Annotated in this window: 52 protein-coding genes (2 of these 52 only partly in view); 25 read left to right on the plus strand and 27 right to left on the minus strand. The window is 49.8% G+C overall.

All coding sequences use genetic code 11. From position 1 onward, the window contains the following. On the plus strand, nucleotides 1–849 hold the 3' portion of the coding sequence (locus tag ABDZ76_RS10625; protein WP_343805204.1) for a metallophosphoesterase family protein. The gene continues 420 nt to the left of window position 1, outside the view; only the last 849 of its 1269 coding nucleotides appear in the window; the start codon falls outside the window, past its left edge; it ends in the stop codon at nucleotides 847–849. Nucleotides 850–852: 3 nt separating this feature from the next. Then, nucleotides 853–4338, plus strand: coding sequence for an AAA family ATPase (locus tag ABDZ76_RS10630; RefSeq protein WP_343805206.1), 3486 nt, complete (start codon nucleotides 853–855; stop codon nucleotides 4336–4338). A gap of 31 nt (nucleotides 4339–4369) precedes the next feature. Here the strand turns inward: ABDZ76_RS10630 and ABDZ76_RS10635 are convergent, their stop codons facing one another. After that, nucleotides 4370–5032, minus strand: coding sequence for an ArsR/SmtB family transcription factor (locus ABDZ76_RS10635; RefSeq protein ID WP_343805208.1), 663 nt, complete (start codon nucleotides 5030–5032; stop codon nucleotides 4370–4372). Between the two features lie 129 nt (nucleotides 5033–5161). Here ABDZ76_RS10635 and ABDZ76_RS10640 point away from each other — a divergent pair, with 129 nt between their 5' ends. Next, nucleotides 5162–5653 (plus strand): DUF2938 domain-containing protein, encoded by a 492-nt coding sequence (locus ABDZ76_RS10640; protein ID WP_343805210.1) that lies wholly within the window; start codon nucleotides 5162–5164, stop codon nucleotides 5651–5653. 43 nt (nucleotides 5654–5696) lie between these two features. Here ABDZ76_RS10640 and ABDZ76_RS10645 read toward each other — a convergent pair whose 3' ends face one another. From ABDZ76_RS10645 to ABDZ76_RS10660, 4 genes are all read right to left on the minus strand, one after another. Then, a complete protein-coding gene (locus ABDZ76_RS10645) occupies nucleotides 5697–7100 on the minus strand; it encodes an MFS transporter (protein WP_343805212.1) in 1404 nt (467 codons plus the stop codon). A gap of 126 nt (nucleotides 7101–7226) precedes the next feature. After that, the gene (trxA, locus tag ABDZ76_RS10650; protein WP_343805214.1) at nucleotides 7227–7565 is read right to left on the minus strand and encodes a thioredoxin; all 339 of its coding nucleotides are present in this window, start codon (nucleotides 7563–7565) and stop codon (nucleotides 7227–7229) included. Between the two features lie 87 nt (nucleotides 7566–7652). Beyond that, a complete protein-coding gene (locus ABDZ76_RS10655; RefSeq protein WP_343805216.1) occupies nucleotides 7653–8540 on the minus strand; it encodes a class II glutamine amidotransferase in 888 nt (295 codons plus the stop codon). Nucleotides 8541–8675: 135 nt separating this feature from the next. After that, nucleotides 8676–9356 carry an ArsR/SmtB family transcription factor gene (locus tag ABDZ76_RS10660; protein ID WP_343805218.1) on the minus strand — a complete coding sequence of 227 codons (681 nt, stop codon included), beginning with the start codon at nucleotides 9354–9356 and terminating at the stop codon, nucleotides 8676–8678. Nucleotides 9357–9428: 72 nt separating this feature from the next. On the opposite strand from ABDZ76_RS10660, the gene ABDZ76_RS10665 reads away from it, so the two are divergent. Both ABDZ76_RS10665 and ABDZ76_RS10670 read left to right on the plus strand, forming a co-directional pair. Then, the gene (locus ABDZ76_RS10665; protein ID WP_343805220.1) at nucleotides 9429–9791 is read left to right on the plus strand and encodes an antibiotic biosynthesis monooxygenase family protein; all 363 of its coding nucleotides are present in this window, start codon (nucleotides 9429–9431) and stop codon (nucleotides 9789–9791) included. Further along, entirely contained in the window at nucleotides 9784–10170 is a 387-nt protein-coding gene (locus tag ABDZ76_RS10670) for an amino acid-binding ACT domain-containing protein (protein ID WP_343805222.1), read from the plus strand. Before ABDZ76_RS10665 ends, ABDZ76_RS10670 begins: the two co-directional genes overlap by 8 nt. 48 nt (nucleotides 10171–10218) lie before the next feature. Here ABDZ76_RS10670 and ABDZ76_RS10675 read toward each other — a convergent pair whose 3' ends face one another. Next, the gene (locus ABDZ76_RS10675; RefSeq protein ID WP_343805224.1) at nucleotides 10219–11652 is read right to left on the minus strand and encodes an NAD-dependent succinate-semialdehyde dehydrogenase; all 1434 of its coding nucleotides are present in this window, start codon (nucleotides 11650–11652) and stop codon (nucleotides 10219–10221) included. A 144-nt stretch (nucleotides 11653–11796) separates the two neighbouring features. Here ABDZ76_RS10675 and ABDZ76_RS10680 point away from each other — a divergent pair, with 144 nt between their 5' ends. The 4 genes from ABDZ76_RS10680 (at nucleotide 11797) to ABDZ76_RS10695 (ending at nucleotide 18025) form a co-directional block, all read left to right on the plus strand. Then, nucleotides 11797–12720 carry a LysR family transcriptional regulator gene (locus ABDZ76_RS10680; protein WP_343805226.1) on the plus strand — a complete coding sequence of 308 codons (924 nt, stop codon included), beginning with the start codon at nucleotides 11797–11799 and terminating at the stop codon, nucleotides 12718–12720. 266 nt (nucleotides 12721–12986) lie between these two features. Then, nucleotides 12987–13535 (plus strand): 3-hydroxyanthranilate 3,4-dioxygenase, encoded by a 549-nt coding sequence (locus ABDZ76_RS10685; RefSeq protein ID WP_343805228.1) that lies wholly within the window; start codon nucleotides 12987–12989, stop codon nucleotides 13533–13535. A 243-nt stretch (nucleotides 13536–13778) separates the two neighbouring features. Then, nucleotides 13779–14933, plus strand: coding sequence for an efflux RND transporter periplasmic adaptor subunit (locus tag ABDZ76_RS10690; RefSeq protein ID WP_343805230.1), 1155 nt, complete (start codon nucleotides 13779–13781; stop codon nucleotides 14931–14933). Between the two features lie 11 nt (nucleotides 14934–14944). Continuing rightward, nucleotides 14945–18025 carry an efflux RND transporter permease subunit gene (locus ABDZ76_RS10695; protein ID WP_343805232.1) on the plus strand — a complete coding sequence of 1027 codons (3081 nt, stop codon included), beginning with the start codon at nucleotides 14945–14947 and terminating at the stop codon, nucleotides 18023–18025. 25 nt (nucleotides 18026–18050) lie between these two features. Here ABDZ76_RS10695 and ABDZ76_RS10700 read toward each other — a convergent pair whose 3' ends face one another. Next, nucleotides 18051–18959 carry a LysR family transcriptional regulator gene (locus tag ABDZ76_RS10700; RefSeq protein WP_343805234.1) on the minus strand — a complete coding sequence of 303 codons (909 nt, stop codon included), beginning with the start codon at nucleotides 18957–18959 and terminating at the stop codon, nucleotides 18051–18053. Nucleotides 18960–19086: 127 nt separating this feature from the next. Here ABDZ76_RS10700 and ABDZ76_RS10705 point away from each other — a divergent pair, with 127 nt between their 5' ends. Continuing rightward, nucleotides 19087–20511 (plus strand): MFS transporter, encoded by a 1425-nt coding sequence (locus ABDZ76_RS10705; protein WP_343805236.1) that lies wholly within the window; start codon nucleotides 19087–19089, stop codon nucleotides 20509–20511. A gap of 21 nt (nucleotides 20512–20532) precedes the next feature. Next, nucleotides 20533–21291 carry a siderophore-interacting protein gene (locus ABDZ76_RS10710; RefSeq protein ID WP_343805238.1) on the plus strand — a complete coding sequence of 253 codons (759 nt, stop codon included), beginning with the start codon at nucleotides 20533–20535 and terminating at the stop codon, nucleotides 21289–21291. A 104-nt stretch (nucleotides 21292–21395) separates the two neighbouring features. Here ABDZ76_RS10710 and ABDZ76_RS10715 read toward each other — a convergent pair whose 3' ends face one another. Next, a complete protein-coding gene (locus tag ABDZ76_RS10715; RefSeq protein WP_343805240.1) occupies nucleotides 21396–21731 on the minus strand; it encodes a GIY-YIG nuclease family protein in 336 nt (111 codons plus the stop codon). A 125-nt stretch (nucleotides 21732–21856) separates the two neighbouring features. On the opposite strand from ABDZ76_RS10715, the gene ABDZ76_RS10720 reads away from it, so the two are divergent. After that, on the plus strand, nucleotides 21857–22459 hold the full coding sequence (locus ABDZ76_RS10720; protein WP_343805242.1) for a DUF2239 family protein: 603 nt from the start codon (nucleotides 21857–21859) through the stop codon (nucleotides 22457–22459). Nucleotides 22460–22508: 49 nt separating this feature from the next. On the opposite strand, the gene cml is transcribed toward ABDZ76_RS10720, so the two are convergent. Together cml and ABDZ76_RS10730 are read right to left on the minus strand one after the other, a co-directional pair. Then, a complete protein-coding gene (gene cml / locus ABDZ76_RS10725; RefSeq protein WP_343805245.1) occupies nucleotides 22509–23705 on the minus strand; it encodes a CmlA/FloR family chloramphenicol efflux MFS transporter in 1197 nt (398 codons plus the stop codon). Between the two features lie 174 nt (nucleotides 23706–23879). Beyond that, nucleotides 23880–24671: an aminoglycoside adenylyltransferase family protein gene (locus tag ABDZ76_RS10730; protein WP_343805247.1), complete on the minus strand. Its 792-nt coding sequence runs from the start codon at nucleotides 24669–24671 to the stop codon at nucleotides 23880–23882. Between the two features lie 192 nt (nucleotides 24672–24863). Here ABDZ76_RS10730 and ABDZ76_RS10735 point away from each other — a divergent pair, with 192 nt between their 5' ends. Beyond that, nucleotides 24864–25358, plus strand: a complete 495-nt coding sequence (locus ABDZ76_RS10735) for a 2-thiouracil desulfurase family protein (protein WP_343805249.1) — start codon at nucleotides 24864–24866, stop codon at nucleotides 25356–25358. Between the two features lie 5 nt (nucleotides 25359–25363). Continuing rightward, nucleotides 25364–25882: a GNAT family N-acetyltransferase gene (locus tag ABDZ76_RS10740; RefSeq protein WP_343805251.1), complete on the plus strand. Its 519-nt coding sequence runs from the start codon at nucleotides 25364–25366 to the stop codon at nucleotides 25880–25882. A gap of 49 nt (nucleotides 25883–25931) precedes the next feature. On the opposite strand, the gene kynU is transcribed toward ABDZ76_RS10740, so the two are convergent. The 7 genes from kynU to ABDZ76_RS10775 all read right to left on the minus strand — a co-directional run bounded on the left by kynU (nucleotide 25932) and on the right by ABDZ76_RS10775 (nucleotide 32805). After that, complete coding sequence (kynU, locus tag ABDZ76_RS10745) at nucleotides 25932–27179, minus strand: kynureninase (RefSeq protein ID WP_343805253.1); 1248 nt, start codon at nucleotides 27177–27179, stop codon at nucleotides 25932–25934. Between the two features lie 21 nt (nucleotides 27180–27200). Next, a complete protein-coding gene (locus ABDZ76_RS10750) occupies nucleotides 27201–28493 on the minus strand; it encodes an MFS transporter (RefSeq protein WP_343805255.1) in 1293 nt (430 codons plus the stop codon). A 54-nt stretch (nucleotides 28494–28547) separates the two neighbouring features. Beyond that, nucleotides 28548–29756, minus strand: a complete 1209-nt coding sequence (locus tag ABDZ76_RS10755) for a M20 metallopeptidase family protein (protein WP_343805258.1) — start codon at nucleotides 29754–29756, stop codon at nucleotides 28548–28550. 65 nt (nucleotides 29757–29821) lie between these two features. Next, nucleotides 29822–30280 (minus strand): MarR family winged helix-turn-helix transcriptional regulator, encoded by a 459-nt coding sequence (locus tag ABDZ76_RS10760; RefSeq protein WP_343805260.1) that lies wholly within the window; start codon nucleotides 30278–30280, stop codon nucleotides 29822–29824. 39 nt (nucleotides 30281–30319) lie between these two features. Beyond that, nucleotides 30320–31177 carry an EamA family transporter gene (locus ABDZ76_RS10765; protein WP_343805262.1) on the minus strand — a complete coding sequence of 286 codons (858 nt, stop codon included), beginning with the start codon at nucleotides 31175–31177 and terminating at the stop codon, nucleotides 30320–30322. A gap of 92 nt (nucleotides 31178–31269) precedes the next feature. Then, nucleotides 31270–32076 (minus strand): APH(3') family aminoglycoside O-phosphotransferase, encoded by an 807-nt coding sequence (locus ABDZ76_RS10770; RefSeq protein WP_343805264.1) that lies wholly within the window; start codon nucleotides 32074–32076, stop codon nucleotides 31270–31272. Between the two features lie 3 nt (nucleotides 32077–32079). Beyond that, nucleotides 32080–32805: a GNAT family N-acetyltransferase gene (locus ABDZ76_RS10775; RefSeq protein WP_343805266.1), complete on the minus strand. Its 726-nt coding sequence runs from the start codon at nucleotides 32803–32805 to the stop codon at nucleotides 32080–32082. A gap of 168 nt (nucleotides 32806–32973) precedes the next feature. Here ABDZ76_RS10775 and ABDZ76_RS10780 point away from each other — a divergent pair, with 168 nt between their 5' ends. From ABDZ76_RS10780 to ABDZ76_RS10795, 4 genes are read left to right on the plus strand one after another with little or no spacing between them, the layout of a single operon-like run. Continuing rightward, nucleotides 32974–33669, plus strand: a complete 696-nt coding sequence (locus ABDZ76_RS10780) for a response regulator (RefSeq protein ID WP_343805268.1) — start codon at nucleotides 32974–32976, stop codon at nucleotides 33667–33669. Next, entirely contained in the window at nucleotides 33662–34744 is a 1083-nt protein-coding gene (locus tag ABDZ76_RS10785; protein WP_343805270.1) for an ATP-binding protein, read from the plus strand. The genes ABDZ76_RS10780 and ABDZ76_RS10785 overlap by 8 nt, the downstream gene beginning before the upstream one ends. 58 nt (nucleotides 34745–34802) lie before the next feature. Continuing rightward, nucleotides 34803–36605: an ABC transporter ATP-binding protein gene (locus tag ABDZ76_RS10790; RefSeq protein WP_343805272.1), complete on the plus strand. Its 1803-nt coding sequence runs from the start codon at nucleotides 34803–34805 to the stop codon at nucleotides 36603–36605. Between the two features lie 39 nt (nucleotides 36606–36644). Then, nucleotides 36645–37292: a GrpB family protein gene (locus ABDZ76_RS10795; RefSeq protein ID WP_343805274.1), complete on the plus strand. Its 648-nt coding sequence runs from the start codon at nucleotides 36645–36647 to the stop codon at nucleotides 37290–37292. A 23-nt stretch (nucleotides 37293–37315) separates the two neighbouring features. On the opposite strand, the gene prpB is transcribed toward ABDZ76_RS10795, so the two are convergent. The 3 genes from prpB to ABDZ76_RS10810 are packed head-to-tail and all read right to left on the minus strand — an operon-like array spanning nucleotide 37316 to nucleotide 40944. Continuing rightward, nucleotides 37316–38227 (minus strand): methylisocitrate lyase, encoded by a 912-nt coding sequence (prpB, locus tag ABDZ76_RS10800; RefSeq protein WP_343805276.1) that lies wholly within the window; start codon nucleotides 38225–38227, stop codon nucleotides 37316–37318. Between the two features lie 9 nt (nucleotides 38228–38236). Continuing rightward, nucleotides 38237–39403 (minus strand): bifunctional 2-methylcitrate synthase/citrate synthase, encoded by a 1167-nt coding sequence (gene prpC / locus ABDZ76_RS10805; RefSeq protein WP_343805278.1) that lies wholly within the window; start codon nucleotides 39401–39403, stop codon nucleotides 38237–38239. Between the two features lie 26 nt (nucleotides 39404–39429). Continuing rightward, nucleotides 39430–40944 (minus strand): MmgE/PrpD family protein, encoded by a 1515-nt coding sequence (locus tag ABDZ76_RS10810; RefSeq protein ID WP_343805280.1) that lies wholly within the window; start codon nucleotides 40942–40944, stop codon nucleotides 39430–39432. A 190-nt stretch (nucleotides 40945–41134) separates the two neighbouring features. Between ABDZ76_RS10810 and ABDZ76_RS10815 the strand changes: the two genes are divergently transcribed. Continuing rightward, nucleotides 41135–42559, plus strand: coding sequence for a short-chain fatty acyl-CoA regulator family protein (locus ABDZ76_RS10815; protein WP_343805282.1), 1425 nt, complete (start codon nucleotides 41135–41137; stop codon nucleotides 42557–42559). A 27-nt stretch (nucleotides 42560–42586) separates the two neighbouring features. On the opposite strand, the gene ABDZ76_RS10820 is transcribed toward ABDZ76_RS10815, so the two are convergent. Next, the gene (locus ABDZ76_RS10820) at nucleotides 42587–43975 is read right to left on the minus strand and encodes an aminotransferase-like domain-containing protein (protein ID WP_343805284.1); all 1389 of its coding nucleotides are present in this window, start codon (nucleotides 43973–43975) and stop codon (nucleotides 42587–42589) included. 121 nt (nucleotides 43976–44096) lie between these two features. Between ABDZ76_RS10820 and ABDZ76_RS10825 the strand changes: the two genes are divergently transcribed. The 3 genes from ABDZ76_RS10825 (at nucleotide 44097) to ABDZ76_RS10835 (ending at nucleotide 46908) form a co-directional block, all read left to right on the plus strand. Next, nucleotides 44097–44957, plus strand: coding sequence for a DMT family transporter (locus ABDZ76_RS10825; protein ID WP_343805286.1), 861 nt, complete (start codon nucleotides 44097–44099; stop codon nucleotides 44955–44957). Nucleotides 44958–45018: 61 nt separating this feature from the next. After that, on the plus strand, nucleotides 45019–45375 hold the full coding sequence (locus ABDZ76_RS10830) for a hypothetical protein (protein WP_343805288.1): 357 nt from the start codon (nucleotides 45019–45021) through the stop codon (nucleotides 45373–45375). A 75-nt stretch (nucleotides 45376–45450) separates the two neighbouring features. Next, nucleotides 45451–46908, plus strand: coding sequence for a multicopper oxidase family protein (locus tag ABDZ76_RS10835; protein ID WP_343805290.1), 1458 nt, complete (start codon nucleotides 45451–45453; stop codon nucleotides 46906–46908). Nucleotides 46909–46958: 50 nt separating this feature from the next. On the opposite strand, the gene ABDZ76_RS10840 is transcribed toward ABDZ76_RS10835, so the two are convergent. From ABDZ76_RS10840 to ABDZ76_RS10865, 6 genes are all read right to left on the minus strand, one after another. Further along, nucleotides 46959–48572: an ABC-F family ATP-binding cassette domain-containing protein gene (locus ABDZ76_RS10840; protein ID WP_343805292.1), complete on the minus strand. Its 1614-nt coding sequence runs from the start codon at nucleotides 48570–48572 to the stop codon at nucleotides 46959–46961. 407 nt (nucleotides 48573–48979) lie between these two features. Beyond that, the gene (locus ABDZ76_RS10845; RefSeq protein ID WP_343805294.1) at nucleotides 48980–49372 is read right to left on the minus strand and encodes an NUDIX hydrolase; all 393 of its coding nucleotides are present in this window, start codon (nucleotides 49370–49372) and stop codon (nucleotides 48980–48982) included. Between the two features lie 14 nt (nucleotides 49373–49386). Further along, nucleotides 49387–50427: an HlyD family secretion protein gene (locus ABDZ76_RS10850; protein ID WP_343805296.1), complete on the minus strand. Its 1041-nt coding sequence runs from the start codon at nucleotides 50425–50427 to the stop codon at nucleotides 49387–49389. 31 nt (nucleotides 50428–50458) lie between these two features. Continuing rightward, nucleotides 50459–52189, minus strand: coding sequence for an MFS transporter (locus ABDZ76_RS10855; RefSeq protein WP_343805298.1), 1731 nt, complete (start codon nucleotides 52187–52189; stop codon nucleotides 50459–50461). After that, complete coding sequence (locus ABDZ76_RS10860) at nucleotides 52176–52619, minus strand: MarR family winged helix-turn-helix transcriptional regulator (protein WP_343805299.1); 444 nt, start codon at nucleotides 52617–52619, stop codon at nucleotides 52176–52178. The genes ABDZ76_RS10855 and ABDZ76_RS10860 overlap by 14 nt, the downstream gene beginning before the upstream one ends. Nucleotides 52620–52847: 228 nt before the next feature. After that, the gene (locus ABDZ76_RS10865; RefSeq protein WP_343805301.1) at nucleotides 52848–53654 is read right to left on the minus strand and encodes an IclR family transcriptional regulator; all 807 of its coding nucleotides are present in this window, start codon (nucleotides 53652–53654) and stop codon (nucleotides 52848–52850) included. Nucleotides 53655–53732: 78 nt separating this feature from the next. Here ABDZ76_RS10865 and ABDZ76_RS10870 point away from each other — a divergent pair, with 78 nt between their 5' ends. The 3 genes in view from ABDZ76_RS10870 to attM are tightly spaced (at most 45 nt apart) and all read left to right on the plus strand, a layout consistent with a single transcriptional unit that may run on beyond the window. Beyond that, complete coding sequence (locus ABDZ76_RS10870; RefSeq protein WP_343805303.1) at nucleotides 53733–55184, plus strand: NAD-dependent succinate-semialdehyde dehydrogenase; 1452 nt, start codon at nucleotides 53733–53735, stop codon at nucleotides 55182–55184. A gap of 26 nt (nucleotides 55185–55210) precedes the next feature. Next, nucleotides 55211–56371: an iron-containing alcohol dehydrogenase gene (locus tag ABDZ76_RS10875; RefSeq protein ID WP_343805305.1), complete on the plus strand. Its 1161-nt coding sequence runs from the start codon at nucleotides 55211–55213 to the stop codon at nucleotides 56369–56371. A 45-nt stretch (nucleotides 56372–56416) separates the two neighbouring features. Then, nucleotides 56417–57117, plus strand: partial view of an AttM family quorum-quenching N-acyl homoserine lactonase gene (gene attM / locus ABDZ76_RS10880; RefSeq protein WP_343805307.1) — the 5' portion only. 91 nt of this gene lie beyond the right edge of the window; the window shows 701 of its 792 coding nt (coding positions 1–701); its start codon is at nucleotides 56417–56419; its stop codon lies beyond the right edge, outside the window.

Here is a 57117-nt window from a genome sequence, read left to right on the forward strand (position 1 = left end):
CAAGCCCATGCGCCGGATAGTCTGCTGCCTAAATATAAGCATCCGCAGGCCGGTGCGTTTAATATCGGTCTTTTACATACAAGTCTGGCCGGAAGCGAAGGCCATGATCTTTATGCGCCATGCAGTATCAAAGATTTGCAGGAAAGCGGTTTTCAATATTGGGCGTTGGGGCATATTCATAAACGAAGTATTGTGGAAGGTTCTTGTGCCATCGTGATGCCGGGCATGCCGCAGGGGCGTGATATTAATGAGGCCGGTGCGAAATCGGTAAGTCTTGTCACTGTCAATCATGATCGCTCGATTGAAATCGTCGAGCATGTCACCAGTATCGCGCAATTTGAACGCTTGACGATCAATGTCGGCGGTCTTGTTGAATGGCCGGAGCTGGTGCAATTTATCGGTGCGGCATTACAGCAAAATGCAGGCATGGTGACGGCTGAGCATGGTGTTTTCCGTGTGCTTTTGACCGGACAAACGGCACTTGCATGGCGTATTCGCCGCGATGGGGATTTGCTGATGGAAGAGTTGCAGGCCAAGGCTATGTCCATCGGCCAGACATGGATTGAAAAGCTTGAAATTGCCTGTGAACCACTGGCTGAAAATCTCAGTTCCAAGAGTGATCCGCTGCATGATCTTTATCATCTTGTGCATGAGGATGTGTTGTCCACGCCAGCTTTTCAGGCGGATGCGCAAAAGATTGCCGAAGAACTGAAAGCGCAATTGCCAGCCGAATGTCGCGATATATTCGGGCAGGATGAAGCAGAGTTTCAAACCATCATTGATGGGCTGGTAAAAGTGGGTGCGGAGAATGTTATCGCACGGCTTCAATCTGATGAGAGTGAGGCTTAAAAAATGCGATTGCAGCGATTTGACCTCACCCGTTATGGCAAATTTACCGATAAACAGATCGAATTTGGTGAAAAAACAGACAAAAAACCTGATTTTCACATCATTTATGGGCCAAATGAAGCGGGAAAATCGACGCTTTTTTCAGGTCTTTTGGATTTGATCTTCGGAATAGGTGCGCAAAGCTCTTATAATTTTATTCACCCTTATAACACGATGCAGCTTGGCGGGCTGGTTGAGGTTAATGGTGAGGCAAAGGAATTTGTCCGCATCAAACGGCCTAATAATAGCCTGCTGGACGGGCAGGGGCGGCCACTGCCGGAAAGTGCTATTCGGGCAGATATCGGCGCGATTGAACGCGATAGCTATCGCACGATGTTTTCATTGAATGATGAAACGTTGGAACAGGGCGGCGAAAATATTCTGGCCAGCAAAGGAGACCTCGGCGAATTGCTGTTTTCGGCCAGTGCCGGCTTGGCGCAACTGAGTAATAGGTTGATGGATCTGCGCAGTGAGGCGGATTTGTTTTACAAGTTTCGTGGCCGTAACAGCCAGCTGCAAGCGCTGAAAACGCAATTGGCTGACCTAAAAACTGAGCGCGAACAATTTGATGTTTTTGCTGCTGATTTTGCCCTGCTGGTTAAGAACCGCGATCAGGCGACGCAGCAATATGAAGAGATTAATGGTGAGCGGAATGTCATGCGCTTGCACATTGCAGCGCTCGAAAAGCAGCTCAATGCTTTGCCGCGCCTTGCCAGCTTGAAGCGTTTGCGCGAACGTCTGGCACCACTGCAATATTTGCCGCAGCCGCCTTATGAATGGACGGCAGAGGTGCGGGAATTGCAGGGTCAAGAGATTGAATTGCGGGTGCAATTGCAGTCTTTGTCGGATGAAATGGAACGTCTGCGCCATCAGATTGATGCGATTGAAGTAGATGAAAATGCGCTTCCACTGGCTGGCCGGATTGCAGAGCTGGAAGATTTGCGCGCGCGCTTTTTAACGGCTGCCAAAGACCTGCCCGAACGCCATCTGGAAGCACGCGAAGTGCAAGGCACGCTGCACGGTATTTTGCGCCGGTTAGGGCGTGAAAACGAAAAAGACCCGCAAAACCTGGTTCTATCAGCCCGCATAACCGGTCAGTTTACTGGTTTGATTGAAGCGCGCTCCGGCCTCGATAGTGATCTGAAAGCGGCAGAAGCAGAATTATTGCATGCCGAGCAGCAGGCAAAGCTTTTAACAGCCCAAAACAAAGACGCTTTGGGTGAAGATCAGGCATTGCAACTGGATGGTGCTTTGAGCCACGAACTGGATGCTTTGACAGCACGTTTGCGGGTTTTAGACTTTCACACTCGTCAGCAGGGTCTGAGAGAAAACCTGACTGATCTACAAGGTGCATTTGAAGCGCGGCTTGGTGATTTACGTCCCTATAATGAAGGTGCTGAGCGCTTGGTAGAGATGATCGTGCCTGATCAGAGCCAAGTGCAGCATTGCAAGGCAGAGATTGCCGCTCAGAAAGATCAGGTCAAACATTGGACGCATGAGGCGGAGCGGTTGACCAACCGTTTGGCACAGTTGCAGAGCGAAAAAGATGCGCTCTCTTTAAGTCAGGGGATTGTCGATGAGAGCGCAGCTATTGCTATTCGCCGTGCGCGGGACGAGGCATGGATTGCGCATCGCAAACAATTAGATCAGGGGTCTGCCGATCATTTTGAGCATGTGTTGCGACAAGACGATCAGGTGCAGGCAAGCCGTATTTCGCAACTGACTGCACTGACCAAATTGCAGCAATTAACCCATGATCATAAGCTGACAGAAGATGATCTGAAGCGGGCAGAAACGGCACATGAAAATGCTGAAAAATCATTTGCTGTGTTGACGCAGCAGGTCAGCGGCTTTGTTGAAAAAATGTCGCCTTCATTGGTCAACCTTCTAAATATTGATAATCTTGAAGAGTGGCTTACGCGCCGCGCTCAAGCCTTGGAATTGCGTGAGAAAATGCTGGGCGCGCAACGCAAATTAGATGCGGCACTTGATGATGAGGCTCAAGCGATCAACTCTTTGCAAACGCTGTTGGAACGCAGTGGTTTTGTTTTTAAAACGGGTGAAAAACCATCATTGCAAAGCCTGATTGCAACAAGCGCTGATTTGATGGAGCGCAAAGCTGAATGGCAAAAACTGCAAGCAGCTGTGGCCAAATCGGCTGAAGAGTTGCAGCGCCGTGATCATGCTTTCAATGCGGTGAAGCAAGCTGATCATCAATGGCAACAACGATGGCAGGAACTTTGTGCAGCTAGTTGGCTGGGGCAAAGTGGAGAACATGTTGATCTAAGCACCGTGCGCGAGATTTTGCCTTTGATGCGCGAGCTTGAGACTGCGCTGGAAAAACAAAATTCACTGGCTGACCGCATCGACAAAATGGAGGAAGATCAGCAGCAATTCCGCCTTAAAGTGCAGGATTTAAGCTTGCAGGCAGGCTTTGATCATGAGCGGCTGGAACCACTTGATCTGGCACATCAGTTGCAACAGGCTAATAAAACGGCAGTCAGCGCTGATGAACGGCGCCGTAAACTGATGGAAACGCTGTCAGAAGCGGATGAGCGGCGGCTTAAAACCGTTGAAACGCAGTCGGTTCTGACGGCTAAAAAGCATGAGAAAACCAAGCTCTTTGGCGTTGATACGCTGGATGAATTGCTTGCGAAACTAGCGCAAGTGCAAGAACGTGCCGAGCTGCAACGATTTAGTGATGAGGCCGAAGCTGAACTCATTTCAATGCTGGGCGTTGAGAGCACAAAAAGTGCCGAAGAGCAGCTTGGCAATTTGGAACGTGAAGCAGTTGAAGCTGAGCTCACCGAATTGCGTGCCCGCAGTGAAGATATTGATGGTCGCTGTCAGGAGCTTTATCTGGCTAAAAATCAGGCGGAGGATAAAATTGCTGCTGTGGGTGGCGATAGCCGTATTGCGGAAATTGAAGAACGCCGCCGCACCACATTGCTGGAAATTGAAGATGGTGCGCGTAATTATCTGCAATTGCGCATCGGTATTGCTGCGGCTGAGGCGGGCTTGATTGCCTATCGCGACAAACACCGATCTTCGATGATGGAACGGGCATCGGATGCTTTCAGCACGATCAGCCGTGGTGATTATTCAGGCCTTGCGACGCAACCGGGCAAAGATGGTGAAATTCTTATCGCCAAAGCGTTGGATGGCAGTTCGCGTGAAGCGCAGGAATTATCCAAGGGCACACGTTTTCAGCTTTATCTCGCATTGCGCGTTGCCGGCTATTATGAATTTGTGCGTGAGCGTCCGGCGCTGCCATTTGTGGCAGATGATATTATGGAAAGCTTTGACGATTTTCGCGCCGAAGAAACTTTGCGCCTTTTTGCGCAAATGGCCGAGGCAGGTCAGGTTATTTATCTGACCCACCATCGTCATTTGTGCGATATTGCCAAGGTCATCTGCCCGTCTGTTACATTGCATAATTTGCAAGGGTAGCGCGTCAAAAACTGGCATGAAGGCCGGTTTTTTATTGTGTTTCAACCGTATGACCGGCGGCTTTCCATGAAGGGAAGCCGTCAATCAAATAGCTGGCACGTAAGCCTTTGGCTTTTAAGGTAGCAACGGCATTGGGGGATAAAACACATTTTGAGCCGCGGCAATAGGCAACCACTTCCTGTGCTGAGCCAAGTTCGGCCAAGCGTTGTTCCAGCTCATTAAACGGAATGTTAATCGCGCCCGGTAAATGGCCTAAGGCATATTCATCTTCAGGGCGTACATCCAACAGTGTGATGCTATTATCTCGCAAAAGCTCGACAAGCTCATCATGCGAAACAGCTTCCAGCTGATCGCGTTGATGGATGCTGTCTTGAATGAGTGAGCGGACTTCTGCCTGATTATATTCTGCCAGTCGGGTGAGCGCTGAAATCAGCTCAATAACAGGGCCGTTGCTCAAGCGATAAAGCACGTTTTTGCCGTCGCGCCGTGTTTGCACAAAATTGGCGCGCTTCAATTGCTGCAAATGTTGCGAGGCATTGGCAATGGTGAGACCGGATAGTTCAGCCAATCGCTCAACCGAGCGCTCACCTTGCGCAATATGCTGCAACAACATCAGACGCTGCGCGCTGCCCGCAGCGCGGGCAAGCTCGGCGATCTGGTCAAAAAACTGGTTTTGTATCTCATCGTGATTCATGTGTGCAGGTTTAGCACAGAAATATTATTCAATCAATTAATTGAATGTATGCGTGTTTGCCGCTATATAGGCACCACAGAGAAAGCAGGCTTTGCCTTGCAGGAAGCTTTTAAGAGGTTAAATGTGATAGTGGAAACCGATCTCATCGTTCGTGCCGTTGCTTTGGGTGTTGGCGCAACGATTGTTATGGATTTATGGGCGATTATGCTCAAGCGGGTCTTTGCAATCCCATCATTGGATTATCGCGTTGTCGGGCGTTGGATTTTGCATATGCCGCAAGGGAAATTCAAACATAACAATATTATGCAGGCCGAGCCGATGATTGGTGAAAAGGCAATCGGCTGGATTGTTCATTATGCTACCGGTGTGCTTTTTGCCGGTATTTTGCTGCTATGCACCGGTATTGGCTGGGTGCAGCAACCAACATTCTGGCCTGCATTGCTGGCCGGATTATTAAGTATGGCGGCGCCGTTTTTTATTATGCAGCCGTGCTTTGGTTTTGGCATTGCCGCGTCCAAAACACCGGCACCGGGAACGGCGCGTTTCCGCAGTCTTATGGCGCATAGTGTTTTTGGTATCGGGCTATATCTGGCGGCTTTGGTCAGCAGCAGTTTTATGTAATCGTTTAAAAAAACGGGCGGATAAAACCGCCCGTTTTTATTTTTCAATGATCTGCTTTTTCATCAGTTAAGAATAAAAGCCAGCAGGCGACCAGAACATAAATGATCGTTCCTGCGGCAAAGGCGAGTGCATAGCCTTCCACGACATCAACTCGTAAACCGGCTACTGACATGAAGACGGCTAAGCCAAATGTGGGGCCAAGTTCCATTGCGGTGTTCATGACACCACCTGCAAGTCCTGCCTGATGATCAGGAACATTGCTGGTTGAAAGGACAGCAGAGCCAGAAAAAACCAGTGCGATGCCAACAGATACAAGAATTTGTCCAGGCACCATGCCAAGGAGGTAGTCTGTTTCGCGGCGTAAGAAGGCGTAAAGGCAAAGACCTGTGGCGGCGATCAAAAAGCCCGCAATCATTGATTTACGCGCACCAAAGCGATGCACTATGGGCGATGCAAACTGATTGGCAACCAGCAACGCGATGATAAGCGGTAAAAAGGACAAGGCCGTTGTGAGTGCCGACCATTGGCGAATTTGCTGCAAAAATAATGAAGGTAGGAGTTCAATGAGCACAGAACCGGCAGCAGCCAGCATCATGCCGATAAGTCCTGCGGCTCTGTTGGCATTGAGCAGAAAATGCGGCGGCAGCAAAGGTGAGGATACTTTTTTCTCAAGTGTAAAAAAGCAAATGAGCAATAAAAGTCCAGCTGTAAGTACGCCCCATACATGAAGATCAGACCATGGGGTTTCGCTGCTGCGGATCAGAGCATAGCTGATCAGCACAATGGAAGCCGTTGCTAATAAGGCACCGACCGGATCAAGGCGCATCTTTTCATGGTGGTTGCGCGGACGACTGGCAGGAAGCAGCGCATTGCTTAAAAGGAGCGCCGCAGCCGTGACGGTAATTGGCACAATGAACATCCAGCGCCATGATATCCAAGCTGTAATGATGCCGGAAAGCACGAAGCCAAGAGTTGCGCCCAGAATGGAAACACCGCCCCATGTAGCCATTGCGCGTCCGAATTGGGCAGGGCTTGGATAAATGGTGCGTAAAATGGCCATAGCTGCGGGTGCGGTTAAGGCGCCGCCAATGCCCTGGAGAAAGCGCATGGAAGCAAGCACTTGATAGTTGGGAGCAAGGGCTGCGGCCAGCGATGCCAAACCAAACAGAATAAGCCCGATTGCGAACATTATTCTTTCAGGAAAACGATCGGCAAGTCTGCCGCCAAAAAGCAGTAAGCCGCTGAAAGGTAAGCCATAGGCTACTTGCAAAAACAGCATTTGCGAACTGTTCATACCAAATTGCGCGGAGATTTCCGGCAACGGGATCATAATCAGTGCAATCGTAAAAATGAGCGTTGCTTGTACAATGGCAAGCAAAGCAAAACCTGCGCGAGCTTCGGGCAATTTTCGTGCAGATGACGAAGTTATATCAGGGGAGGATTTCATGGGGGATTTACGCAAAAAATGTTGCAGCCACCTGTGCAGCTTGTGCGCAAGCATCATCATTCATGCTGGTTTCTCAGCACGCTGCACAGGGATCGTGGCTAAGGAGTGTTTTAAAGAATACTACGTTTAGGCAGCATTATTCGGGTTGGTATATTGGCTAAGTAAGCGCTCATAGGTGCTCTGCGGTGCCAGTCCAACCATTTGATCGACGACATTACCGTCTTTGAAAATCATCAGATTTGGAATGCTGGCAATGCCGCAGGCTGAAGCAATTTCGGGGCTGAGATCGATATTCACATCATAAAATGTAATCGTATCACCGAAATTTTCGGCAAGTTTTTGATAAATCGGTTTCATCATACGGCACGGACCGCACCATTCCGCCCAAAAGCGAATGGCTTGTACGCCATTGCCTGCCAAAATATCGTTTTTAAAACCATCAGCGGTGAGTGTTTGAATAGTCATTTTTTAAGCTCCGTTCATTAGAATTTTTTTGGTTGTGCGTGATCGGGAGATGAAAAAACACGCGTAAAAAAGTGCGTGAGCCAAGCATTAGCTGCTCTCATAAAGATGGCTGTTGCCCCGTGCGAAACGCTGCCGGCGCGTATGTGAGTTTTGCTGCATCCATGTTTCTATGGTGCCGAATTTGATTGTTTGCTGTTGCCAATCAGCTTGAGATGCAGGGTTTTTTGTTGCGGTTTGTCCGCGGATTTGCCCCTCGGTGATCATGGTCAAAGCATGAGGGAGCAAACACGACCACAGTTCATCATCGGTCATTTGCTGGCTGGCAATGAGGCATATTTGTTGTGTTTGGCTGTCGTGCGTGATTGGTGAAAACAACACGTCAAGACGTGTGTGACTATGTGCGAAAAGATATGTCCCGTTGGTGAGAATATAATTGAAGTGGCCGTTTTTAGTGATGCGGGAGGTGGTTTCGCTAAGTTGTTCCAAGAGCCCTTGCGGATTTGCAATCTGACCATTTTTTAAGATGAATGGTTTGATTGCATCAAGCAGCAGGCAAAATGCATATTCGGCAGCTGTTGTGCCAAGCGGATGAAAATCTTTTAAATCAAGATGGCTGAGAGTTTTGAGTGCACTGTCATGGATGAATGTCCATGAGCGCCCGCCAAGCTCGCGTTCGAATGGAACATTGTCGGCATAGTTTGTGTGTGGTGTTGCTGGTGCCAGCTCTAGCTGTATCAGCGCTGTTTGTGCCGGTGCATATTGCTCGGCTTTTAAAAACGGCGCGGCCTTCAATGGCTGACCTTTAAAAATATGCGCGACTTGGTTCTGATGCAGGCTGAGACCTAGATAGGGCATGTCTTGTGTCGCTTGAGTACGGCTTTCTCCGGCGCTCTCAGGCGTTAAAATTTGCAGCAAAACGGAGAGTTGATCCGCAGTGATTGTTTCCTTGGCGCTGACGCCCAGCATCATGTTCATGGCACACCTTTAATCTATCATTCAATAAATTGATTGAATGATAGATGGGTAAAGAGCACAAGTTTGTCAAGGTTGAGCTAAACAGAAAAATCATCTGAAATGAGTGTGAAGGCGTTTAGAGATTAACTTGGTTGCTTATTTCAGCCATTCAAAAAAGCGTCTTTCACCTTCTGGCGTAAAGCTGATCACGCGTGAAGATGGCAAACGCCGCGCCCATGCTAATGCAATCATTTGATCTAAAACGGCTTTTCCAATGCGGCCTGCCAGATGATGGCGGCGCTGGCTCCAATCAAGGCAAGCCCGGCAAAGCGGGCGGTTGCTTAAAGGCACAGTCTTTTGGCTAATGCCGATATGTGCAAGCATATCCCAGCCTTTGGCTGAAACGCTCAGATCATCATGCAGCCAGTTATGTCCCATCATGTGATCATAGAGCTTTACGCCCATTTCACCGGCTAAATGATCATAGCAAATCCGGGCTTTGCGTAAGTTTAAATCTTTCGGGCCGGTGCGGATAGTTTTGGTTGGTTGAAGCGTTGCGCTGTCATGGCTGAAAACCATCAGAGCTTCAAGCAAGGCCGCAACATGTTCACCGGCAAGTTTGAAATAACGATGCCGACCTTGTGTTTCGACACTTACCACATCGCCGTCAACGAGTTTTGCTAAATGGCTGCTGGCGGTTTGCTTGGTGATGCCGCCAAGATTGGCAAGTTCCGTTGCGGTTAAAGCACGGCCATCCATCAGCCCCAGAAGCATGGCGCTGCGGGCAGGGTCAGCCACTAAAGCGGCAATACGGGCAATGTTGGGACCTTCACTCATAGTTCGACGCTAATCGAACCATTAAGAAGCGTCAATTGGCTATGTTGCGTCAGAATTAAGAAAGGGATGCCCATGATCGCCGTTATTTTTGAAGCGGAAACGACACCGGATACACAAGGCGAATATCTGGATTTGGCGGCGCAGTTGCGCCCGCTTTTGAATGATATGGAGGGCTTTATTTCGATTGAACGGTTTCAGAGCCTGACCGTGCCGAACAAAGTTTTGTCATTGTCATTTTGGCGCGATGAAGATGCTGTTCAGCGCTGGCGCAACCTGACAATGCACCGCAATGTGCAGGCAGCCGGACGTGATCATGTTTTCAGCAATTACCGTTTAAGAGTTGCAGGCGTTTTGCGTGATTATGGCATGAGTGAACGCCAGCAAGCCCCTGATGACAGCCGTAAAATACATGAGAAAGTTGAAAAGAATGTTTGATATTGAGTTTGATTTAAGCGGTGAAAAAGACGGGCTGGCAAAGCTTGGTGAAGTGATGGGGCGAGCCGCTATTCCATTTGAAGGTGGCGGTGTTTTCTCAAATGGTGATCGTGTGATTGCGCATTTTCTGTTTAAAAACGGTGAGGCCGCTTGGGCTGCGGCTGAAGCTGCTAATATCCGCACGGTTGCGATGCAGCGTCCGCTTATTCGTAAGCTCAAACAAGGGACACCTGGTCAGTTGGGTGCAATTGCGCGTGCTTTAAGTGATGCTGATGTGCGAATTTTAACGCAATATTCTGACCATTATAATCAGCTGATCCTTATCTGTGATGATTTTGAAAAAGCCGATACCGCCACGCGTGAATGGGCGGTTGAGTAATAAAAAAGAAGCCTGCCATTGATGAAATGGCAGGCTTTGCTTAGTTTTTTACAACACCATGCGGTGTGAAATATTTTTAACCGTCATATAATGGTGCAGCCCTTCGGCGCCGCCTTCACGGCCATAGCCGCTTTCTTTAACACCGCCAAATGGTGTTTCGGCAACGGATGCTTCCAATGTATTGATCGAGACATTTCCGGCTTCAATGCGTTCTGCAAGCATATGCGCATTGTGCGCGGAGTGGGTGAAGCCGTAAGCCGCAAGGCCAAAAGGCAGTGCATTGGCGCGTTCGATCGCTTCTTCCACTGAATCCACCGGATTGATCAATGCAAGCGGGCCGAATGGCTCGACCTCTAAGGCACGGGCACCATCGGGCAGTTCTGCTGCAACGGTCAGCGGATAGAAATAACCTTTGCCCGTTGGCTTGGTGCCGCCTGCAAGTATCTGCGCACCGCGATCACGGGCATCTTCAACCAATGTTTCAATAGCCTCAACACGGCGGTGGTTGGCGACTGGCCCCATGTCGGTATTTGCATCAAAACCATCACCGACACGGACAGTTTTCGCGCGCTCGACAAATGCATCCAAAAAGGAGCGGTAAATGTTTTTATGGACAAAGAAGCGGGTTGGCGAGGTGCAAACCTGACCGCTATTGCGTGCTTTTCGGGAAACGGAAAGCTCGGCCGCTCTTATCGGATCAACATCATCGCAAACAATCACCGGTGCGTGTCCGCCCAGCTCCATCAAAACAGGGGTGACGCTGCGTGAGGCAATTTCGGTTAAATGTTTGCCGACGGCGGTTGAACCGGTGAAGGCAACGAGGCGGACTTGTTCCTGCGGGATCAGGTAGGATGAAATATCTGCCGGAACACCAAAAACGAGATTGAGAACGCCTGCTGGCAGGCCGGCATCATGAAATGCACGGGCAATGTGAAGTGCGCCGGCAGGGGTTTCTTCTGCTGCTTTCAAAATGATGGAACAGCCCGAAGCAATGGCACCGGCAATTTTGCGGGCTGGCTGGCTCATCGGGAAATTCCACGGTGAGAAAGCCGCTACTGTGCCCACTGGTTGATGAATGACGATATAGCGGATATCCGGTTCGCTCGGGATAACGCGCCCATAGCTGCGCACGGCTTCACCGGCATCCCATTCAAAAAACTCGCAGCCGCGTTGCACTTCGAGGCGTGCCTGTGCAATCGGCTTGCCATGTTCCATGGTGATGGAGCGGGCGATTTCTTCCGAGCGTTCTTTTATCAAAGCCACAGCACGCAAAATAACTTCGGCACGTTTTGCCGGTGCTGTGCGAGACCAGATGCGAAAACCCTTTGCTGCTGCTGCCAGCGCATCATCAAGATCAGCACGGCTTGCAACCGGTAAAGCGCCGATGACAGTTTCGTCAGCCGGATTAAGGACCGGAATGGTTTCTTTTGAAGAACGCCACTGACCTGCAATATAAAGCTGAAGTTTTGGGTAACTCGTCATTCTGGAACCTTGCTTTTCTGGCGCAGCCAGCCTTGATATTTGGAAAAATCTTGTTTCTGAGCGCAACATTGCATTGCCTTGTTTATTCATCCAGAATGAATTATCGTATTAATTAATAAGTAATCTGTATAAATGGGAGAATAGATGCGCATTGCACTCAAGCAGATTGAGGCCTTTCTGGCTGTCGCCGAGCATAAAAGTTTTTCTGCGGCGGCACGTCATATGGGGGTTGCGCAACCAGCTCTTTCAACCATGATCCGCGAGATGGAAAGTGAGCTCGGTGTGCGGATGTTTGATCGCACCACGCGCCGTGTCGAGCTTACCCAAGCGGGCGAGGAGTTTCGTGCCTCCTCTTCCAAAGTGATGGAAGATTTAGGTCACGCTATTCAAAATACCCGTGATCTGGCAGCCCGAAAACGCGGACGTATTCGTATTGCAGCCTCGCCTTTATTGTCTTCAGCCATTGTGCCTTTTGCGATTGCCGCTTTTCATAAGGATTATCCGGGTATCAATATTGAAGTGCTGGATGCCCCCAATCAGGATATCCGTGAAGAGGTGGTTGCCAATAATGCTGATTGCGGGTTGGGCACCTTCTCAGCGCATGAGGAAGGCATAGAACGCACGGTTTTGATGCGGGATAATTTAGGTTTGTTTATGCCGGCTGACCATCCTTTGGCGGGCAATGCTTTTGTGCGTTGGGATGATCTGCCGCAATGGCCGTTGATTGCGATGTCACGCAATAGCGGTATCCGGCGCTTGATGGAACTGGGCGCCGAGCAAGCGTCACAAATCCTGCATCCGAAATTTGAAGCCTCTATGGTGACAACGGCCTTGGCATTTGTTGGTGCAGGATTAGGCGTGGCAGTTTTGCCGACTTATGCAATGTCGCGTGCTGATCAATATAATCTGGTTTCGCGCCCCTTGGTTGATCCGACTGTTTCGCGTGATTTGTGCCTGATCCGTGCCAGTGGAAAGTCCTTATCTCCGGCCGTGAGCAGTTTTATCTCAGTGCTGCGTAATCATTTGCAAGGCATGTTGCTGAGCAATGATCACCGAAATAAAATTTAAGATTTATAATTATATCTTATTAATTGATAGGAATTTTCATTCTTGCAATATAATTGCTCAAGAGATGAAATCACCATCATAGGGGCTTTGCGTCGCGGGGGTGCCAACTCATAAGCAGCAGGGCGCGATGGCTGGTTGTTTCTTCAGCCGGTGAGGAGCCCGTTTTGCCTGATAGAGGCTGTAAATTAGTGCGTCTTTAATATGCGGCATGGGTAAAGCGGAGCAGGAGATCAAGCGCAATTGCGCTAAATAATGGGAGTTGAGCTATGGGAAAATTGAGCGCCTTCAATTTGCAAAAATGGATTGATGAGCATCAGCATTTGCTGAAGCCGCCAGTTGGCAACCAGCAGATCTGGAAAGATGCCGATCTGATGGTAACCATTGTCGGCGGTCCGAACCGCCGTACCGATTATCATGATGATCCGGTGGAAGAGTTTTTCTATCAGCTGAAAGGCGACATGCTGCTAAAACTGCATGATACGGCCAGCGGCGAGTTTTATGATGTGCCGATCCGTGAAGGTGACATTTTCCTTCTGCCGCCACATATCCGTCATTCGCCGCAGCGTCCGCAGGAAGGCTCAATCGGTTTGGTGATCGAACCTGCCCGCCCTGAAGGTTTGTTGGATGCGGTGGAATGGTATTGCTTTGAATGTTCGACACGCGTTCATCGTGCCGAGGTTGATCTTGAATCCATTGTTGATGATCTGCCGCCGATTTATGCTGAATTTTATGCAGATGAAAAACTACGTACCTGCCCGAAATGCGGCACTATCCATCCGGGCAAGTTCCCGCCTGAAGGCTGGGTAAAGCTCTAATGAAGATCAAACGACACCGGTTTTAAGAACCGGTGCCGTTTTTATTTGTATAAAAAGCAATTTTTCAGCGCGATTATGCCTTTTAGCAGCCTCCCAATTACTTGGGATTTTGCTCGCCGTTTTTATCTGTTTTAATCATACCTGCATTTTTTCGACGGTCTCTGCACGCAATCTGCACAGTTTTTTGGTTCTCAGCAGGCATCGTTAGCGCTGCTGCGCTTCATTTTTTGAAGGTATTGAGCCATGAGGTTGTTCTTGCGCCTCTCACTTGTTGCTTGTTTCTTATGCTTTATTTTTGGTGTGAATGCTGCGCTTGCCAATGAAGAGCAAGGCGAGCCCCGCACCGTTAAAACTGTCACAACAGTGACAGTTGAACGTCTCAAAACGGACTTAACCTTGCCGCTAAATGGCTTATTTGTACCGCGCGAAGAAGTCGCTGTTGGTACATCATTAAGCGATGAGCGTATTGCGACTGTTGATGCAGAAGTTGGTGATCATGTTGCAAAAGGTCAGGTGCTTGTTCGCTTAAACACTGCAAAGCTGGAACATAATTTACGCGAAAATGAAGGGAGAGTGGCGCGGGCGCGGGCTGCGGTTGCGCAGCAACAGGCAAGCTTCAGGCAGGCTGAAGCCAATTTTGCCCGGGCACAGCGCTTAATAGGTTCACGCACGATCAGCAAACAAGATTTTGATGAGCGCCAATCCGTGTTGGATGTGGCGCGGCAGGGGGTGACAGTTGCAGAGGCTGAATTTATTCAGGCCGAAGCGCAATTGGCCGAAGCAAAATCAGAGCGCGCTAAAGCGGTGGTCGAAGCCCCTGTTGCAGGCATTGTCTCGGAGCGTAAAGCACGTGCAGGCGCCCTTGCCGGTACTGAGCCGCTTTTGATGCTCATCCGCAATGGCGAAATTGAACTGGCAGCGGATATTCCTGAAAGTGAATTGCCCTTATTAAAAACAGGGCAGGTTGCGCGTGTGACTTTGCCGGGTGGCCAGCTTGTCAGCGGTCATATCCGATTGGTTTCGCCGAAAATTGATCCGCAGACCCGTCTGGGCACTGCTTATATTGCATTTGAAAATACATCCTCTTTGTTTGCCGGAGTGTTTGGCAGGGCGGAAGTGCTGTTTGGCCAAAGTGACAGTATTTTTGTCAATAATTCTGCTGTTCTTTACAGTGAGGGGGCAAAAGACACGTCCGTATTTGTGGTGACTGACGGCAAAGCGGTGAAAAGAAATGTCACGCTCGGTGTGCGCCGGAATGGTCAGGTGGAAGTGTTAACCGGTTTGCAAAAGGGTGATCAGCTGATCGAAAAAGCAGGGCCTTTGCTGCATGACGGCGAGGCGGTTGTGTCGCTGCCGATATCGGCAGCGATGGCTGTGCACAAGATCACCTCTCCCTGAAAGATCATCTGATGTTTAATAATATTTCCGCATGGGCGATCGCCAAGCCGATCCCGACCATTGTGTTGTTTTTGGCAATGACGTTTGCAGGTTGGTTTGCCTTTGAACGTTTGCCGATTAACTCTGATCCGAACGTGTCTTTTCCGATTGTTACGGTTACTGTGACACAAACGAGCGCTGCACCATCAGAGATGGAAACGCAGGTGACGCGCCGTGTGGAGGGGGCCGTTTCAGGGATTGCCGGTGTCCGTCATATCCGTTCATCTATTGCTGATGGTGTTTCAACCACGACTGTTGAATTTAAGATCGGCACTGATCCTGACCGTGTTACCAATGATGTGCGCGATGCGATCACGCAAATTCGCTCTGATCTGCCGCAGACAATTCAGGAGCCTTTGGTGGCGCGTGAGGATGTCGACGGCAGTGCGATCCTTTATTACATGGTGTCTGCACCACATTTATCGGCTGTTGATTTATCGTGGTTTGTTGAAGATACAATCACGCGTGAACTGCTCACTGTGCCAGGTGTGCAAAAAGTGCGCCGCCTTGGCGGGGTCAACCGCGAGATCCGCGTTTCTTTGAAATCCGAACGTCTGCTGGCTTTAGGCGTTACAGCAGATCAGATCAACACGACATTGCGTGAGTTGAACGTGAATGTGCCGGGCGGGCGCGGCCATATTGGCGGGCAAGAGCAATCGGTGCGCACGCTTGCCAGCGCGCGTACATTTGAGGAATTGCAGCGTCTGACAATTCCTTTGCCGGGTGGACGCTGGATACCATTGCGCGAGATTGCCACGCTGGATGATACGGCGTCTGAAATGCGCGGTTTCGCGCGTCTTGATGGCGTGCCGGTGGTTGGTTTTTCAGTCTCGCGTGCGAAAGGCTATAGTGACACGGTCGTAGCTGCCGGCGTCACGAAGAAATTGGCCGAAATTCAGACCTCCCACGCAGAACTCAGCATCAAAGAACTGATTTCGACGGTCGAATATACATTGCAGAGCTATAATAATGCGATGTCAGCGCTGGTTGAAGGAGCGCTTCTGACTATTGTGGTGGTGTTTTTCTTTCTGTGGAATTGGCGGGCAACTTTGATTGCGGCGGTTGCTATGCCACTGTCGATTTTGCCGACCTTTGCCGTGATGGATTTGCTTGGCTTTACGCTGAACAGTATCAGTTTGCTGGCGCTAACCTTGGTGATCGGTATTCTTGTCGATGATGCGATTGTCGAGATTGAGAATATTGAGCGCCATGTGCATATGGGCAAACGTCCTTATCAGGCAGCACTGGAAGCATCGGATGCCATTGGTCTTGCAGTTGTCGCCACCACGCTGACCATTGTTGCGATTTTTGCGCCTGTGAGTTTTATCGGTGGCGCGGTTGGTCAGTATTTTAAACAGTTTGGCTTAACGGTTGCCATTGCAGTTTTAATCTCAATGGCGGTGGCGCGCTTGCTTACGCCACTCATGGCAGCCTATTGGCTGTTGCCTGCTAAAACGCATCAGAAAGAAGCCAAAAAATCACGTCTTAGAGCCTGGTATCAGCGTGTGTTAGGCTGGACATTGGATCACCGCAAAACAACTTTGGCGCTGGTTGCAATGATCTTTACCGGCTCGGTTTATCTGATGAGTTTGCTGCCTACCGGCTTTATGCCTGAAGGTGATAATAATTTATCACAGGCCAATGTGACGCTTGCACCGGGCACACGGCTTGAAGAAGCCGCACGGGTTTCAGATCACATTGTGACGCAATTGGTCAAATGGCCGGAAGTGATTGATGTGCTGGCGACAAGCGGCGAAGGCGTGAATGATTTTGATCTCTTGATTAAAATGAAACCGCGAGCCGAGCGTGATTTAAGCCGTAAAGCTTTTGAAGAAGCCGTACGTCCTATTTTCGCTGGCACTGCGGATATTCGTTTCACCTTCCTCAATGATAATGGCGGCAAGGAAGTATCGATTACTTTGGCCGGTAATAATGGTGAGGAATTATCGCAGGCAGCGCGCGCCTTGGAAAAACAAATGCGGACACTGCCGCAACTTGCCAATGTGGTTTCTGATGAGCCGTTGCCTGCGCCCGAAGTGCACGTGAAACCGCGTCTTGATGAGGCTGCGCGGTTGGGTGTTTCACCACTTGCCATTGGCACCGTGACACGTATTGCAACGCTTGGTGAAATTGATGCCAATTCGGCGCAGTTCAATTTAGGCGACCGGCAGATACCGATCCGTGTTTTGTTTGATGAAGATACGCGCAGCCAGCTTGATAGTCTGCGCCAATTACGGGTCAGCACTGCATCAGGACAAATGGTGCCTTTGGCCTCGGTTGCGGATATTGAATTTGGCACGGCAGAAAGCAGACTTGAACGGCTTGACCGTAAGCGGTTGATACAAGTTGAGGCCAATTTGAGTAGCGGTGCCACATTGGGTGAGGCTTTGGCAGCAATTGCAGAATTGCCTGCCTATAAGGATTTGCCAGCCAGTGTCAGCCAGATTGAATATGGCGATGCCGAAGCAATGAATGAGATGTTTGAAAACTTCGCATTGGCGCTTTTGACCGGTATTTTGGTGGTACTGGCAGTTCTTGTACTGTTGTTTAAAGATTTCTTGCAGCCGGTTACTATTTTGATTGCCTTGCCGCTTTCCATCGGTGGTGCGGCCTTGGCTTTGCTGATTTATGGTGCAGCACTTGATCTGTCTTCAGTCATCGGCCTGCTGATGCTGATGGGGATTGTGTGTAAAAACTCAATTCTAATGGTGGATTATGCCATTGAATGCCGTGGGCAAGGTCTGGAGCGTCGCGCAGCCTTGATCAAGGCAGGTATCACTCGTGCGCGTCCCATTATCATGACGACCATCGCAATGGTTGCAGGGATGGTGCCAGCAGCCATCGGTGTTGGCGGAGATGCCGCTTTCCGCGCACCGATGGCCATTGCTGTGATTGGCGGCTTGATTACGTCGACAGCATTGAGCCTCATTTTTGTGCCTGTGATGTATACGGTGATGGATGATCTCAATGGCTTTTTGGGTAAACATCTGAAGAAGCTAACGTCTGTGACGCAAGAAGATCGGGCATTAGCTGCAAAGCACTTTAAAAAATAAAGCCTTATGTGGTTGTTGGTTCTTTTTAAACCGGATTCGAACAAATTCGGCGCACGAGGGCTCTGAGCCAGCGATGGGCCGGATCGGCATCAAAACGCGGATGCCATGCTTGTGAAATGGCAAGGGCATCTGCTTGGACGGGTAACGGGAAGGTAAAAAGATCACGCCGTGCTGCATGGGTGAGGCGGTCAGGCATGGCGGCGATATAATCACTGCGCCGCACGATCTCGAGGCTTTCGGAGAAACTGGCAACAGCAAGGCTGACGGTGCGATCCTTGCCTTGTGCGGCCAGCGCTTTATCAATCGGCCCGTCAAACCGCCCGCGCCGTGAAACGGAAACATGCGGGTAAAGAATAAAATTTTTCAATGATGCACCTTGTGTTGCAATCGGATGATCACGGCGCACAACACCGATAAAACGGTCATGAAACAAGGCTTGCAAGCGTACTTCCGGCCCCATGGCGCCGATTACGCCAATATCAAGATCCACCTTGCCTTCGCGTAAAGCCTCAACATCTTCATTGCCTTGCGGGGCAAAATAAAGCCGCACTTTGGCAGCTTCCTGAAAAACTGCTTGTGCGATAGCCGCACCATAAGCGCCCACAAAACCATCATTGGAGCGCACCGTAAATGTGCGTTCCAGCTGGCGCGGGTCAATCTCGCCTTCGCCGCGTACAAGTGTTTCTGCAGCCAAGACAAATTGGCGTAAAGGCTCGCGCAATTCTTCTGCCCTTGGTGTCGGCACAAGGCCGCGACCGGCACGCACCAGAATGGGGTCGTCAAATAATTCACGAATACGGGTCAGCTGACGGCTCATGGCCGGTGCGCTGAGGTTCATGCGCTGCGCAGCACCGGCAACGCTGCCTTCCGACAAGAGCGCATCCAGCGTGATGAGCAAATTCATATCAATTTGTGAAAGGCGTTTGTCTGACATGAAAGAGAGAACCCCAATTGCATTTGGTGCAATTATATAATTCCATCATTGCACTGTAAACAATTCAAATGTGGCGTTATCTCTTTTTCATGAAAAGCCTTCTCCCAAGGTTTTGTAACGGAAAAATATGATGACAGAAATTTCTCAAACTGAAATTTTGCCACGGCCCGTTCGTTCCGGCATGGTTTTGACCGGGCTTTCACTGGCAATTCTATTATCGCAATTAGGCACCAACATTATCAATGTCGCGCTGCCGCAACTGGTAACCGAGTTCGGCACAAGTTTTGGGGCTATTCAATGGGTGGTGGTCAGCTATCTGCTGGTGGTCACCGCGTTGATCGTCGGGGTTGGTCGCTTTGGCGATCAGCTTGGCAAAAAACGCCTTTATCTTTGGGGCTTAGTTATTTTTATGGTGGCTTCCGCCATATGTGCCCTCTCGGTAAATCTGCCAGTGCTGATTGCAGGGCGTGCGCTGCAAGGGGTTGGCGGTGCTGTTTTAATGGCTTTGTCCTTTGCTTTTGTCGGCGAGGTTTTCCCTAAAAACCGTACAGGTTTTGCAATGGGTGTTTTGTCAACCATGGTTTCATTCGGCATTGCGCTGGGGCCGTCTTTAGGTGCGTTTTTGCTTGGTCTTTTCGGCTGGCAGTCGATGTTCTGGGTCAATATTCCACTCAGTATTGTGGCTTATCTTTTGGTGCAGTTTTATCTGCCAGCCTCGGTGGATGCGCCAAAGCAAACATCATCATTGCAAAATTTCGACTGGACAGGAACCGTGCTGCTGGCAGCAACGTTGGCTGCTTATTCACTTGCCATGACCTTCTCAGGCGCACGCGGTTTTGGTGATGAATTGGTGCTGGGCTTAGAAGTTGCAGCTGCCATAGGTTTCATCTGGTTTATCTGGGTGCAATTGAGCACACCGGCACCTTTGCTAAAACTTTCAATGTTCCGCAATGCGCTTTTATCAACCAGCATGATCATGAGTGTTCTTGTCTATGCTGTGATGATGGCAACCTTAATCTTAGGGCCGTTTTTCTTAAAGTTAGCGCTGGAGCTTGATATGCACACAGTCGGCATGGTGATGACTGTTGGCCCATTGATTGCTGCTTTTATGGGTGTTCCTGCCGGAACGATTGCCGATAAAATCGGCGCGCGTTTCACGATGGTTATCGGGTTGGCTCTATTTGCAATCGGGGCGCTGATCATGTCGTGGGTTTCGGTTACTGGTGGTATTCCGGTTTATCTGGTGGCCATTGCCTTTATCAGTGTTGGCCTTGCCTTTTTTCAAACCCCGAACAACACCGCCGTGATGATGGATGCAGAGCCACAGCAACGTGGTCTTGTCTCAGGTTTGCTCGCACTTGCGCGTAACTTAGGTCTTATCACCGGTGCTTCTTTGATGGGAGCAATCTACGCCCATTCTGCCGGTGATGCCGCATCTGCCACACCGCAAACAGTGGCTGCCGGTATGCAAAGTGCCTTCACTGGTGCGGCCTTCATGGCAGTTATTGCCCTTTTACTTTCACTCACCAGTTTACGTCGTCGCAACGGCTGAATGAGAAGAATGGAGATTGAAATGTCTGATTTTGAAATAACAGAACGTGCGCCTATTCCGACAGACCGCCGCTTGCGAATTGCAGAAGTGCGGGAAGTGCAAATGGTAAGCCCGCATATGAAACGCATAACGGTCGGATCAAGTGCATTGGAAGGTTTTCCGGTCAAACGTCCGGCACAATGGGTTAAGCTTTTTGTGCCGGTGGCGGACAGTGAAAGATCAAGCGGCCGCGCTTATACCATCCGCTATTTTTACGAAAACGATGCCGAAATGGATATTGATTTTGTTTTACATGGTGATGGGCCTTGCTCGACATGGGCGGAAAGAGCAAAGCCTGGCGATGTTATTCAAATGGCAGGGCCACGCGGTGGCTATCGCTATGATGAGAGTGCCGAACATTTGCTGATTGGCGGTGATGAAACGGCTTTGCCTGCAATTGGTGCCATTCTTGAAGACTTACCGGAAACGGCCAAAGTAACGGCATTTCTCGAAGTGCCGGAAGACAGTGACAAGCAGCAAATCATCACGAAAGCGAGCGCTGATATTCACTGGATTTCACGTAAAGGCGCACCGATTGGCAGCAGTCGTGAATTACAGGATGCGATGATGACAACCGATTTGTCTAAGGAAAACGGACAAGTATGGTTTTCAGCTGAAGCAGGTGTGGTGCGGGATGTGCGCCGTCATTTTGTGGCTGATTGCGGCTTTGACCGCAGCCGCGTTATCGCAGCCGGATACTGGAAAAAAGGCGAGACGGATTTTAAAGATCCGGATTCCTGATTGTCCAAATTTTCAACGGATAAAAAATGCCGCCCCAGGGCGGCATTTATGAATGCGCTCTATATTTATTGTTACAGATTAGCAGTGAGGCTTCTTGTCTCTTTTTATATGGCATAGGCGTTTAGTTTTTCGCGCCAGAATAATGCTCTTTCTTTTAATCTTGATGCGCGGATGTAGTCAGGCTCATCTTCTTCAAATCTTTCCAGAATATCAAAGCTGAACTGATCTTCGCCATGGGTATTCCATGCGCTTTGTAATGCTTTTTGCATTGAGCTGTTTTGGCGCAAGGTAAACCAGAGCCGCGTTTTGATTGCATCAATATTTGTCCATTGCCCAATCCAGCTTTCACCGCTTGCTTGACAGCTGATACGGTAGATGCCGCTTGCAACTTTTTTCTCTTTATAGGCTGCGATGGCAGCTTTTCGTTCAATGCCCTGCATATGAAGGCTCCTTTCATCAATTTTTTGAAAGCTTATTATTACACGGGTAATATTGACGCAAGAATTTTATACGGGTAATAATAAGAAAATGAAGCGAGACTGATTTTTATCAATGGAATACGCACATGACTTTGACACGTTCCAAATCCTGCACCGCATTTAACGGGCAGGAATTATTATTTTCCGGTGCTTTGCTAGAAGCAGCTCTAGCTGTGAAGACGACATTAGAAACTGATGCGACCAGTGCTGTTTTGGTTTTTGATGATGAAACCGGACGGATTATTGATCTGGATATTCGTGGCAGCGAGCAGGAAATTGCCGCACGTTTGACTTCTCAATATGGCGTTGCATCAGTTGCGAAGGAAGAGGCTCAACCAGAACCACGCGGACGAGGGCGGCCTAAATTAGGCGTCGTTTCGCGTGAGGTGACGCTGTTGCCGCGCCATTGGGAATGGTTGGCAAAACAACCGGGCGGTGCATCTGCCGTGTTGCGGAAATTGGTGGATGAAGCACGCCGCCATGCAGGGCCCCGTGATGCACAGCGCGCTACACAGGAAGCGGCCTATCAGTTCATGCACACAATGGCAGGTGATTTAGAAGGCTATGAAGAGGCTATCCGAGCCCTATTTGCGGGTGATCAGGAGAAGATGCAGCAGCAAATGCGAAGCTGGCCGGAAGATATCCGGCACTATGCTTTGCAATTGGCATCACGCGAACTTCGCTCTTGATGGATGTTGTAAAACCGATCGGGCGTTGAGCGCCCGATCGGTTATTGGTTTAATTTTTCTCTTTTTTAAAGCGCACTAAGAACTGGCCGGATAAGACTATAAATGCCATGCCGCTTGCATAAGTAATGACCGGCCATGCTGTGTCACCGTTTAAATGAATGACAGCCAATGTACCCACAATGCTGACTATCAGGCTTTGAACGCAGAAATAAAAGGCAACTGCTGAGCCAGCGATTGCATCAAATTTTGCTAATGCGCCATTGGCAGTGACTGCACCGGTAAAGACAATACCAACTGCAATCACCCACATGGGCAGAATGAAGCTGATAAAAGATGGTGTTGCGTAAAACTCGCCTACAAGCAGTAAAAGAGCGCCGCTTATGATTAACAGCATGCCGCGTGTAAGGCTGCCTGAGATGCCCCACCGGCCAATAATGTTTTTCACAAAGCGGGTGGTTATCACCATGACGATTGCAACTGTTGCAAAACAAATGCTGAAAACGGTTGGTGAATATCCCGCTTGCTCCATCAGCACCCGCGGTGCAGTGGAGAAGAACACGAAAAAGCTACCCATCGCAGTGCTGAAACCTAAGGTATAAACCCAAAATTGCGGGCTTAAAAAGATCGGCAGGATGGATGGTGTTTTTTGTGACACTGGTGCTGGTGCGGTTTCATGCCAGCGAAAAAGCGCATGGACAAAGGCAGCAGAGGCCATGATCGCAAGGCTGAAAAAGATAGCACGCCAGCCGAAAGCCATATTGATCACCACACCAATGAGCGGGCCGAGTGCCGGTACAAAAGCAAGGATCGAACTGAAACTGCCATAAATGACAGCACCTTCTGGCCGATTGGCGTAAACATCGCGTACTGTTGCAAAAGTTGCAACAAGCGCTGCTGATGCTCCGCAGCTTTGTGTAAAGCGAAACAGAACAAAGAATGTGCCGTCTGTCGCGCAAGCTGCTCCTATGGAGCTGACAATAAAAAGAAGCGTGCCGCCAAGTAAAACCGGACGCCGGCCAATACGGTCGGATAAAGGGCCGAAAATAACCTGTCCGGCTCCCAGCATCACCATATAAAGGCTTAGCGAGAGTTGGATCATAGCCGGTGTTGTGCCTAAAAATTCAGGCATGAAGGGAACGACTGGCAAATAAATATCCATCGCCAGTGAGGCGAGGACGTCAAAAGGTGCCATCAGCAGCAGTGCAGCTGATAGAGAATAAGCCCAAACAGGGCGTGGAGTAGTCATGATAAATCATCCGCTCTGGGATTTAAAAAAGAGCGGCATCTGCTTTATGAATTATCAGTAAAACCGAATAATACAGAACGCCGCAGCAACAAAAAGTTGATGCGGCTTATTTGGTTGCTTTTTCGACTTTCATCATAATGATGCCTCCAAACAGAGCGTTTAAGAAAAATGCATTTAACCCGAAATCGTAATTTTCGCAACTATTTGCATGTGTAAATAGTTGGCGGTCTGCTCTGCTATCGGCGCATGACTTGCCCAGTTTTCATCAATCTGCCCCAAATATGCAGCGCTGGCATGGGTCATAACCTGTGCCATTGTTTCCGGCAAAAGAGCGGCTGCCCAAAGTGCGGCTTGATCTTTACTCGTAAATTCACCTGTCTCAGCTGTGTACCACATCCGCGCCAGTGTCAGCAGCACATTGCGCTCATCGCCTTGAAAATTGGCAAGTAAATCAGGAAGGCCGTGCAGCGTGGCTTTGCGAATATCAGCGGTAGAAATGACGGGCAATAAGTCTCCTTTGGCTGCGCCCCATAGGGACACAGCCTCTTTGTTTGCCTGTGCTAAAATCAATGTCGTCTCAGCATCGGCAGCAGGTTCTGGCAGTTCACCTTGAAGGAAACTCTCCCGCAACCATTCGCCATAAATAAAATCGGTCACGGCTGGGAAATGCGGATTTTTTAATTCATCGAGAGTGAAGACAATCACTTCCAGACAACGCGCAGCTTCAGGGCGTGCCGGATAGGTTGAGGAGAGGTCGAGCAGAAATACCAGCAGTTTCTTGCGTGTTTCATCGGGCAAAGATTGTTTGATGCAAACAAGAAGGTCGATGTCGCTTTGTGGTTTTAATCCGCTGGAAGCGGCGGAGCCATGCAAATAAACGGCTAATAAATTCTCCCTCAAAAGCACCTGCAAAAACCGGAGGGCAGTGTTTATTTGGTGCTGAGTAGTAATGAAGGAAGCGAACATAGCAGGCTTTCAAGAAATATTTATGCAGGGATGTTAATAAGTTTTTGCACATTAATCAATTAAATGCTTGAATGTCATTCGGTGTAAATTTATTTGTGATGTAAAATGCGACGCATATTGCTGGCGTATTATCAGCTTGTACGATCAATATGATCATTTCGAAGTGTGGATTTTTAGATTGAAACGACCATCATGAGTGAAAAAATCCTCGTCAGTGCCTGCTTGCTGGGGCAACCAGTACGCTATAATGGTAAGGCCAAGACATTGCACCATGCGCTGCTCGATCAATGGCAGTCAGAAGGCCGTGTTGTGTCTGTGTGCCCGGAGCTAAAGGGCGGCTTTAGTGTGCCGCGTTTGCCAGCTGAGATTGGGGCCGCGCAAACAGGCGAAGCTGTGCTTGCCGGAGAAGCGCAAGTTGTGGCACTGGATGGTGAGGATGTAACTGCGCTTTTTGTTAAAGGTGCGCAGGCCGCGCTTGATATAGCAAAGGCACATCAATGCCGTTTTGCATTGTTGATTGATGGCAGCCCGTCTTGTGGCAGTGCTTTCATTTATGATGGTAGTTTTGGTAATCAAAAACATGTCGGCAATGGTGTAACCGCTGCCTTACTGCGCAAAAACGGCATTGAGGTTTTCGCAGATCATGAGATTGAGCAATTGCAACAGCGATTGCAGAGTGTGGCTTGATAGCAGTGAAAAACAATCCTGATATCGTGATCCGTCGTGCACATCAGCGTGATGTGGCGGCGGTTGTGCAATTGTTTGATGATGCGATTGCCTGGTTTGTTCGTATCGGCAATGTCGGGCAATGGGGCAGCGAGCCGTGGTCTGCATCGCCACAACGTATTGAGCGAATTGCCAGAGAATGTGCTTTGCCGGAAGCATGGGTGGCTGAAAAGAGCTCAATTGGTGTTTGTGGTGCGATGGTTTTGGGCGATGCCATGCCTTATGTGCAGCCTGCATGCCAAGCAGAACTTTATGTGCGCATGCTGATCGCCTCGCGCGATAAAGAGGCGCGCGGGAGTGGACGAAAGCTTTTAGAATTTGCCGATGAGCGTGCCAAGGCGGTTGGTGTGAACCAGTTGCGGGTGGATTGCTATGGCGGTGGCAGCGGTGATCTGGTACGCTTTTATGAAGCTTGCGGCTATCAGCCTGTGACAACATTTGATGTTGATGGCTGGCCGGGGCAATTATTGTCACGCGCAATATGAGAAAACCTTATCGCGGCCGATGAGAGCCGCGATAAGGCATATTTTATGATCAGGTTACAGCGTTTTTCGCGGCAAAGCGCGGCTCTTTCCAACGCTCGGTGCTCAGCACATCGCGTAGCACTTCAACCGCATTCCAGACATTTTCAAAGCTGATATAAAGCGGCGTGAAACCGAAACGCAAAACATCCGGCGCACGGAAATCACCAACAACACCATCGGCAATCAGCGCTTGCATGACTTCATAAGCATGCGGATGCGTGAAGCCCACTTGCGAGCCACGTTCTTCATGCTTGCGCGGGGTGATGAGCTGCAGGTCAAAATCTTTACAGCGCTCTTCCACCAAATTGATGAAAAGATCGGTCAGCGCGAGGCTTTTGCTGCGCAAATCCGCCATGCTGACGCCTTGCCATGCTTCCAATGCACCATTGAGCGTTTGCATGGAAAGAATTGGCTGTGTACCGCAGAGAAAACGGGCAATGGCTGGCGCTGCTTCATATTGCTGCTCAAAGGCAAAGGGGCGTGCATGTCCCCACCAACCGGAAAGCGGCTGGCGCGCTTGTGCCTGATGGCGTTTGGCAACATAGATGAAAGCAGGTGCGCCGGGGCCGCCATTGATATATTTATAGGTGCAGCCAACGGCAAAATCGGCATTGCAATCATCAAGCTGAACATCCAGTGCACCGGCACTGTGGCACAAGTCCCAGACGACCAGTGCGCCTGCGGCCTGAATGCGGGCAGTCATTGCCTTCATATGATGCAGATAGCCGCTGCGATAATTGACATGGTTTAACAAGACCACGCCGACATCGGGAGAAAGCAGCTCTTCGATTGTATCGCCGTCAACACCTTGCAATTTCAGGCTCAGCTGTGGCTGGCTGGCGACAAAACCTTCCGCGATATAAAGATCGGTCGGGAAGCTTGCGCCTTCTGCGACAATCACTTTACGATCTGGACGCAGGCTTGCAGCAGCGCTTAAAGCCTTGAAAATATTAATCGAAGTGCTGTCGCAAACTGCGATTTGTCCCTTGGCGGCACCTGTGAGTGCACCGACCTGATCGCCAAGTTTCAAAGGCAGATCAAACCAACCGGCACTGTTCCAGCTGCGGATGAGGTCTTGTCCCCATTCAGCATGTGCCGCACGTTCAAGTGCGGCAAGAGCTGATTTAGGCGCAGGCCCCAAGGAGTTTCCATCCAGATAAATCATGTTTTCCGGAATGGTAAAGCGCTCGCGAAATTGACGCAAACCATCATGGGCGTCCCGATTTCGTATCACTTCCAGTGTTATATCTTGCGACATAAGCTGTCTCCTGTTTTCAAATTAACGCAAACCGAGGCGGCGGATATAGATGACGGTAATAAAGCTCAAAGCACTGCCGAAGGCCAGATAAATTGCCGGAGCCAGATTGGAGCCGGTGGCATTGATCATCCATGCAATAATAAATGGTGCAAAGCCGCCAAAAATAGTCACGGCAAAGCTGTAGCTCATTGAAAGACCGGCACCGCGCGAACGGGTCGGGAAGAGCTCGGACATCAGTGCTGCAAGCGGCCCCGAATAGCCGGTGAGTGCAAAGGCCAAAGCGCCAAGCAGAATATGGAAAGCCAAGATCGACACATGGCTGTCGAGATAGGCAAAGCCTGGAATAATACCAACAGCAATGATCAGCGAAGCGGCAAGCATGGTTGGGGTGCGGCCGATACGGTCGGAAAGAGCACCAAAAATTGGTGTCATAAGCAGCTGGATACAACCCATCAGCAATGTGCCGGTGAAACCGTAAACGGGTTCAAGATGCAATTGACGCACGGCATAAGATGGCAGGAACAAGAGCGTGTAAGAGGTCACGGTCAGCAAGATAACCAGACCGAAGGAAAGCAGAAGCTTTTGACGTTCTGCCACAACTGTCTGGCCAAGGCTGCTGGTGTCGCCTTTTTTGGCAACAGCGGTAAATTCTTCCGATTCATGCATCTGACGGCGGATATAAATCGCAACAGGGCCAATCAGCAGACCGAAGAAAAACGGCAATCTCCAGCCCCAGCTTTCCAGCTGTTCCGGTGTCAGGCCACTGTTTAAATAGACGCCGAAAGCCGATGCAAGCAAGGTGACAAGACCCTGCGAGGCAAACTGCCAGCTGGCATAAAAGCCACGTTTTTTTGGGTTGAGTTCGGCCAGAAATGCTGTTGCCGAACCAAATTCACCACCGGCAGAAAAACCTTGTGCAAGCCGAGCCAGCACCACCATAATGGAGCCGAAAACACCCGCTTGTGTAAAGGTTGGTGCCACTGCGATGGCAAATGTGCCGAGCATCATCATCCAGATGGAAAGCGACAGCGCTTTTTTACGCCCTACACGGTCGGCATATGCGCCAAGCACCACAGCGCCCAGCGGGCGCATGACAAAAGCCACGCCAAAGGTGGCAAAGGTGAGCATCAGTGAATAAAATTCATTGACGGCCGGAAAAAACAGCTTCGCAATGGTGGCTGCCAAAAAGCCGTAAACGGCTAGATCAAACCATTCGAGCGCATTACCGATCGAGATGGCAACAATCATTTTTGCATTTTTTTTGCGCGGCGCCGGTTGTCCGGCATATGCGCCATCTTGTTGTGTCACTGCCATAGTTCAAGTCCCCCTTGTAGCAGGATTTTAAGCTTCATCCGTTCTTCGCGGCTTTCAGCTGTTTTCTTTTGTCATCTGTAATGCGAGCCGGGCGATTTGCGCATAAAGCGCCACACCTGCGGGTAAGATCTGATTGTTGAAATCATAATGCGGATGATGAAGGCCGTAATCTCCACCTTGGCCGAGCCAGAAATAACAACCCGGCACTTCCTGCAACATGAAGGAGAAATCTTCACTGGTCATGGCAGGGCGCAGGCCTGTTTCAGCGCTTGCCACTGCTAACCCTAAATCATTAGCAGCTTTGGCAACCAATTCGGCCGAGGCCATATTGCTGATGGTGGGCGGGTAATATTCCTGAATATTGACCTTTGCCTCAGCACCCCAGCTTTGCGCAATGCCTTTAATCAGCGCAGGCATTTCCGTTTCGATGATTTTTGCGGCAACCTCATCAAAAAGACGAATAGTGCCGTCAAAGCGCACTTCATCAGGAATAACATTATTGGCTTCACCGCCGGTAATGCGGGTGATCGAAAGCACTGCCGGATTAAATGGCGGCAAGCGGCGCGCCATGAATGATTGCATCTGATTGAGAATTTGCACAGCAATGTTGAGCTGATCTGTGCAGGCATAAGGGGTCGCACCATGCCCGCCTGTGCCGGTGACAGAGACTTCCACCGTGTAGCCACCAGCCATAATCGGGCCGTTTAAAACGCCCACTGTGCCAGCTGGTAGTTCAGGCCAGTTATGCAAAGAGAAAACCTGTTGCATCGGAAAACGGCTAAGCATCCCGTCTTCAATCATACGCTTGGCGCCTGCGCCACCTTCTTCTGCGGGCTGGAAAATGAAACGGACTGTGCCGTCAAAGTCGCGATTTTCACTCAAATAAGCTGCAAGGCCGAGCAGAATAGTCATGTGCCCATCATGGCCGCAAGCATGTTTGACACCCTGATTGCGTGAGCGATGGGCAAAATCATTCGGCTCGGTAATAGGAAGTGCATCAAGCTCGGTGCGGAAGCCAACAATGGTGCCGTCTTCACCGGATTTTGTTGCAGTACCGCGCAGCGTTGCCACAATGCCGGTGCCGCCGATACCGCTTTCAAACGGAATATCGAGCGCCTTTAAGGCATCCATGACAAAAGCGGCGGTTTCAGTTTCTTTATAGGCAAGCTCGGGATATTGGTGCAGGTGATGACGGATCGCTTCGAGCGATTGATTGCGGATGTGAAGGCGCTCAAATGGCGCGAGACGATCTGAATTCTGCATAAAATATCTCCCTTAAAATTACTTAACGCAGTTAAGTAATTTGTACAAGAGCGGGATTTCAATTTTTACTCAGTGTAACTTCCGACGTGGCGCAGCAGACGGAAAAGCTCTTTTTTCTCTGTTTCAGACAGACCATAGATAAGTTTACGGTCTTTTTCATTACAGAGATCGTTCATCCGCTCGGCTTGTTCTAGGCCGCTTGGAGTAATCTGATATTGCGTGATGCGCTTATCATAATCCGGGCGACTTTGGGTGACATAGCCTTTTTTACGCAATGCATTGACCAAACGCTGTGTTGCGGGCATTTCCACGCCAACGGCGGTGGTTATCTCCTGTAAAGAGCGGTTTGGATTATAAGCGATAATCATCAATGTGGTGATTTCAGCACGGGTAAACCCATTGGCAGATAAAACGGGCAGTACCTGACGATCAGAAGCGCGCGCAGCAATGCGCAACAAATAGCCAAGAATTTCAGGCAGTTCGCCTAAATCCATTTCGGGGGCGGGTTTTTCTGGCCGTGTCATTCAATCTGCTCTTGCTGTTTGCTTGCATCTTTATGCAGCCTAACGGGTACTGATGATACTGGCAATGATAACCAGTGCAATGCCGGTTAATTGAACGAACGTGAGTGTTTGGCCTAAAATGATAAAGCCAATAGTGGCGCCAAGCGCTGGTTCAAGGCTCAATAAAATGCCAAAAGATGATGTTTTCATCCGTCGCAGAGCGAAAAATTCCAGTGCATAGGGCACAAGTGGCGATAAGATTGCCAGCAAAGCGGCGATCAGGAAAATATCCGGCGTGAAGCCTGAATAAAGCTCCTGTGCACCTAGCGGCAGGGCGATCAAAGCTGTGAAAATCATTGAAACTGCCAGACCTTCAAGGCCTTGAAATTTTTGTCCGGCATGTTTCATGAATATAATATAACCACCCCAGCCAAAAGCAGCACCAAAGGCAAAAAGCATGCCTTTCCAGTCATTTGCCCAGATATCGCCGCTGGCAGAAAGGCAGGCAACCCCAAAGGCTGCAATCAGCGGACAGATGAAACGCAAACGCCCGCTGCCATAAATTGTGGCTACCAATAAGGGGCCTAAAAATTCAATCGCGACAGCCATGCCAAGAGGTATGGTTTCAATGGCCGAGAAAAAGCACAGCGTCATGATAGCCATGGTGACGCCGAGGCCGAAGGCTGCATACCATTGGCTGCGGTCATAACGCAGAAATGAAGGGCGCACGATAATCAGCAAAATAAGAGCGGCAAAAGACAAACGCACCAGACTGGTGCCAAAGACGCCCAATTGCGCCATCACGGGCTTGGAAAGTGCGGCTGCCAGCTGAATGCTGACCATTGCGGCAAGGCAAAAGCTAACCGGCACCAATATATGCCCGTGTCCGCCTGTTTGTTCATGCCGGATAGCGCTCATGATAGCCTCAAAATGCAAAAGAAAAGTGATTTTAAATCGGAAGAGAGCCTATCTTTAGGCTCTCATATCTGCGCTTACAAGGCACAAACTTGTTAGAAAAATTCATCTAGTCCGAGATGAAAACGCAAGTGATTTTGGTTAAGTGAAGCAAGGCCGTAAGCCGTCCATAAATGTGATTGCAGGCTTGCATCAAATTCACCGAGACAATCCCATAAAATAGCAAGATCCTGATAGCGATCAGCGATACCGGCACGGCCAACATCAATGCAACCGATCACTTCAGTGCCAGATATCAAAATATTGTCGAGCGAAAAATCACCATGGGTGACGACAGGCTCATGCGCAAGCGGCAGGCAGCGTTGAATGTCATCCCAGACCTGTTGGGCGGTGGCGCCTTGATAGAGACCGCCGAAATCGTCGGTATCGACAAGCCCTGCCTCCAGTCGCTTACGGGCAAGGGCAAGGCGCATATGATGGCTGCTATTAAACGGGCAGTCATCAACAGGGATATTATGAAGCTTTGTTAGAAAACGCGTACATGCCTCGACAATCAGCAGGTGATTTTCAGGGGCATCTTCCAGCATTTGATAGGCTGTACGCCCTGTCAATGCACGCGTCAGCAACCAGGCTTCATCGCCGGTTTTGGTAAAGCTGAGCACTTCAGGCACGTTGATATGCTGCTTAAGCCAGTCAAGCCGTACCATCTCGTCGGTTATATCACGGGCGGTGCTGCCATGCCCGTATTTTAGATAAAGATCACTTTTTCCAGCAGGTGCAACCAGCCTGAAAACCTTGCCGCCAGACATGCCGACAAGGTTTTCTTTCCAGCTATAGCCATCAATAAGGCTTTGCATGGAAGCCGGAAGAGTGATGCTCTGCGTGTCTCTTTCGCGTGCCATTGCTTATGCCGCTTTCTCTTCATTTGGTGCGGCGACGAAAATGTCCCATGTGCCAAATAGTTTGAAACCGGTAGCCTTGGCCAGTTGAACTGATGCAGCATTATCCAGCTGGCAGCGATATTGCGGCTCAAAACCAGCTTCTGCCGCATGGCGGCAAATGGCTTGCACCACCGCGCGTGCATAGCCTTTGCCTCTGAAATCCGGCAATGTCAAAACGCCCAAATCTGCTAGGTTTGATTGGTTCCACGCATACATGCTGCTGGCACATACAAGCTCGTTATTTTCAAAGGCACCATAGACCAGCCAGTGATCGAGCTCCACATAAGCCGCATCAAGATCTTCTTCACTTGCTTTTGCACAAAACTGATCAAAAATTGCGGCATCATCTGTTGTGAGTTGGCGCACATTCGTGGCCGGTTCTGCAAAGCCTGTGGCTTCACCGTCGGCTAAATAAAACAGATTATCAGCACCATAAAGCTGCAAACCGTGTTCAGCCATTTTCTGGGTAAGAACGGTCTCCGATAACGGATGAATTGATGTTAAATCAAGTAAGGCGGCAGTTTCTGGTTGCAGACTGATGAAGCTTTTACCGTCGACTTTTAAGAGTGCGCCTTTTTCATCTTCATCCAGCTCGGGATTGATTTTTACCGACAAATCCGCATTGTCAAAAACATCTTCACCGGCTGTAAAAACACTGCGCCAGTAATCGTGAATAATTGCAGAGAACATCGGGTAATATCTTTCAGGTGCGATAAAGATTGGGTGCAAATTTATGCATAATATGCTGGCTGTGCAGGCAATGTAGAGCTATTGTGCAGATTGCGTGCAGGCGCGTTGTACAGCATTGACGCGATAGTCATTTCAGGATTTGAAGAACCGGAAAGGCATGTGACGGCAATGAATAACGCACTCATTCTGATTATCGAAGACGAACCTGAAATCGCAGATATTTTGCGTCGCTATTTTGAGCGCGAGGGTTTTCGTACGGTCAGCGCTCATGATGGTGAAATCGGTTTGTCGCATCATCAGCGACTAAAGCCTGATCTGGTTGTGCTCGATATTAAATTGCCGCGTCAGGATGGTTATGAAGTGTTGGCTATTTTGCGCCAGCGCGGCAATACGCCGGTTATTATGGTGACAGCGCTGGCTGAAGATCTCGACAAGCTGCAAGCTTTGCGTATCGGTGCTGATGATTATGTGGTGAAGCCGTTTAATCCGCTGGAAGTGGTGGCGCGCGCCAAAGCCGTGTTGCGTCGCACAAGCAACCACCGCAGTCGTATTTTACGCATTGGCGCTTTGTCGATTGACCCGGAAGCTTATAGCGCAACGGTTGACAAACATGATGGCAGTAAAGCCGTTTTGGAACTCACACGCACGGAATTTCGTCTGCTTTCCCACATGGCGCAATCGCCTAACCGTGTGTTTGAACGCGGCGAGCTGATTGATGCCTGTCTGCCGGAAGGTGATGCCGTCGACAGAACTGTTGATAGTCATATCAGTAATTTGCGACGCAAGCTGAAAGAAGCGGGTGCGGACGGGTTACTCTCAGGTGTGCGTGGCGTCGGTTATCGTCTGGAAGATCGCCATGACTAAAAACGGCTTGTTGTGGAAAGTCGTTCTGGCCATGACCATCGTTAATCTCGTTGCTTTAGCGACGATGTTTTTCGGCTGGATTGTGTTCATTACTTTCTACGAATGGCTTTTCCCGAAAACGCCTTATCCGGAAGACTGGACGCCGTTTGATCTTGTCGTCTTGGCAATGATTATACTGGTTGGCGAATTGACGGCGGCTATTGTCGGTTGGCGCTTGGTCAAGAAAATTGCTGCACCTCTAGCAGCTGTTGGTGCGGCTGCGCGATTGGTGGCGGAGGGTAATTTTGCTACGCGCGCCAAACTTGATGAAAAGATTTTTGGCGAAGCCGAGCAATTGCTGTCCGACTTTAACGACATGACCGTACGGCTTGAAGCGGCAGAAGCTGAACTGCGCTATTCGAATATGGCGATTGCCCATGAATTGCGCACACCGCTTACCATTTTGCGAGGCCGTTTGCAGGGCTTGAATGATGGTGTCTACAAAGCTGATCCGGCACTTTATGCATCTCTCATCAGTCATGTCGATGGTTTGACAAAATTGGTCGAAGATCTTCGCATGTTAGGGCTTTTTTCTTCCAGTAAACTGGAATTGACGAGCACTAAGATTGATCTGGGCGCAGAGGCTGAAGCGGTGTTGCATTCTTTCGCGCCGGATTTAGCGGCTGCGGGTATCGATGTTGAAACCGATTTGCGGCCGATTATGGTTTGTGCTGATGAGGCACGGATCAGACAGGCTTTGCTGGCTATCTTGGAAAATGCTTGCCGTTATGCCAGTGGCGCGCCTTTGAAAGTCGAAACTGTGGTTATTGATGATCATGCTGTTCTGCGTGTGTGTGATCGAGGCCGCGGTTTGACTGATGAAGGTTATGAGCGTGCATTCGAGCGGTTTTGGCGGGAGGATAATTCCCGTGCCCGCGCGCGTGGCGGTTCCGGTTTGGGGCTGTCGGTTGTGCGTGTCATTGCTGAAAGTCATGGCGGCGCGGCGACAATCGCCAAGCGCGATGGTGGCGGAACGGTTGTTTCGTTGATGCTGCCACTGCGTGCGCCAGACACAAAGCCTGTGCTGCCAGCTTAAGCCTGCATGGCTCCAATATTATTAAAAAAACTATCGTCCGTTCAGGACAGGAAAATTTATGTCTGAATTTCAGGATCAAAATACAAACTCGCAACCCGACGCAAACTATCAGGAACTGGCCGCAACTCATGTCTCGGCCAAACGGATATTTGCGCTTTTCAAACCTTATAGGCGACAGATCATCAATGTCGTTGGCTTGCTGCTTTTCGGCTCTGCCGTGGGGATGGCCTCACCGTTTTTATTGCGCGCAATTATTGATGAAGCGCTGCCAAAGGGTGATCTTGAGTTATTGCTTTATCTGGCAGGCGGGCTTGTCGGCATTGCGGTGCTGTCGGCAGCGCTCAATACATTGCAAATTGTGATGTCCACTAAAATCGGACAGGCGATCATGCATGATCTGCGTGTGCGACTTTATTCGCATTTGCAATCCTTATCGCTGTCGTTTTTTGCGGCCACCCGTTCAGGTGAAATTCAGTCACGCATTGCCAGCGATATTGGCGGTTTGCAAACATTGGTCACCAATACTGCCAATGAGTTGGCGCGTAATTTAAGCATGGTGGTGATGACCGCGATTGCGATGTTTTTTCTCGATTGGCGTTTGGCATTGTTTTCAATGGTGGCAGTCCCTTTGACGATCATTCTTAGTGATCGCGTCGGCAAAATGCGTGAGTCTATCACCCATGAACAGCAAGTGCGCCTTGGGGACATGTCGGCGGTTGTGCAGGAATCCTTGTCGATCTCTGGCGTTATTCTGGCACGTACTATGGGGCGCGGTGAGCATCTGACCCGTCGTTTTACGCGCACATCGGAAGATGTAGCAAAACTGGAAGTACGTTCGCACACGGCCGGTGAGTGGGAATGGCAGTTGATTTATCTTATCCTGTCGATTTTGCCTGCGCTGACTTTGTTGCTGGGCGGATTTTTAATGAGCACGAGTGTTCCGGTTACGATCGGTACATTGGTCGCGATGATTGCTTTGCAGGAGCAATTGCTTTGGCCGCTGGAAGGTTTACTCGCAATCAATCGTGAGGTGCGCACTACGCGGGCGCTGTTCACCCGTGTTTTTCAATATCTTGATAAGCCGGTTGAAATTAAGCAGGCCGCCAATGCGGTGGAGTTTGAGCGCGCTCAGATGCAAGGTGGCGTGCAGATCAGTCATGTCAGCTTTTCTTATCCGGATAGCGACAGACCAACCTTGTCGGATATTTCTATTGATATTCCGGCTGGTTCCAGTGTCGCGCTTGTTGGTTCAACCGGTTCCGGCAAAACAACGCTTGGTTATCTGTTGGCACGGCTTTACGATGTGCAAAGTGGCTCTATCCGTTATGACGGAATTGATATTCGCGATTTAAGTTTTGACACATTGGCGGATATGCTCGGTGTCGTAACGCAGGAGCCTTATCTGCTTTACGCATCGGTTGCCGAAAATTTGCGCTTCGCAAAACCGGATGCAACAGATGAAGAATTGATCCGCGCTGCTAAAATTGCCCAAATTCATGATTATCTCGCAGCCTTGCCGGATGGCTATGACACGATTGTTGGCGACCGCGGTTATCGTTTTTCTGGCGGTGAAAAGCAGCGTTTAGCCTTGGCGCGTACGATTTTACGTAATCCGCCGGTTTTATTGCTGGATGAAGCAACCAGTGCGCTGGATACGAGAACCGAACGCGCCATGGAAATGGCGCTGGCTAATTTGTCGAAAGACCGCACGACAATCACTATCGCGCATCGTCTTTCAACAATTCGCAATGCTGATCAGATTATCGTTTTGCAGCAAGGACGCATTGTAGAGCGTGGCACGCATGAAGAGCTGGAAGCTTTGGGCGGTGTCTATGCTGCATTGATTAAATCCGGCTCTTGATCGGGAATTGATGACAAGTGATTTTTAAGGGTGAAAATAATGTTGCCAAAATATGAGAAGAACTGGCCGGATGCAGAAATGATTGCGACATTTGAAGAAGGTGACAGTCAGGAAAATCCTTGGGTCAACGGCAAGCCAAAGCCGGAGCAGATTGATGTCGAGGCCTATGATCCGCAATGGCATATTCTGTTTGAAAATTTGAAAGAAGATATTGAGCAGGCATTGCCGGAACATGCCTTGGCCATTGAGCATGTCGGCTCAACAGCCGTGCCGCAATTACCGGCAAAGCCAGTGATTGATATTGATCTGATCGTGGAAGATCCTGAAAATGAAGCGCTGTATGTACCGGCTTTGGAAAAGCTTGGCTATCAGCTAACAGTGCGTGAGCGCTCTTGGTATCAGCATCGTATGCTGCGCTTAAATGAGCCGCGGGTCAATTTGCATGTTTTTGCGCCTAATTGCCCTGAGCATATTCGCCATATTTTGTTTCGTGACTGGCTTATCACCCATGCCGCAGACCGCGAACTTTACGGGGATGCAAAAATGTCGGCGAAAGATGGCGTTGATAATGTGCAGACCTATAATATGAAAAAACAGGCTGTGGTCAGAGAAATCTATGCCAGATTATTTGAAGCCTATCGGCTTTATCAGGCTAACCGCGCCTATGAGGTAACCCGCTCAGTCTGAGCGGGCTTCTTAAATGTAGAAAATCAAACTGGTTCCGGTACAACTGTGCTGACAATGGATGCATCAAGCGCTTCATAATTGGCAAGCCCGATTGTGTCATAAAGTTCGGCACGGGTTTGCATGTCGCCAAGGCAACTTTGCGTTGAGCCGTTTTGTTTGATGGCCGCATAAAGGCGCTCTTGCGCTTTATTGGCAACGCGCAGCGATGAAACCGGCCAGATCACCATCCGGTAGCCCATTTCTTCAAACTCGGAGGCTGTGAAGAAAGGTGTTCTGCCAAACTCAGTCATATTGGCAAGCAATGGCACACCAGGCATACGCGCTGCAAATTCGCGGAACATGTCGGCGGTGGTCAGCGCTTCTGGGAAGATCGCATCAGCACCGGCTTCCATATAAAGTTTGGCTCGCGCTACGGCACCATCCATGCCTTCACTGGCGGCAGCGTCGGTGCGGGCAATCAGATAAAGATGGCGGCGTGCTTTGTTGGCCGCTGCCACTTTGGCTGCCATATCATGCGCATTGGCCAATTTTTTATCGTTCAAATGGCCGCATTTTTTCGGCAATAATTGATCTTCAAGATGCACGGCACCGGCACCTGCATCTTCAAATGTACGCACCATATGCATGACATTGAGGGCTTCGCCATAGCCAGTGTCGCCATCGACCAGCAAAGGCAGGCCGCTGGCGCGGGCAATCTGACGGATGAAGAAAGAAACTTCATCCACCGTTATCATGCCAAGATCCGGTATACCCATCGATGCGGTCATGGCCGCACCGGAGAGATAAAGACCCTTAAAGCCGGCATTTTTTGCCTGCAATGCCGCCATACCGTTATGTGCGCCGGGCAATTGGGCAATGGAGCCTTGCTCAACCAGTTTGCTAAAGCGCTGACCAGCAGGTTCTGTGTTTAATTCGGATGCAATCAGATATGTCATTATAAATCCTTAAGCAGCGCGCGCGTTGATTGACTGGTGGCTACGTTCACTAAGGGGCAGAAAAGTTTTGTTTTCAGGGCCGGTATAATTGGCGGACGGACGGATAATTTTATTATCCATGCGTTGCTCAATCACATGCGCTGCCCAGCCTGATGTACGGGCAATGACAAAAAGCGGTGTGAACATAGCTGTTGGCACGCCCAGTAAATGGTAGGAAACCGCACTGAACCAATCGAGATTGGCGAACATGTTTTTGGTTTCCGCCATTGTCTTTTCAATCTGCTCGGCAATGTCATACATGCGGGTTGAGCCAGCTTCGAGCGAAAGCTCATGGGCCACTTGCTTGATGACATTATTGCGTGGATCGGCAATCGTATAAACCGGATGGCCAAATCCGATCACCACTTCCTTGGCTTCGACACGGCGGCGAATATCCGCCTCGGCTTCATCGGGGCTTGAGTAACGCTTTTGAATTTCAAAAGCGACTTCATTGGCACCACCATGTTTTGGTCCGCGCAATGCACCAATCGCTCCGCAAACCGCGGAATACATGTCCGAACCAGTACCGGCGATGGAGCGCGCGGTGAAGGTGGACGCATTAAACTCATGCTCGGCATAAAGAATAAGCGATGTGTGCATGGCTTTAACATGCTCGGCACTTGGAGCTGTGCCATGCAGAAGATGCAGGAAGTGTCCACCGATGGAGTCATCATCGGTTTCCACCTCAATGCGGCGGCCATTATAGGCAAAATGATGCCAATAAAGCAGCATGGAACCAAGGGAGGCCATTAAGCGATCGGCAATGTCACGCGCACCCGGATGATTGTGGTCACCGGCTTCCGGCAACACACAGCCAAGTGCTGAAATGCCGGAGCGCATCACATCCATCGGATGGGTGGCGGCTGGCAGCAGTTCCAGTGTGCGTTTCACCACTTCCGGCAAACCGCGCAAAGCTTTGAGCTTTGCTTTATAGGCGACAAGTTCCGTGATGGTTGGCAATTCACCATGCACCAGCAGGTAGGCGATTTCTTCAAACTCGCAGGCGCGTGCCATGTCGAGAATGTCATAGCCACGATAGTGCAGGTCATTGCCGGTGCGACCGACTGTGCATAAAGCAGTGTTGCCGGCGACAACGCCTGAGAGAGCAACAGACTTTTTCGGCTTAGGTGTTGTCATGCTTATTTCCTCCCTTGATCGGATAATCAGGCGTTGCAGTCAAAAATGCCTTTTGGCGATGTCTGGCCTAAGCGATCAGGCGAAACGCTGAAGTTCAGGCCGCCGAGTTCATCGGCTTTAAGGCTGGTCAGGCGTTCAACAGTGGCGATGAAGCGATCCTGTTCGGCTTTTTCGACAATGCCTTCAGCCAATGTCCGGAACTTATTGACATAGTCAGCACGTTTGAACGGGCGGGCACCAAGCGGATGTGCATCAGCAATTGCCAGCTCATCTTCAATGACAGTGCCGTCTTTCAAGGTAATGACGACACGGCCGCCAAAGGCTTTTTCATTCGGATCCTGGCTGTGATAACGCTTTGTCCATTCCTGATCTTCCAGCGTTGAAATCTTGTGCCAGAGGCTGACTGTTTCAGGGCGTTTTGCACGCTCCGGCGCATAAGAACGCTCATGATGCCAACCGCCATCTTCCAGTGCCACGGCAAAAATATACATGATCGAATGGTCAAGCGTTTCACGGCTGGCATTCGGATCCATCTTCTGCGGATCGTTGGCCCCGGTGCCGATCACATAATGGGTGTGGTGGCTGGTGTGGATAACAATGCTGGAAATATCGGCAAAATTGCTGATTTTGCTGCGCATACGACGTGCCAGATCAATCAAAGCCTGACTTTGATATTCGGCTGAATGTTCTTTGGTATAGGTGTCCATAATAGCGCGTTTGGCTTCACCTTTACCCGGCAATGGCACGATATATTTGGCGCTCGGGCCGCTCAGTAACCATGCAATAAAGCCGTCTTCGCCTTCCCATGCCGGTGATGGTGCGCCTTCGCCGCGCATGACGCGGTCAACGGCTTCAATTGCCATTTTACCGGCAAATGCAGGTGCATAGGCTTTCCAGCTGGAGATTTCGCCTTTGCGGGATTGGCGTGTGGTGGTGGTGACATGCAGAGCCTGTTGAACCGCTTGATAAATGGTTTCAGCCGAAAGACCGAGTGCAGTGCCGATACCAGCAGCAGCCGAAGGACCCAAATGGGCGATATGGTCAATTTTATGCTCATGCAGGCAGATACCCTTGACGAGATTGACCTGCACTTCATAGCCGGTGGCAATGCCACGGGCGAGGGCATCACCGTTCAGGCCGCAATGTTGGGCAACAGCGAGAATGGACGGGATATTGTCGGCCGGATGGGAGTAATCTGCAGCCAGAAATGTGTCGTGGAAATCAAGCTCACGCACGGCAACGCCATTGGCCCATGCTGCCCATTCCGGTGACACGCGGGTGTCGGATGGTAGGCCGAAAACGGTTGCACCTTTTTGATATGGGTGCGCGGTTGCCTGTGCGCGGGCGCTGATGACAGGACGGCGGGCAAGGGAGGCAGCAGCAACCGACGCATTGTCGATAATACGATTGCCGATCATATCGACAACATCGTCATCAAGCGGAACATTATCAGCGGCAATACTAGCGATTTTCCATGCCAGCTGATCTTCGCGGGCTAAAGGTTCAGCTGATTTATAAGTGCGGACTGTATGTGAATTCACGAATGCGTCTCCATAAGTAAACAACCAAAAATCTCGTTTCGGTCTGTGTGCCCCTTGTAATGGTTCGCAATATCCACTTATAAAGAACGAGGTAAATGACTGAAATTGTGGAGTTTTGTGAAGAAATTTATGTAAACTTGCAAAGTTTGCGAAGTTTTTGCACGATGCAGGCCACAGGGGAGGAGGTCGCTTGAAGAAGCCATTTGTGGGCGCAAGATTGCGAAGATTGCGTGAGGAGAAAAAACTGACGCAGCAGGCTTTGGCTGATGTGCTGGGCATTTCGCTGAGCTATCTCAACCAGATCGAAAACAATCAAAGGCCGATCACCGTGCCGGTCTTGCTGCGGATGAATTCGGCCTTCGGCGTGGATGTACAGTTTTTCTCCGAGGAGGACGAAACACGGTTGGTGGGTGAGTTACGGCAGGTATTGTCCAACCCGCTGATCGGCGACAAAATTTCCAATAGCGATATCAAAGATATCGTCAGCAATATGCCAGCGGTCGGGCGTGCAGTGATCCAGCTTTATAAGCAAATGCGGCAGGCGGTGGAGCAATCCGAAGGGCTGGCAATTCGTTTAGGCGATCCGCGTCAGGTGGCAGAAAATTCTTATCGCTCCATGCCTTATGAGGCGGTGCGCGATTATTTTTATTCAAAAAGTAATCATATCGCCGAGCTGGATGTGCTGGCCGAAGAATTGGCTGCAACTTTGCATGTATATAATAGCCGGCTTGATGATGCCTTGGCGATGCGTTTGCAGAAACTGCATGGCGTCAGGGTTGAATATGCCGATGCGGTTGCGCAAAAAAATGTCGTGCGCCGTTTTGATCCGGCGCTCAAAGTTTTAACGCTGTCAAAGGCTTTGAACATAGGTCAGGCAGCTTTCCAAATGGCAACGCAGCTTTGCTTTTTGGAGCAAGAAAATCTGCTGCAAAAGCTTTGTGGTCAGGCTGAGTTTTCAGACGCTGAAACCATCGCGCTCTTGCGTATCGGCTTGGCAAATTACTTTGCCGGAGCGGTACTGCTGCCTTACGGACATTTTTTGAAAGCAGCAGAAGAGATGCGCTATGACATTGATTTGCTGGGGCAAAGATTTGGTGTTGGCTTTGAAACTATTTGCCATCGTCTCAGCACTTTGCAGAGGCCGGGGGCATCGGGTGTGCCTTTTTTCTTTGTGCGTGTTGACAGGGCGGGTAATATTTCAAAGCGTCAGTCGGCCACTGATTTTCATTTCTCCCGCGTTGGCGGCACTTGCCCGCTATGGACGGTTTATGAGGCATTTATGTCGCCGGATCGCATCTGCACACAAATTGCTGAAATGCCTGATGGGCGTGCATATTTGTGGGTTGCCCGCACCGTTACCCATCACCATGCAGGTTATGGAGCACCGGAAAAAACCTTTGCAATCGGCCTTGGTTGCGATTTGGCGCATGCGTCGAAACTGGTTTATTCCAAAGGTCTGGCGATCAATGATCCAGAAGCGCGCACCATGATTGGGGCGGGGTGTAAATTATGCGAGCGGGCAAATTGTGCGCAACGTGCTTTTCCGCCATTGGCGCAGACAAGTCGCATTAATGAAAATGTCACCGCTTTTTCCCGTTATGAGGGAATGCGTTAGCCAGCAAAGATTATTGATAGAAGGCGCTTATTTCATCAGCCGTTTTAACGTGTTGAAAATGCGCGGGTCTTGGGTCTGCGCAACATTGAAGCGTAAAAAAGCTGCGGCAGATTGGGATGTGCTGAACGCATTTCCCGGTGCCAGCATAATTTTTTCTTCCATACAGCGGCGGGCAAGAATGGCGGAATCCACGCCTTCGGGCAGCTCACACCAGAGATAAAATCCGCCGCGTGGCATCAGCCACGGCTTGATACCAAGAGCTGTCAGGCGCTTTGCCACATCCAGTCTGGCAAGGGTTAAGCGATGGCGCACTTCATCCAAATGTTTGCGATATGTGCCGCCTGCCAGTACCTGCACAATCATCGCGCTGGTAATAGGGCTAGGCCCCCCGAAACTGGTGGCAATTTGCAAATCGCTTAAGCCCTCAATCCATTCAGGGCTGGCGGCAATATAGCCGCAGCGCACAGAAGCCGAGAGTGTTTTTGAAAAACTACCGATGCGAATGACACGGGTCAAACCATCGAGAATAGCCAGCCGCGGCGAGAGATTGGGCTCAAAATCAGTGAAAATATCATCTTCAACAATTGTCATGCCTTGTGCCGAGGCGGCACTTAAAATTCTATAAGCTGTTTGTGGTGAAAGACTGGCGCCCGTTGGATTATGTAGAGCAGAATTAGTGATATAAAGACGGGGGGTGTACTCTTTGAGAGTGCGCTCAAAGGCTTCCACATCTGGCCCTGTCGTGGTGATCGGGACGCCGATAATTTTTACCTGATGCGCGCGCAGCAAAGCTTGAAAATTGAAATAGCAAGGGTCATCGACCAGTACAGTATCGCCGGGGCGTAATAGTAAACGGCAGATAAGATCAATCGCCTGCGTGCCGGAAGTGGTGAGTAAAATCTGGTCAGTGCTGATATTCAAGCCTTCTTCTGCAAAGCGTCCAAGCAGCAAACGGCGTAGCGCCAAGGTGCTTTGTGCATTGCCGTAATCGGTCAGCAAACTGTCATCTGAACGGCTGATGCTGCGCAAGGCTTTGCGCAATGCTTCATGCGGCATCCAGTCTGGTGGCAACCAGCCGCAACCGGGTTTTAAAACCGTATCATCTGTTTCCAAAGATTGTTTGGAAACCCAGAAAGGATCCACATCGCGCGCGCGGATTGGCCCCATTTCAGCAATTGCCATCGGCGGCAAATCAGCGCCGGTTACGTAAAAGCCTGAACCACGGCGCGCACGAATAATGCCCTCTGCCTCCAAGCGGTCATAGGCTTCAACCACGGTGGAAGGTGACACTTTCATAGTGGCTGCGAAGCGTCGTACCGACGGCAGCCGATCGGATGGATTGAGCACGCGATTGGCAATTTTCACGCGAATAACATTCATCAGTTCTTCGGTGCGTGTCAGCTCTTTCGTTGCCATAAATTAGCCTCCAAATTGTATGGGTATATTGAGCCATACAGATTGTTAAAACTGTATCATACTGTTTCTGTTAACACCACACAGATCAGCGTAAATCACGGCCTCATGAAAGTGAGGCTCTATGAGTAAGTTGAGTGCAGGCTGGGGCAGCGGGCTCCTTGGTGTCATTATTTTTAGTGGTTCATTACCGGCGACCCGTGTTGCCGTTTTGGATTTTGAACCGATGTTTTTAACATCTGCACGCGCGGTTATTGCAGCATTGCTGGGGGCATTCTTTTTAAAGCTTTTCAAACAAAAAATGCCTGATCGCAGCGATATATTTCCGCTCATTCTGGTGGCAATCGGCACCGTTTTAGGCTTTCCGCTACTCACTGCGTTGGCCTTGCAACATATTACGGCTGCACATTCGATTGTTTTTGTTGGCATGCTGCCGCTCACAACCGCGATTTTTGGGGTTTTGCGTGGCGGCGAACGCCCTGAGCCAGCCTTCTGGGTATTTTCTATCATCGGTGCTGCAACAGTTGCAGGTTTTGCGCTTTATGGCAGCGGTGGCGGCAATCTCACCGGCGATCTCTTGATGATTGCTGCTGTTGTTATTTGCGGCCTTGGCTATGCAGAAGGCGCAACTTTGTCACGTAAACTTGGCGGCTGGCAGGTTATTTCATGGGCATTGTTAATTTCGCTGCCGGTAATGCTGATCATTGGCCTGTTTACTTTGCCTGAAACGGTCCGCAATGTGACACCCGCGGGTTGGTTCGGTCTGTTCTATATTTCCGTTTTCTCGATGATGGTCGGGTTCATTTTCTGGTATCGCGGCCTGGCACTTGGTGGCATTGCCGGTGTCGGACAATTGCAGCTTTTACAACCATTTTTCGGCTTTCTTCTGGCAGGTATTTTTCTCCATGAGCCGATTGCATGGACGATGGTAGCCTCTACTGTCATTGTGGTTTTATGCGTGGCGGGTGCAAAACGCTTTGCCTGAATGACAATAATTTAATGTTTCGAAGATAGACAAAAACATGGTGAAGGCTTATTTCTTCACCATGTTTCGTTTTTTACTGATCCTCTTTTCGGTATTTTCATTGAGTGCCATGTCGGTGATGACACAGGCGCATGAAAGCCGAATGGTGACGATGAGTGAGAGCGACCACTCTGCCCAAATGGCAAAAATGGAACATATGTCTTCATCAATGGCTTATTGTGGTGCAGACAATATTTGCATGAATGATAGCTCTATTTGCGACCTGATTTGTTTCGGGACAGGTGGCTTTTTGGTCAATTTGTATGCGGAATTACCTGTTTTTCACGCAGAAAAACAATATTCGCCGCGTTTAGAAGCGGCACTTGATGCCAGTCAGCCACCGTTGCACGAGCGCCCGCCCATATCATTTTTCCTTTGAAAAACGACCGGTATTTACCGGTTATCGATCAATGAGATTATGATAACGGAGCGTGAGGCTCCGAGGGTGAATTTTATGAAAAACCTATCCCGACGCGGCTTTCTAGCCGGTGGCGCTGCTATGCTTGCAGCCACACAATTGCCTTTAAGTGCTTTTGCGCAAAACAATAATGTTTTGAAACTTTCTGCCAGCAGCCGTACACTTGATATTAATGGACGTGCTGCAACCGTTTATGGGCTGCAAGGGCCATCTGGCCAAGGGCTTATTCTTGAGCCTGAGCAACATTTCCGTGTCGATCTGACCAATCATCTTGATGTGGAAACGCTTATTCACTGGCATGGTCAAATCCCGCCCAATGAGCAGGATGGTGTGCCGGACATGCCAATGCCGATGCTTAAACCGGGGGAAATGCGTAGCTATGATTTTGCCCCACAACCTGGCACGCACTGGATGCACAGCCATGTGCCGATGCAGGAAATGCAGCTTTTAGCTGCTCCGCTGATTGTTCGCCGCAAAGAAGATGTTACAGCAGACCGACAGGAGGTTGTGATGTTCCTCCATGATCTGTCCTTCAAAACGCCGCAGGAAGTGATGGCGGAAATTCATGCTGGCCATGGCGGGGGCGGTGGTCATGGTTCTATGGCACCTATGCAAGGTATGAACCATGGCAGTGCCGGTATGGGCAATATGGGGCACATGATGGACATGAATATGGAGATGGATCTCAATGATTATAATTGGGATGCCTATCTGGCCAATGATCGTACATTGCATGACCCTGAAATTGTGCAGGTTGAAAAAGGCGGGCGCGTGCGTCTGCGCGTTATCAATGCGTCTTCAGCCACGACATTTTGGATTGATACCGGTTCGGTAACGGGGCGCCTTGTCGCCACTGATGGGCATGACATTCAGCCTGTGGCCGGTAAACGCTTTGGCCTTTCCATGGGGCAACGCCTTGATATTGAATTGGATTTACCTTCTGAAACTAGTGCATGGCCGATTTTGGCACTACGTGAAGGGGCGCGTGAGCAAACCGGTATTATTCTGGCCAATGCCGGAGCAGAGATTGCAAAAATTGCACCGGATGCTTCTGAGGAGGCACCTGCCTTTGATATTGATCTTTCACAGGAGATGCAATTATCAGCCATTAATGGTGTCGGGCAAAGACAAGCGCAGACAACGCATATGGTTATGCTCGGCGGCTCGATGGATCCTTATGTCTGGACAATTGATAATGCTGTTTGGGGCAAGCATAAGCCGCTTCATGCAAAACATGGCGAACGGGTTGAGTTGATGTTCCACAATATGTCGATGATGGGGCATCCGATGCACCTGCATGGGCATACATTCCAAGTGGTTGGCATCAATGCGCGTCGTCTTAATGGTGCCAGACGCGACACGGTTTATGTGCCGCCAATGTCGATGGTTACAGTTGCGCTGGATGCAGGAGAGGCAGCTAGCTGGATGCTGCACTGCCATCACATGCCACATCTGGAAACCGGCATGATGACCGAGTTTATTGTGGATGCTTAAGGTGTGATTATTTCAAGGCCGGAACTCTCTCCGGCCTTGAAGCTTTTGTTTTAAATCTGCTCGAATTGCCAACCTTGATCGGTTGCAACTAGTCGGTCTGTCAAACCGATATTATCCATGAACCTGTCATCATGAGATACCACAACAAGAGCGCCTTGATAGCTTCTCAGCATTGCTTCCAAGGCATTGAGCGATGGTAAATCAAGATGGTTGCTTGGCTCATCCAGCATCAGAAATTGTGCGGGAGGATCCGCATAAAGCACGCAAGCGAGAGCAGCTTTCAAGCGTTCTCCACCACTGAGTGTTCCGCTGGCAACGGTGATCTTCGTTACATCCAGCCCTAATTGCGCCAAACGCATACGCAGATCACCTTCCGGCATGACAGGGTTTGCCAAACGTATCTGCTCAAGCACCGTTCGCTCCGGATCGAGATTGGATAGTTGCTGATCGAGATAGACACCTTCAGTCAATATTTTGCATGTTCCGCTCAAAGGCTGTAGCTGGCCGCTTAATATTTTAAGCAAAGTGGATTTACCGCAGCCATTTGGCCCTGTCAGACCTAAACGTTGCTGGCCGTTTAAGATCATACTGACAAAACGTGTTGCACCACTGACAAAAGGAAGTTCGACATTGTCCAACTCGGCAATGCGTTTGTGCGAAACATTGCTGACAGGCAATTGATGCAAAGCAATTTCGGTATTTTCTTCTAATTGTTGCTCTGCTTCGAAAACGCGTTGTGACAGCAATTCACGTGCCGCACTTTGTTGCTGTTGCAGTTTTCCAGCTGATCCCTCACTGCGATTTTTTTGACGGCCAAGCAAAATTTTTGCCTGATTGGCTTGTTTGGCTGTGCGGTTGCCGCTCGCCTGCCGTTTTTCCAGTTTTTCACGTTGGTCACGTAAATTTTGTTCTTCACGACGACGTTCGGCTTTTAAATGATCCAGTTGTTTGAGTGCGCTATCGCGTTCCTGTTGTTTGCTTTCTTCATAGAAAGAATAATTGCCGCCATAGCTGCGCAAGCCCAGTGATGAAAGTTCAACTATGCGTTCCATCGCATCCAGCAATTGCCGGTCGTGACTGATAACCAAAAATCCGCGTGGCCAGCGTTTTAACTGCTCAATCAATGCGATGCGATTTGGCCGGTCAAGGTGGTTGGTGGGTTCATCAAGGATGAGAAAATCAGTGTTCGACAATAAAGCACCGATCAATGTCACACGCATGGCTTCGCCACCGCTTAAACGGCTGGCTGGCGTCATTGCATCAAGATGGCCAAGGCCGTTGCGCTCCAGTTCGGTTTGCAATTGCTGCTCAATGTCCCAGCGATCACCCACGGCATCAAAATCAGCAATTTCTGTGCTGCCAGCTTCGATACGTTTGAGCGCATCCAGAGTGGCTTGCATACCCGCCAGTCCGGCAAGTGTTGCATTATCTGGCTGAGCGATTTGCTGCGCCAGATAATGTACCGTACCAGATCGCTGACAATGGCCGGTTGTTGGCTGTAACGCGCCGCTTAAAATTCGGGCGAGCACAGTTTTTCCGGCACCATTGCGCCCGACCAGACCTGTCGGCCGGTTGTCAAACTGCTCGTTGAGATCATGAAAAAGTGTTGTGCCATCAGGCAACACATAAGAAACGCCTTCAAGCGTCAGATAATGATGTGTCATCTGGTATCCTAAGAGATAATTTTGAAAATGAAATCAGCCCAAGCAAAAGCCTTCCGCATGGCAGAAAGAGTGCAACCGGTGCTGAATTTTGTGATGTTTCAGGAGAGCTCTCTGAAAGAAACACGTCTAGTGTTCGATAATTTCCATTTTTCAAAATCCTCATAGCGTAATCATGACGAGGGTCTGACGGTTTGGGCGCGGATTATACGCTTTAGGTGAAAGCAGATGATGGAGAAAGCGTGAAATCAGAGAATTAAACCGCAGACATGAAGAAAATCACGAATTAACAAGCCGCATAGGCGGTTGATTTTAACTCATGATATCTACGGTTTTTACAGCATTAATCTATCCGACTTTGTTTCGCTTGAACGCATCTTTAAACGATGCTTCGTCTAATATAGTGTTTTTTATTTCCAAATCAAAGGTAAAATATGATCACGGGTTAGAGGTGCGAGTTCAAGTTCTAAGGCGCTGTCGGCCAAAACCCAGCGCGCATCTTCGATTTCGGCCTGCACTTGAATGGCGCTATCCGTGTTAATCTGAAAGATTTCAGCCGTAACCGTTGCACCGGTTTCATTGGCAGCGGGAGCTGAAAAACAACCAAGATAAACAGGCTCTTCCGGCTTGATCTCAAGCCCTAATTCTTCTTTCAACTCACGGCAAAGGGCAGTTAGCGGAGTTTCGCCAGCGTCTATTTTACCACCCGGTTGCATAAAAGCGGTGGTGCCGCGCTTGCGCACTAAAAGCGTTGCTCCATCAGCACGCATTAATGCTGCGGCTGCGATTTTAATTTCTGTCATCTGTTCGTCTCGTTTTATCCGTGCGCGGAACTTACATTGGCAATAACCGACATGCCAGGCATTAATTTGTCGCTCAATGGCTGATCGTCGTCGATCATGATACGCACCGGAATGCGCTGCGCCACTTTGGTGAAGTTACCGGTCGCATTGTCTGCACGAATGACTGAGAACTCAGAGCCCGTTGCTGGTGCAAAGCGTTTAATCGTGCCGGAAAATTCTTGGTTTTCGAGTGCATCGACAGTGAAAGTAACGCGCTGGCCGGTTTGCATTTTGCTCAGCTGCGTTTCTTTGAAATTGGCAATAACCCATAAATGCTCGGTCACAACTGAGCCGATTTGAGTGCCGATAGAAACATATTGGCCGACACGTCCTGTAACTTCACCAAGTTTACCATCCGCAGGCGCAATAATTCGCGTATTGGCAAGATCGATCTCGGCAAGTTCCACGGCTGCTTTTGCACTCTCCACATTGGCTTCCAATGAACGGCGGCTCACAATGGTTGAGTTAAGCTCTTGTTCGGCAATCAAAATACCTGCTTCAGCCTGATGTACGGCTGCTTGTGCCTGATCAAAAGTAGCGAGATTTTTTTCTGCATCGCTTTGGGTGGCGATGTGGCGGTCAAGCAAAGATTGTGTGCGGTTATGGGCAGTTTGTGCCGAAGCAAGCGCTGCTTTTGCACTCTCTAACGCTGCTTTTGCCGAGACAATTTTGGCTTCAGCGGATTTGCGGCTTTGCTCGGACATGGCAAACGAGGCTTCTGATGCTTTCAGTGCAGCTTTCGCCTGTTCGGCTTTTTGAATATAGATCCGGTCGTCAATTTTGGCGATCAAATCACCTTTATGGATTTTTTGGTAATCCTGCACCGGTACATCCACCAGATAACCTGCCAGTTGCGGGCTTAATAGTGTGATCTGGCCACGGACATAGGCATCATTGGTGGTTTCTGAACCGCCATGAAAAGGCGGTAAATTCCATGCATAAAGCACAATGAAAATACCGGCCAAACCGATGGCTAAGGCAATATAAGTAGCAATAAAACGAAATATCTTTGACATGGAATAAGCTTCTTTGGGTTTGGCTTTATATTCAGGCTGGGGCGGTTTCAGCTATATTTTGCGGGAAAAATTTATGCCTGTTACGCCATGCAACATGGATGCAAAGACAAGCCAATGCGCCAAGCGACAGATAGGCGGTAAACAGAAATGAGTCATTATAAGCCAGCGTATAGGCTTGTTGCTGCACTTGTTTTGCAAGCAGCGACGCACCTTGCAATGATTGCTGGCTTGGGTCGGTAAGCAGTTTGCCATAGCTGCCGCTTAATTGTTTCAGGCGGGTTGCGACCAATGGGTCGGTTGATGACAGCTGCGAAACCAGCCGGAAAGAATGAAACTGTTCGCGCCATTGCACGAATGTGCCGTAAAGCGCACTGCCGAAATAACTGCCGACTTTTTGTGCCGCCAGAAACACGACGATGAAGGACAGAATATAGCTTGGGCCGCGTTTCATAGCGGCAGCCATGCCGATCATCAAAGCAGGGGGCAGGAAAATGCCACCAGCAAAACTGACAATAAACTGGCTCAGATACATCTGCTCCGGACGGGTCAGAGATGTTGAAAGGCTGTCCATATAGCTGCCAAGTGCCATCAGCATGAAAGCAATGGCATGGATGGTGGATTCACGCCCCGGCCGCATGAATTTGATGCAAACAAGGGCGGCTGCAACAGCGCCGGCAATGATCGAGAGATAAACGCCGGTCAGCTGTTCATTTTGCATGCCATTAATGCGTAAGAAATTGATTGCGCCACTCGTCTGCTCAGACAAAATCAGGCGTGAAACCATCAATGTGCCGGTGAAATGGATAATTTCCTTCGAGGCAAGCCAGCGAATGTCAACCAGATGATTGGTGCGGTTCAGCTCGATCATGGCAAAAATAGCGCCTGACGCGATGCCTATAATGATCAACCAAGCAATCCAGTCCACTTCCGTCCACCAATAAAGACGGCCGACAGTGAAGGCGACAGCAAAGCAACCCATGGAGATGGCCAGAAAAATATAGCTGACAATATCAAGAAAGCTGATGACCTTGGCGCGCGGCGGTGAAGCCAGAGGCAACATATAGACAAGGCCGAGACAGATCATGGCGAAGCCAAGCTCGACCAGATAGATAGAATATTGCTGGCCGATATCGAGAAGATAAGGCGAGATGAGCCCTGTGAGCGGCATCGGAACGACCAAAGCGGTGAGCGCTGTGCAAAGGCCGATGGTCATCTTTTTTGCAGGCGGCAGACATTCCAGGGTATAGAGAAAACCAAGTGAGGTCATCGGCGCTGCGGCAAGCCCTGCCACAAAGCGCAAAGCAAGCGCACTCTCATAAGATTCAACCCAGAAATGCGCAAGACAAACAAGAGCATAGACGACAATTGCCACTTCGGCAAAATTACGCAAACCATATTGGGCGCGAATTTTGAACAACATCAATGTGAGGCTGGCATTGGGAAAAAGATAAGCCGCTTGCAGCCATGTGGCTTCGGTTTGAGTAAGCCCCATCGGTCCGGCAATTTGTTGCAGGTTGATGGTGATGAAGCTCATGCCGAAGCCTTGTGTCAGTGCAAGCAAAACACCGGCAAGCATATAAAACAGCGTGATATGCGTTGGCTTTGGCACAAATGGCGGCGGTGAAGCGGGCGCAGGTTCTGGTGACGGAGCTGGCTCCGAAGGCGCAGCCATATCCGTCACATCAGATTGTTCAGCAATGGGCTGTTCACTCTGTTTTGTAAGCGCTTCCTCTGCTTTGGCTGTTGCTTCAAGCGGAGGCATCGTTTTTTTCCATATCATCAATATTTGCTGAGATGCGGTCGAAAACCTCAATACATGCCATCAGCTCTTCAGCTTTGATGTTTTGAAACATTTGCTTGCGCATGGTTTCGCCGATGGAACGGACAAGTTCAGCCTGCTCAACACCATGCGGCGTTAAAACCAGTAATTTGGCACGGCGATCATTCGGATCAGGATGGCGCTCAATCACCCCGTTTTCTTCCAAACGGTCAAGCAGCCGCACCATGGTTGCCTGTTCCAGCTCCAGCTCAAAAGCCAGCTCGCTTTGCTTCATATAGGGTTTTCTGATCAAGCGCAGCAAAGTGCGCGCGCGCGGATAGGTCAGCCCGTGTTCGGTGACTTTCTTATTAAAAATGGTGCGAATTTTGCGGCTCACTTTGGTGAGCTCTTCGAGAAACTCGGAACTGATCACGGGAATATCCATTGGGGGCTATATATTAGTGTGCTAAGTAATTATGAGAAATAAATAACATGCGGTTTTGCGAGTTTCAATGTGGGAACAACAGAAAAAAACGTGAAAAAGTGGAAACCTCTTTCACGCTTTTGTGTTCAGATAAATAAAATAGACTTTGAATATCAGCTGGTTCAGCGTGATCTAGGTATTTTGATCAGGTCTGATAGCAGGCAGGAAAAAGGACTTTTAGCGGCTATAGCCCATTTGTTGTGAAAGTTCAGCCGCTGCTTTTTGCATAGTGCACCCTAGTTTTTCTACCGTTTCTGCTGTCGCTTCGCTCTTCATCAGGCTGATGGCGATACCGGCATTGGCCTGTCCGGTATGGTCACGGATCGCAGCACCAATGCAAATCATACCCTCACGGATTTGACCATCATCAATGGAATAACCGCGCTTGCGAGTATCGGCCAGTTCTTGTTGCAACAGGCTGATTGTTTTGACGCTTTTGGCGCTTAATGCTGGCGGCAGGCCATGACTGAACATGTCGCTTAAAACATCATCCGGCAGTTCGGATAAAAGCATTTTTCCGGTTGCAGTATAGGGGGCGGGCAAGCGCATGCCGATACGGAAAGAGTGTCCGAGCGGCTGATCAGAATTCCGGCAACCGATATAAACCACCTCATCATGATCGCGGATGGTTAAAGTGACGGTATAGGGGGCGAGTTCGAGATCTGCGGCAAAATAATTTCGAAAGATCGAGACAATATCCATCTGACCTAAAAAACTGTTTGCCCAGCGCATCGGATGGGCGCCGGTGGTAAAACGGCCATCATCATTTTTAACCAGCAGATTAAGCTCGGTCATAACGCTTAAAAGCCCGTGGACGGTGCTTTTTGGCAGGCTTGCCTGACGGGTGATGTCGGCTGCATTCAAGGTGCCGCCAGCACCGGAAACCATGTCGAGAATGGCAACTGCACGCCTCAGAGCGGGCACGGAATCTGTCTGCTTTGGTGCGGTGGTTGCCATTGTGGGTGCAGATCCGGCGCTTGACACGTTCTTTTACTCCTGCCAGTTTAGTTCAGGTAATTGATTCAGGTTCAACTAATTGAACTTTTACAGCCGGAGGAGAGAATGGTCAACCTAAAAAATCCGGATCTGCTGCGCGACCGTTGTTTTATTGATGGTCAGTGGTTAGCAGGCACGAAAAAACCGATTGATGTTACAAATCCTGCCAACGGCAAGCTTGTGGGCAAAGTGCCGTCCATGCAGGCGAAGGACGTTGAAACTGCAATTGTCGCCGCTGAAAAAGCGTTTGCTTCATGGCGCGCAATGGCTGCAAAAGACAGAACTGCAATTTTGCGCCGCTGGTTTGATTTGATGGTTGCCAATGCCGATGATCTGGCTGCAATCATGACAGCAGAACAAGGCAAGCCACTGCCGGAAGCAAAAGGCGAAGTGATTTATGCAGCTTCTTTTGTTGAGTGGTTTGCTGAGGAAGCCAAGCGCATTTATGGCGATACAATTCCTGCACCAACGACCGATAAACGCATTATTGTTTTAAAACAGTCTATTGGTGTTTGTGCAGCTATTACACCGTGGAATTTTCCTGCGGCGATGATTACGCGTAAAGCCGCGCCTGCCTTAGCTGCGGGTTGCACCATGATTGTTAAACCAGCCGAGCAGACCCCGCTAACCGCTTTGGCGCTGGGTGTGTTGGCCGAGCAGGCTGGTATTCCGGCCGGGGTTATACAGTTTATCACCGGTGATGCACGGGAAATCGGCGGTGTGTTGACAGCCAGCGACGCGGTGAGAAAACTTTCCTTTACCGGTTCCACTGAAGTTGGGCGCATTTTGATGGCGCAATCAGCTCCTACGATTAAAAAACTGTCGCTTGAGCTTGGTGGCAATGCACCGTTTATCGTTTTTGATGATGCGGATATTGATGCAGCCGTTGAAGGGGCTATTGCCTCGAAATATCGCAATGCCGGACAAACCTGTGTTTGTTCCAACCGCCTTTATGTGCAGGCGGGTATTTACGACGCATTCGCCAAAAAGCTGGCTGAAAAAGTAGCGGCTTTGCCTGTAGGTGAGGGCACTAAAACTGGCGTTCTGATCGGCCCGCTGATTGATGATGATGCCATTGCCAAGGTGGAAAGCCACATTGAAAATGCCGTTGCTAAAGGGGCTCAAGTGCTGGCGGGCGGTAAGCGTCATGCGCTTGGCGGCACCTTCTTTGAGCCGACTGTGTTGACTGGCGCTACACAGGCCATGGCAGTTGCGCGTGAAGAAACTTTTGGACCCGTGGCACCTCTTTTCCGTTTTGAAAGCGAAGAGGAAGTGATCGCGATGGCCAATGATACCGAGTTTGGCCTTGCGGCTTATTTCTATACCGAAAATGTCAGCCGGATGTGGCGCGTCATGGAAGCGCTCGAATACGGCATGGTTGGCCATAATACCGGTTTGATCTCCAATGAGGTGGCGCCGTTTGGCGGGGTGAAACAATCCGGCCTTGGTCGTGAAGGCTCGCATTACGGCATCGATGAATATCTCGAAATTAAATATTTTTGTTCGGCAGTCGCTTGAGCGGCCGGCAATGACGGAGGAATAAAATGACAATTAATCCATTTGAGTTCCGCACAGTTCCGGCGATGGAAGTAAACTGGGGCGCTGCCAAGCGCTTGGGCGAGGTTGTCGCTGCCCGCTTTACCAAGCGTAATGCCGTGCTGGTGACAGATGCAGGTTTGGTGAAAGCCGGTTTGATTGCGCCGATTGCCAAAAACCTTGAAGCATCCGGTTTTAATCTAGTGATTTTTGACAAGGTTGTGGCAGATCCGCCGGAGCATGTTCTTTATGAATGTGTGAACCAGGCGAAAGAGGCCAATGCCGATATTGTAATCGGTCTGGGTGGCGGCTCATCGCTGGATATCGCCAAGCTTGTGGCCGTGCTTTTGGCATCCGATCAGCCATTGGCGGATATGTACGGTATTGGCAAAGTGGAAGGTGACCGTCTGCCTTTGATTTTGGTGCCGACAACAGCCGGAACCGGTTCGGAAGTGACGAATATTTCTATTATCACCACCGGCGAAACCACCAAAATGGGTGTTGTTTCACCACAGCTTTATGCTGATTATGTGTTGCTGGATGCTGAACTGACTGTTGGTTTGCCGCAATTGCACACGGCCGCAACCGGCATTGATGCTATGGTGCATGCGATTGAAGCCTATACCGGCAAACACAAGAAAAACCCGATGTCAGATGCTTTGGCACGGGAAGCCCTGCGTTTGCTTGGTGCCAATCTGATTACGGCTTGTAAAGAGCCGAGCAACCGCGCCGCACGCGAAGCCATGCTGCTGGGCGCAACACTTGCAGGGCAGGCTTTTTCCAATTCACCTGTCGCAGCCGTTCATGCCTTGGCCTATCCGCTTGGCGGGCATTATCACGTGCCGCACGGTCTTTCCAATGCGCTGATGCTGGGGCCTGTTTTGCGCTACAACGCAAAAGCTGCGGCACCGCTTTATGCGGAACTTGCCGATGTGCTGGGCGTCAAGGGTGAAGGCGATGCGGTTGCACGCTCGCAAGCCTTTGTCGAACATATGCAAAAGCTGATGGATGAAAGCGGTGCGCCGCGCCGCCTGCGTGATGTTGGCGTCACCGATAACAGCCTTGCCATGCTGGCAAGCGATGCAATGAAACAAACGCGTTTGCTCATCAATAATCCTGTTGAGGTTAATGAAGAGGATGCCTTGGCTCTCTATAGGGAAGCTTTTTGAGCGGATTTTAAAGTTAACTGAACGTCTTGTTACGGAGGACATATCATGACGGATATCAGACTTTATATGCTTCAGTCCGGCACGCTGAAATGCAAAGTGCATAATATTAAAATGAACGAAGGCAATGGCGCGGATTATGAAATTCCGGTGCCTTTCTATCTGATTACCCATCCCGATGGTCATACTATCATTGATGGTGGCAATGCTGTGGAAGTGGCAACCGATCCGCGCGGTCATTGGGGCGGTATTTGCGATGTTTACTGGCCGGTGCTTGATCCGAAAATGGGTTGTGTCGATCAGGTTAAAGCGCTGGGCATTGATCCGGCCGATGTGAAATATTGCCTGCAATCCCATCTGCATCTTGATCATACCGGTGCCGTTGGTCGTTTCCCGAATGCCACCCATATCGTGCAGCGTGCGGAATATGAATATGCTTTCACGCCGGATTGGTATGCCAAGGGCGGCTATATTCGCAAAGACTTCGACCGTGAAGGTTTGAAATGGGAATTCCTCAACGGCGTTCATGATGACTTTTATGATGTCTATGGTGATGGCACATTGACCACCATTTTCACACCGGGTCATGCGCCGGGGCACCAGTCTTTCCTCGTGCGTCTGCCAAACAGCAAGCCGATTATTCTGGCGGTTGATGCGGCTTATACGACGGATCATTGGGAAGAGCGCTCGCTGCCGGGCTTCTTATCCTCAACAGTGGATTCCGTTCGCTCGGTGCAAAAATTGCGCAC

It is taken from the genome of Paenochrobactrum glaciei (assembly GCF_039522165.1).
GTDB lineage: Bacteria > Pseudomonadota > Alphaproteobacteria > Rhizobiales > Rhizobiaceae > Paenochrobactrum > Paenochrobactrum glaciei.

What these genes read in the sequence shown, in the direction of transcription:
- ABDZ76_RS10630 (WP_343805206.1), top strand. Translation starts at nt 853, where the DNA reads ATGCGATTGCAGCGATTTGACCTCACCCGTTATGGCAAATTTACCGAT.
- ABDZ76_RS10635 (WP_343805208.1), bottom strand. Translation starts at nt 5,032, where the DNA reads ATGAATCACGATGAGATACAAAACCAGTTTTTTGACCAGATCGCCGAG.
- ABDZ76_RS10645 (WP_343805212.1), bottom strand. Translation starts at nt 7,100, where the DNA reads ATGAAATCCTCCCCTGATATAACTTCGTCATCTGCACGAAAATTGCCC.
- trxA (WP_343805214.1), bottom strand. Translation starts at nt 7,565, where the DNA reads ATGACTATTCAAACACTCACCGCTGATGGTTTTAAAAACGATATTTTG.
- ABDZ76_RS10655 (WP_343805216.1), bottom strand. Translation starts at nt 8,540, where the DNA reads ATGAACATGATGCTGGGCGTCAGCGCCAAGGAAACAATCACTGCGGAT.
- ABDZ76_RS10660 (WP_343805218.1), bottom strand. Translation starts at nt 9,356, where the DNA reads ATGAGTGAAGGTCCCAACATTGCCCGTATTGCCGCTTTAGTGGCTGAC.
- ABDZ76_RS10665 (WP_343805220.1), top strand. Translation starts at nt 9,429, where the DNA reads ATGATCGCCGTTATTTTTGAAGCGGAAACGACACCGGATACACAAGGC.
- ABDZ76_RS10670 (WP_343805222.1), top strand. Translation starts at nt 9,784, where the DNA reads ATGTTTGATATTGAGTTTGATTTAAGCGGTGAAAAAGACGGGCTGGCA.
- ABDZ76_RS10675 (WP_343805224.1), bottom strand. Translation starts at nt 11,652, where the DNA reads ATGACGAGTTACCCAAAACTTCAGCTTTATATTGCAGGTCAGTGGCGT.
- ABDZ76_RS10680 (WP_343805226.1), top strand. Translation starts at nt 11,797, where the DNA reads ATGCGCATTGCACTCAAGCAGATTGAGGCCTTTCTGGCTGTCGCCGAG.
- ABDZ76_RS10685 (WP_343805228.1), top strand. Translation starts at nt 12,987, where the DNA reads ATGGGAAAATTGAGCGCCTTCAATTTGCAAAAATGGATTGATGAGCAT.
- ABDZ76_RS10690 (WP_343805230.1), top strand. Translation starts at nt 13,779, where the DNA reads ATGAGGTTGTTCTTGCGCCTCTCACTTGTTGCTTGTTTCTTATGCTTT.
- ABDZ76_RS10695 (WP_343805232.1), top strand. Translation starts at nt 14,945, where the DNA reads ATGTTTAATAATATTTCCGCATGGGCGATCGCCAAGCCGATCCCGACC.
- ABDZ76_RS10700 (WP_343805234.1), bottom strand. Translation starts at nt 18,959, where the DNA reads ATGTCAGACAAACGCCTTTCACAAATTGATATGAATTTGCTCATCACG.
- ABDZ76_RS10705 (WP_343805236.1), top strand. Translation starts at nt 19,087, where the DNA reads ATGATGACAGAAATTTCTCAAACTGAAATTTTGCCACGGCCCGTTCGT.
- ABDZ76_RS10710 (WP_343805238.1), top strand. Translation starts at nt 20,533, where the DNA reads ATGTCTGATTTTGAAATAACAGAACGTGCGCCTATTCCGACAGACCGC.
- ABDZ76_RS10715 (WP_343805240.1), bottom strand. Translation starts at nt 21,731, where the DNA reads ATGCAGGGCATTGAACGAAAAGCTGCCATCGCAGCCTATAAAGAGAAA.
- ABDZ76_RS10720 (WP_343805242.1), top strand. Translation starts at nt 21,857, where the DNA reads ATGACTTTGACACGTTCCAAATCCTGCACCGCATTTAACGGGCAGGAA.
- cml (WP_343805245.1), bottom strand. Translation starts at nt 23,705, where the DNA reads ATGACTACTCCACGCCCTGTTTGGGCTTATTCTCTATCAGCTGCACTG.
- ABDZ76_RS10730 (WP_343805247.1), bottom strand. Translation starts at nt 24,671, where the DNA reads ATGTTCGCTTCCTTCATTACTACTCAGCACCAAATAAACACTGCCCTC.
- ABDZ76_RS10735 (WP_343805249.1), top strand. Translation starts at nt 24,864, where the DNA reads ATGAGTGAAAAAATCCTCGTCAGTGCCTGCTTGCTGGGGCAACCAGTA.
- kynU (WP_343805253.1), bottom strand. Translation starts at nt 27,179, where the DNA reads ATGTCGCAAGATATAACACTGGAAGTGATACGAAATCGGGACGCCCAT.
- ABDZ76_RS10750 (WP_343805255.1), bottom strand. Translation starts at nt 28,493, where the DNA reads ATGGCAGTGACACAACAAGATGGCGCATATGCCGGACAACCGGCGCCG.
- ABDZ76_RS10755 (WP_343805258.1), bottom strand. Translation starts at nt 29,756, where the DNA reads ATGCAGAATTCAGATCGTCTCGCGCCATTTGAGCGCCTTCACATCCGC.
- ABDZ76_RS10760 (WP_343805260.1), bottom strand. Translation starts at nt 30,280, where the DNA reads ATGACACGGCCAGAAAAACCCGCCCCCGAAATGGATTTAGGCGAACTG.
- ABDZ76_RS10765 (WP_343805262.1), bottom strand. Translation starts at nt 31,177, where the DNA reads ATGAGCGCTATCCGGCATGAACAAACAGGCGGACACGGGCATATATTG.
- ABDZ76_RS10770 (WP_343805264.1), bottom strand. Translation starts at nt 32,076, where the DNA reads ATGGCACGCGAAAGAGACACGCAGAGCATCACTCTTCCGGCTTCCATG.
- ABDZ76_RS10775 (WP_343805266.1), bottom strand. Translation starts at nt 32,805, where the DNA reads ATGTTCTCTGCAATTATTCACGATTACTGGCGCAGTGTTTTTACAGCC.
- ABDZ76_RS10780 (WP_343805268.1), top strand. Translation starts at nt 32,974, where the DNA reads ATGAATAACGCACTCATTCTGATTATCGAAGACGAACCTGAAATCGCA.
- ABDZ76_RS10785 (WP_343805270.1), top strand. Translation starts at nt 33,662, where the DNA reads ATGACTAAAAACGGCTTGTTGTGGAAAGTCGTTCTGGCCATGACCATC.
- ABDZ76_RS10790 (WP_343805272.1), top strand. Translation starts at nt 34,803, where the DNA reads ATGTCTGAATTTCAGGATCAAAATACAAACTCGCAACCCGACGCAAAC.
- ABDZ76_RS10795 (WP_343805274.1), top strand. Translation starts at nt 36,645, where the DNA reads ATGTTGCCAAAATATGAGAAGAACTGGCCGGATGCAGAAATGATTGCG.
- prpB (WP_343805276.1), bottom strand. Translation starts at nt 38,227, where the DNA reads ATGACATATCTGATTGCATCCGAATTAAACACAGAACCTGCTGGTCAG.
- prpC (WP_343805278.1), bottom strand. Translation starts at nt 39,403, where the DNA reads ATGACAACACCTAAGCCGAAAAAGTCTGTTGCTCTCTCAGGCGTTGTC.
- ABDZ76_RS10820 (WP_343805284.1), bottom strand. Translation starts at nt 43,975, where the DNA reads ATGGCAACGAAAGAGCTGACACGCACCGAAGAACTGATGAATGTTATT.
- ABDZ76_RS10825 (WP_343805286.1), top strand. Translation starts at nt 44,097, where the DNA reads ATGAGTAAGTTGAGTGCAGGCTGGGGCAGCGGGCTCCTTGGTGTCATT.
- ABDZ76_RS10830 (WP_343805288.1), top strand. Translation starts at nt 45,019, where the DNA reads ATGTTTCGTTTTTTACTGATCCTCTTTTCGGTATTTTCATTGAGTGCC.
- ABDZ76_RS10835 (WP_343805290.1), top strand. Translation starts at nt 45,451, where the DNA reads ATGAAAAACCTATCCCGACGCGGCTTTCTAGCCGGTGGCGCTGCTATG.
- ABDZ76_RS10840 (WP_343805292.1), bottom strand. Translation starts at nt 48,572, where the DNA reads ATGACACATCATTATCTGACGCTTGAAGGCGTTTCTTATGTGTTGCCT.
- ABDZ76_RS10845 (WP_343805294.1), bottom strand. Translation starts at nt 49,372, where the DNA reads ATGACAGAAATTAAAATCGCAGCCGCAGCATTAATGCGTGCTGATGGA.
- ABDZ76_RS10850 (WP_343805296.1), bottom strand. Translation starts at nt 50,427, where the DNA reads ATGTCAAAGATATTTCGTTTTATTGCTACTTATATTGCCTTAGCCATC.
- ABDZ76_RS10855 (WP_343805298.1), bottom strand. Translation starts at nt 52,189, where the DNA reads ATGCCTCCGCTTGAAGCAACAGCCAAAGCAGAGGAAGCGCTTACAAAA.
- ABDZ76_RS10870 (WP_343805303.1), top strand. Translation starts at nt 53,733, where the DNA reads ATGGTCAACCTAAAAAATCCGGATCTGCTGCGCGACCGTTGTTTTATT.
- ABDZ76_RS10875 (WP_343805305.1), top strand. Translation starts at nt 55,211, where the DNA reads ATGACAATTAATCCATTTGAGTTCCGCACAGTTCCGGCGATGGAAGTA.